The organism is Streptomyces sp. NPDC001513, from assembly GCF_042894695.1.
Lineage (GTDB): Bacteria > Actinomycetota > Actinomycetes > Streptomycetales > Streptomycetaceae > Streptomyces.
Genome location: NZ_JBIAVU010000010.1, coordinates 57672 through 115342, shown reverse-complemented (window position 1 = coordinate 115342; position 57671 = coordinate 57672). Strand labels below are relative to the sequence as shown.

52 protein-coding genes, 1 tRNA gene and 1 pseudogene (2 of these 54 cut by a window edge) are annotated in these 57671 nt (G+C 72.1%); 39 read left to right on the top strand and 15 right to left on the bottom strand.

The window, feature by feature from the left end:
• From ACFYZ4_RS23040 to ACFYZ4_RS23025, 4 genes are all read right to left on the bottom strand, one after another.
• Nucleotides 1-740 carry the 5' portion of a WxL protein peptidoglycan domain-containing protein gene (locus tag ACFYZ4_RS23040; protein ID WP_390784707.1) on the bottom strand. 325 nt of this gene lie to the left of the window's left edge, so only the first 740 of its 1065 coding nucleotides appear in the window; its start codon is at nt 738-740; its stop codon lies beyond the left edge, outside the window.
• An 85-nt stretch (nt 741-825) separates the two neighbouring features.
• Nucleotides 826-2118 (bottom strand): hypothetical protein, encoded by a 1293-nt coding sequence (locus ACFYZ4_RS23035; protein ID WP_390784706.1) that lies wholly within the window; start codon nt 2116-2118, stop codon nt 826-828.
• A gap of 261 nt (nt 2119-2379) precedes the next feature.
• The gene (locus ACFYZ4_RS23030) at nt 2380-3579 is read right to left on the bottom strand and encodes a S8 family peptidase (protein ID WP_390784705.1); all 1200 of its coding nucleotides are present in this window, start codon (nt 3577-3579) and stop codon (nt 2380-2382) included.
• 78 nt (nt 3580-3657) lie between these two features.
• A complete protein-coding gene (locus tag ACFYZ4_RS23025; RefSeq protein ID WP_390784704.1) occupies nt 3658-4071 on the bottom strand; it encodes a GNAT family N-acetyltransferase in 414 nt (137 codons plus the stop codon).
• 310 nt (nt 4072-4381) lie between these two features.
• Here ACFYZ4_RS23025 and ACFYZ4_RS23020 point away from each other — a divergent pair.
• Nucleotides 4382-4609, top strand: a pseudogene (locus ACFYZ4_RS23020) (alpha/beta fold hydrolase); the annotation flags it as partial.
• Between the two features lie 18 nt (nt 4610-4627).
• On the opposite strand, the gene ACFYZ4_RS23015 reads toward ACFYZ4_RS23020, so the two are convergent.
• Nucleotides 4628-5110, bottom strand: coding sequence for a hypothetical protein (locus ACFYZ4_RS23015; RefSeq protein WP_384351062.1), 483 nt, complete (start codon nt 5108-5110; stop codon nt 4628-4630).
• Between the two features lie 193 nt (nt 5111-5303).
• Here ACFYZ4_RS23015 and ACFYZ4_RS23010 point away from each other — a divergent pair, with 193 nt between their 5' ends.
• The 11 genes from ACFYZ4_RS23010 to ACFYZ4_RS22960 all read left to right on the top strand — a co-directional run bounded on the left by ACFYZ4_RS23010 (nt 5304) and on the right by ACFYZ4_RS22960 (nt 20152).
• Complete coding sequence (locus tag ACFYZ4_RS23010; protein ID WP_351591636.1) at nt 5304-5768, top strand: phospholipase; 465 nt, start codon at nt 5304-5306, stop codon at nt 5766-5768.
• Between the two features lie 281 nt (nt 5769-6049).
• On the top strand, nt 6050-6628 hold the full coding sequence (locus tag ACFYZ4_RS23005; protein WP_351290447.1) for a hypothetical protein: 579 nt from the start codon (nt 6050-6052) through the stop codon (nt 6626-6628).
• Nucleotides 6625-7653, top strand: a complete 1029-nt coding sequence (gene pstC, locus ACFYZ4_RS23000; protein WP_351290445.1) for a phosphate ABC transporter permease subunit PstC — start codon at nt 6625-6627, stop codon at nt 7651-7653. The genes ACFYZ4_RS23005 and pstC overlap by 4 nt, the downstream gene beginning before the upstream one ends.
• Nucleotides 7650-8954 (top strand): phosphate ABC transporter permease PstA, encoded by a 1305-nt coding sequence (gene pstA / locus ACFYZ4_RS22995; protein WP_390784703.1) that lies wholly within the window; start codon nt 7650-7652, stop codon nt 8952-8954. Before pstC ends, pstA begins: the two co-directional genes overlap by 4 nt.
• A gap of 119 nt (nt 8955-9073) precedes the next feature.
• Nucleotides 9074-10810: a phosphate ABC transporter substrate-binding protein PstS gene (gene pstS, locus ACFYZ4_RS22990; RefSeq protein WP_390784702.1), complete on the top strand. Its 1737-nt coding sequence runs from the start codon at nt 9074-9076 to the stop codon at nt 10808-10810.
• Complete coding sequence (locus ACFYZ4_RS22985) at nt 10810-13497, top strand: hypothetical protein (RefSeq protein ID WP_351290439.1); 2688 nt, start codon at nt 10810-10812, stop codon at nt 13495-13497. Before pstS ends, ACFYZ4_RS22985 begins: the two co-directional genes overlap by 1 nt.
• Before the next feature lie 100 nt (nt 13498-13597).
• On the top strand, nt 13598-14593 hold the full coding sequence (locus ACFYZ4_RS22980; RefSeq protein ID WP_351290437.1) for a substrate-binding domain-containing protein: 996 nt from the start codon (nt 13598-13600) through the stop codon (nt 14591-14593).
• Nucleotides 14594-14642: 49 nt separating this feature from the next.
• A complete protein-coding gene (locus tag ACFYZ4_RS22975) occupies nt 14643-16217 on the top strand; it encodes an Ig-like domain repeat protein (RefSeq protein ID WP_351290435.1) in 1575 nt (524 codons plus the stop codon).
• A 181-nt stretch (nt 16218-16398) separates the two neighbouring features.
• Nucleotides 16399-18390, top strand: coding sequence for a WxL protein peptidoglycan domain-containing protein (locus tag ACFYZ4_RS22970; protein ID WP_390784701.1), 1992 nt, complete (start codon nt 16399-16401; stop codon nt 18388-18390).
• A gap of 17 nt (nt 18391-18407) precedes the next feature.
• Entirely contained in the window at nt 18408-19325 is a 918-nt protein-coding gene (locus ACFYZ4_RS22965; RefSeq protein ID WP_390784700.1) for a sortase, read from the top strand.
• 11 nt (nt 19326-19336) lie between these two features.
• Complete coding sequence (locus tag ACFYZ4_RS22960) at nt 19337-20152, top strand: phosphate ABC transporter ATP-binding protein (RefSeq protein WP_351591660.1); 816 nt, start codon at nt 19337-19339, stop codon at nt 20150-20152.
• 27 nt (nt 20153-20179) lie between these two features.
• Here ACFYZ4_RS22960 and ACFYZ4_RS22955 read toward each other — a convergent pair whose 3' ends face one another.
• Both ACFYZ4_RS22955 and ACFYZ4_RS22950 read right to left on the bottom strand, forming a co-directional pair.
• Nucleotides 20180-21484, bottom strand: a complete 1305-nt coding sequence (locus ACFYZ4_RS22955) for a phosphoribosyltransferase family protein (RefSeq protein WP_390784699.1) — start codon at nt 21482-21484, stop codon at nt 20180-20182.
• Nucleotides 21485-22061: 577 nt separating this feature from the next.
• Nucleotides 22062-22334: a hypothetical protein gene (locus ACFYZ4_RS22950; RefSeq protein WP_390784698.1), complete on the bottom strand. Its 273-nt coding sequence runs from the start codon at nt 22332-22334 to the stop codon at nt 22062-22064.
• Between the two features lie 2361 nt (nt 22335-24695).
• Here ACFYZ4_RS22950 and ACFYZ4_RS22945 point away from each other — a divergent pair.
• On the top strand, nt 24696-25355 hold the full coding sequence (locus ACFYZ4_RS22945; protein WP_390784697.1) for a hypothetical protein: 660 nt from the start codon (nt 24696-24698) through the stop codon (nt 25353-25355).
• 66 nt (nt 25356-25421) lie between these two features.
• Here the strand turns inward: ACFYZ4_RS22945 and ACFYZ4_RS22940 are convergent, their stop codons facing one another.
• Together ACFYZ4_RS22940 and ACFYZ4_RS22935 are read right to left on the bottom strand one after the other, a co-directional pair.
• Entirely contained in the window at nt 25422-26081 is a 660-nt protein-coding gene (locus ACFYZ4_RS22940) for a YdcF family protein (RefSeq protein ID WP_390784696.1), read from the bottom strand.
• A complete protein-coding gene (locus tag ACFYZ4_RS22935; RefSeq protein WP_190029996.1) occupies nt 26078-26869 on the bottom strand; it encodes a GntR family transcriptional regulator in 792 nt (263 codons plus the stop codon). Before ACFYZ4_RS22935 ends, ACFYZ4_RS22940 begins: the two co-directional genes overlap by 4 nt.
• Nucleotides 26870-27317: 448 nt before the next feature.
• Here ACFYZ4_RS22935 and ACFYZ4_RS22930 point away from each other — a divergent pair, with 448 nt between their 5' ends.
• From ACFYZ4_RS22930 to ACFYZ4_RS22895, 8 genes are all read left to right on the top strand, one after another.
• Complete coding sequence (locus ACFYZ4_RS22930; protein ID WP_390784695.1) at nt 27318-27596, top strand: DUF6284 family protein; 279 nt, start codon at nt 27318-27320, stop codon at nt 27594-27596.
• On the top strand, nt 27593-27934 hold the full coding sequence (locus tag ACFYZ4_RS22925; RefSeq protein WP_390784694.1) for a hypothetical protein: 342 nt from the start codon (nt 27593-27595) through the stop codon (nt 27932-27934). Before ACFYZ4_RS22930 ends, ACFYZ4_RS22925 begins: the two co-directional genes overlap by 4 nt.
• Nucleotides 27931-28932, top strand: coding sequence for a DUF2637 domain-containing protein (locus ACFYZ4_RS22920; RefSeq protein ID WP_390784693.1), 1002 nt, complete (start codon nt 27931-27933; stop codon nt 28930-28932). The genes ACFYZ4_RS22925 and ACFYZ4_RS22920 overlap by 4 nt, the downstream gene beginning before the upstream one ends.
• Nucleotides 28929-29264 (top strand): RRQRL motif-containing zinc-binding protein, encoded by a 336-nt coding sequence (locus ACFYZ4_RS22915; RefSeq protein ID WP_390784692.1) that lies wholly within the window; start codon nt 28929-28931, stop codon nt 29262-29264. Before ACFYZ4_RS22920 ends, ACFYZ4_RS22915 begins: the two co-directional genes overlap by 4 nt.
• A 65-nt stretch (nt 29265-29329) precedes the next feature.
• The gene (locus ACFYZ4_RS22910; protein WP_390784691.1) at nt 29330-29803 is read left to right on the top strand and encodes a hypothetical protein; all 474 of its coding nucleotides are present in this window, start codon (nt 29330-29332) and stop codon (nt 29801-29803) included.
• Nucleotides 29803-30396: a plasmid transfer protein TraA gene (traA, locus tag ACFYZ4_RS22905; RefSeq protein ID WP_390784690.1), complete on the top strand. Its 594-nt coding sequence runs from the start codon at nt 29803-29805 to the stop codon at nt 30394-30396. Before ACFYZ4_RS22910 ends, traA begins: the two co-directional genes overlap by 1 nt.
• Nucleotides 30397-30485: 89 nt before the next feature.
• Complete coding sequence (gene traB / locus ACFYZ4_RS22900; protein WP_390784798.1) at nt 30486-32453, top strand: plasmid transfer protein TraB; 1968 nt, start codon at nt 30486-30488, stop codon at nt 32451-32453.
• A gap of 181 nt (nt 32454-32634) precedes the next feature.
• Nucleotides 32635-33108 carry a hypothetical protein gene (locus ACFYZ4_RS22895; protein WP_390784689.1) on the top strand — a complete coding sequence of 158 codons (474 nt, stop codon included), beginning with the start codon at nt 32635-32637 and terminating at the stop codon, nt 33106-33108.
• A gap of 102 nt (nt 33109-33210) precedes the next feature.
• On the opposite strand, the gene ACFYZ4_RS22890 is transcribed toward ACFYZ4_RS22895, so the two are convergent.
• On the bottom strand, nt 33211-34188 hold the full coding sequence (locus ACFYZ4_RS22890; RefSeq protein ID WP_390784688.1) for an HNH endonuclease: 978 nt from the start codon (nt 34186-34188) through the stop codon (nt 33211-33213).
• A gap of 234 nt (nt 34189-34422) precedes the next feature.
• Between ACFYZ4_RS22890 and ACFYZ4_RS22885 the strand changes: the two genes are divergently transcribed.
• The 5 genes from ACFYZ4_RS22885 to ACFYZ4_RS22865 all read left to right on the top strand — a co-directional run bounded on the left by ACFYZ4_RS22885 (nt 34423) and on the right by ACFYZ4_RS22865 (nt 39505).
• Nucleotides 34423-35121, top strand: a complete 699-nt coding sequence (locus ACFYZ4_RS22885; protein ID WP_390784687.1) for an SAM-dependent methyltransferase — start codon at nt 34423-34425, stop codon at nt 35119-35121.
• Entirely contained in the window at nt 35118-35960 is an 843-nt protein-coding gene (locus ACFYZ4_RS22880) for a bifunctional DNA primase/polymerase (protein ID WP_390784686.1), read from the top strand. Before ACFYZ4_RS22885 ends, ACFYZ4_RS22880 begins: the two co-directional genes overlap by 4 nt.
• 1 nt (nt 35961) lies before the next feature.
• Nucleotides 35962-37437: an ATP-binding protein gene (locus ACFYZ4_RS22875; protein WP_390784685.1), complete on the top strand. Its 1476-nt coding sequence runs from the start codon at nt 35962-35964 to the stop codon at nt 37435-37437.
• Nucleotides 37438-37919: 482 nt separating this feature from the next.
• On the top strand, nt 37920-38111 hold the full coding sequence (locus tag ACFYZ4_RS22870; RefSeq protein WP_390784684.1) for a helix-turn-helix transcriptional regulator: 192 nt from the start codon (nt 37920-37922) through the stop codon (nt 38109-38111).
• Entirely contained in the window at nt 38111-39505 is a 1395-nt protein-coding gene (locus ACFYZ4_RS22865; protein WP_390784683.1) for a tyrosine-type recombinase/integrase, read from the top strand. The genes ACFYZ4_RS22870 and ACFYZ4_RS22865 overlap by 1 nt, the downstream gene beginning before the upstream one ends.
• 166 nt (nt 39506-39671) lie before the next feature.
• Here ACFYZ4_RS22865 and ACFYZ4_RS22860 read toward each other — a convergent pair.
• Nucleotides 39672-39744: transfer RNA gene (locus tag ACFYZ4_RS22860), tRNA-Arg, on the bottom strand.
• 332 nt (nt 39745-40076) lie between these two features.
• On the opposite strand from ACFYZ4_RS22860, the gene ACFYZ4_RS22855 reads away from it, so the two are divergent.
• The 9 genes from ACFYZ4_RS22855 to ACFYZ4_RS22815 all read left to right on the top strand — a co-directional run bounded on the left by ACFYZ4_RS22855 (nt 40077) and on the right by ACFYZ4_RS22815 (nt 50599).
• Complete coding sequence (locus ACFYZ4_RS22855) at nt 40077-41696, top strand: dynamin family protein (RefSeq protein ID WP_351290458.1); 1620 nt, start codon at nt 40077-40079, stop codon at nt 41694-41696.
• Nucleotides 41697-41700: 4 nt separating this feature from the next.
• Entirely contained in the window at nt 41701-43581 is a 1881-nt protein-coding gene (locus ACFYZ4_RS22850) for a GTPase (protein ID WP_390784682.1), read from the top strand.
• A 99-nt stretch (nt 43582-43680) separates the two neighbouring features.
• The gene (locus ACFYZ4_RS22845) at nt 43681-44088 is read left to right on the top strand and encodes a single-stranded DNA-binding protein (protein ID WP_390784681.1); all 408 of its coding nucleotides are present in this window, start codon (nt 43681-43683) and stop codon (nt 44086-44088) included.
• 161 nt (nt 44089-44249) lie between these two features.
• Nucleotides 44250-45437, top strand: a complete 1188-nt coding sequence (locus tag ACFYZ4_RS22840) for a thioester domain-containing protein (RefSeq protein WP_390784680.1) — start codon at nt 44250-44252, stop codon at nt 45435-45437.
• A gap of 101 nt (nt 45438-45538) precedes the next feature.
• Nucleotides 45539-47026, top strand: a complete 1488-nt coding sequence (locus ACFYZ4_RS22835; RefSeq protein WP_390784679.1) for a bifunctional phosphatase PAP2/diacylglycerol kinase family protein — start codon at nt 45539-45541, stop codon at nt 47024-47026.
• Nucleotides 47027-47311: 285 nt separating this feature from the next.
• Nucleotides 47312-47539: a hypothetical protein gene (locus ACFYZ4_RS22830; RefSeq protein ID WP_351290299.1), complete on the top strand. Its 228-nt coding sequence runs from the start codon at nt 47312-47314 to the stop codon at nt 47537-47539.
• A 171-nt stretch (nt 47540-47710) separates the two neighbouring features.
• Nucleotides 47711-49375, top strand: coding sequence for an energy-dependent translational throttle protein EttA (gene ettA, locus ACFYZ4_RS22825; RefSeq protein WP_351290297.1), 1665 nt, complete (start codon nt 47711-47713; stop codon nt 49373-49375).
• Between the two features lie 10 nt (nt 49376-49385).
• On the top strand, nt 49386-49886 hold the full coding sequence (locus ACFYZ4_RS22820) for a thioesterase family protein (protein ID WP_351290295.1): 501 nt from the start codon (nt 49386-49388) through the stop codon (nt 49884-49886).
• The gene (locus ACFYZ4_RS22815) at nt 49883-50599 is read left to right on the top strand and encodes a hypothetical protein (protein ID WP_390784678.1); all 717 of its coding nucleotides are present in this window, start codon (nt 49883-49885) and stop codon (nt 50597-50599) included. Before ACFYZ4_RS22820 ends, ACFYZ4_RS22815 begins: the two co-directional genes overlap by 4 nt.
• A gap of 58 nt (nt 50600-50657) precedes the next feature.
• On the opposite strand, the gene ACFYZ4_RS22810 is transcribed toward ACFYZ4_RS22815, so the two are convergent.
• The gene (locus ACFYZ4_RS22810; RefSeq protein WP_390784677.1) at nt 50658-51062 is read right to left on the bottom strand and encodes a globin; all 405 of its coding nucleotides are present in this window, start codon (nt 51060-51062) and stop codon (nt 50658-50660) included.
• A gap of 113 nt (nt 51063-51175) precedes the next feature.
• On the opposite strand from ACFYZ4_RS22810, the gene ACFYZ4_RS22805 reads away from it, so the two are divergent.
• The 4 genes from ACFYZ4_RS22805 to ACFYZ4_RS22790 all read left to right on the top strand — a co-directional run bounded on the left by ACFYZ4_RS22805 (nt 51176) and on the right by ACFYZ4_RS22790 (nt 55128).
• A complete protein-coding gene (locus ACFYZ4_RS22805) occupies nt 51176-52165 on the top strand; it encodes a methyltransferase domain-containing protein (protein ID WP_390784676.1) in 990 nt (329 codons plus the stop codon).
• 135 nt (nt 52166-52300) lie between these two features.
• A complete protein-coding gene (locus tag ACFYZ4_RS22800; protein ID WP_390784675.1) occupies nt 52301-52918 on the top strand; it encodes an AAA family ATPase in 618 nt (205 codons plus the stop codon).
• 2 nt (nt 52919-52920) lie between these two features.
• Nucleotides 52921-53574: a guanylate kinase gene (locus ACFYZ4_RS22795; protein ID WP_390784674.1), complete on the top strand. Its 654-nt coding sequence runs from the start codon at nt 52921-52923 to the stop codon at nt 53572-53574.
• A gap of 57 nt (nt 53575-53631) precedes the next feature.
• The gene (locus ACFYZ4_RS22790) at nt 53632-55128 is read left to right on the top strand and encodes a hypothetical protein (protein ID WP_390784673.1); all 1497 of its coding nucleotides are present in this window, start codon (nt 53632-53634) and stop codon (nt 55126-55128) included.
• A gap of 28 nt (nt 55129-55156) precedes the next feature.
• Here ACFYZ4_RS22790 and ACFYZ4_RS22785 read toward each other — a convergent pair whose 3' ends face one another.
• From ACFYZ4_RS22785 to ACFYZ4_RS22775, 3 genes are all read right to left on the bottom strand, one after another.
• Nucleotides 55157-56008, bottom strand: coding sequence for a DUF1932 domain-containing protein (locus ACFYZ4_RS22785; RefSeq protein WP_390784672.1), 852 nt, complete (start codon nt 56006-56008; stop codon nt 55157-55159).
• A gap of 13 nt (nt 56009-56021) precedes the next feature.
• Nucleotides 56022-56672, bottom strand: coding sequence for an HAD family hydrolase (locus ACFYZ4_RS22780; protein WP_390784671.1), 651 nt, complete (start codon nt 56670-56672; stop codon nt 56022-56024).
• A 96-nt stretch (nt 56673-56768) separates the two neighbouring features.
• Nucleotides 56769-57671: the 3' portion of an FHA domain-containing protein gene (locus ACFYZ4_RS22775; protein ID WP_351298930.1), read on the bottom strand. The gene runs 141 nt beyond the window's last position; only the last 903 of its 1044 coding nucleotides appear in the window; its start codon lies off the right edge, out of view; its stop codon occupies nt 56769-56771.

Here is a 57671-nt window from a genome sequence, read left to right as displayed (position 1 = left end):
TCGGCGGAGACCGTCACCTTGGGCTCGACGACCACGTTGCCCCGGTTGACCAGTGCGTACGAGACCGTGGCGCGGGCGCTGCGCACCCAGGGCAGCAGCGGCGCCGAGCGGCTGATCCGCACGTCCTCCACGCTCAGCCCCGGAGTCAGCGGCCCGGGAACCCGGAAGTACAGCCGGGCGCCCACCGAGCGCTTCACCCCGACCTGGACCTTGCCGTCCTGCTGGACGCCCTCCACGGCGGTGTTCAGGGCGACGATCCCGCCGACGTGGTCACCGGGCGTCGCGTCCGCCGGGACCTTCACGGTGAACGGGATGTCCTTGCGGCCCTTGGCCGGCACGGTGACGGTGCCCGCGGTCTCCGGCGGCAGCGCGATCCAGGTGCCGACGTCCTTGGGCTTGCTCTCCACCGGGAGCAGCGCGAAGGCGCCGCCCGCCGGGGTGTTCATCGCGTCGGTGGCGAAGATCTGGAACGTCAGGTCCTTGTCGGAGGAGTTGAGGATCGTCACGCTGTCGCCGAGGGCGGTCCCGGCCGTGCCCTGGTGGAAGAAGTACGCGCGGTCGGTCATCGCCGCACCGGCCGCCGGGGTGGGGAAGACCCCCCAGGTGCCGTTGTCCGCGGCCCTCGCCGCGCCGGCCGGGAGCAGGCCCGCACTCAGGAGCAGCAGGCTCAGCAGCAGGCCGTGGAGCAGACCGTGGAGCGGGGTGCGGGTGCGGCTACGCGTACGGCTGCGGGTGCGCATGGGCGGTCTCCAGTGGGCGCCGGAAGGGGAAGGGGTGGTGCGGCGCCGGAGCGCCGCACCACCCTGGTGGAGCAGGCCGTACGGGTCAGGCGATCGAGAAGGTCACGACCGTCTGGTAGGTGTCGGCGAACATGAACGGCGGGAGCTGGATCATCCCGGCGCCGCCGACGGCGAACTCACCGCCGGTCAGCTCGTCCCCGCCGGCGGCCTGGGAGGCCACCTTCATCGGGACGTCGGAGATCGCGCCGGGCGTGCCCGCGGTGCAGGTGCTCGGGCTGTCCGGGTTGGTCACGGTGCAGGACGGCTGGATGCCGATCTGCGCCTTCGCCATCGAGTGGCCGGTGGCCTGGTTCAGGAACGGCGTACGCGTCGCCGTCACGTCCCAGCCGAGGGAGCCGCCGCGGAAGTCCTGGACGGTCGCGGCGTTGAAGACGCCGACCACCGACTGGGCCTTGCCGTTGATGGTGACCGAGCCGAAGCTGACTGCCGGCTGGCCGTCCTTCGGGCCGAGGGCCAGCGGTCCGGGGAGGACCTCGACGTCGACCGGGTTCTTGACGCCGGCCTGCTCCTCCACGAACACGAACGGCTTGGAGGTGGTCGCACCGTTGATCTTGATCGTGTCGGCCTTCTTGGTGACCGTGAGGGTGCAGGTGGCCACGCCGGCGGAGTCCGCCGTGCCGGTGCCGTTGTCACCGGTCGGCGTGCCCGCGAGCAGGGCGGAGCAGGTGACGGCGCCGGGCGGCATGTTGGCGCCGCTGACGACGACCTCCTGGCCCGCCGGGCCGCTGTTGGGCGTCAGCTTCGTCGTGATCGGGTCCTTGGGCAGGGCCTCGACCGCGACGGAGCCGAGCGAGGCGCTCGGGCGGGGCGCCGGGGTACAGGTGGTGGTGAAGACCGAACCGGAGAGGTCCGCGTCGGTCACCGCGAGGTCGAGGGCGACGTTGACCGTGGTGCCCTCGGTGCCGTCCGGGATCTTGATCGTTCCGGAGAAGGCCTTGGGATCGAGCGGCTGCCCGGCCACGACGCTGACGGTCTCGGGCGGGCTGGTGACCACCTGGGTGGTCGTCCCGACCTTGAGGGTGATCTTGGAGGTGTTCACCGTGGTGACGGAGAACCCGGGGATCAGCGGGCTCGCGCCCGGGTCGATCGTGATCGGGACGACGTCGCCGGCCTTGGCTCCGTCGGGCAGGGTGACCGTCCAGTTCTGGTTGCCCGAGCCGTCCGGCTGCGGCGCCGGGGCGTCGCAGTTCTCGAAGACGGCGGTGGTCTTCGTCGCGGCCTGCGCGGAGCCTGCCAGGCCCACCACGCCGCCCGTCAGGGCCAGAGACAGGGCTCCCGCCCCGGCCAGCACTCTTCGTCTGAGCGTTCTCGTACTCACTGGGTCGCGACTCCTTCGTCATGACGAACCCCTCCCCCCACCCGCTGTGTGGGGGAGGCCGAGCCGGTGCGGTGGCCGATATTGACGCGTCGCGGTGATGAGAAGTCAATGACTTGCTTTCGCCCGAAGCACACAGAAATTGATGGGCCATCAGGGAGAGTCTGATGGCCCATCGGATACCGACTGGTCGGGGTGCGTCGAGTGCGCGGGGTGGACGAGGTGGGCGGGGTGCGCGGGCCGTGGCGGGGTGAAAGAGGCGGCCTAGCGGTCGGTGGGGAGGTGCAGCAGCCGGTTCGGGGTGTCGGCCGGGAGCGCGGTGATCCGGTCGGGCACGGCGCCGTGCAGCAGCGCCTCGGACACCTGGGCGGGAGTGCGCGCCGTCCCGCTCGCCAGGACGAGCGCGGCGACCCCCGCCACGTGCGGGGCGGCCATCGAGGTGCCGGAGGCGCGGGCGGTGGCGGTGGCGGAGTCCTTCCAGGCCGAGGTGACGCCGACACCCGGCGCCGAGAGGTCCACGCAGGGGCCGTGGCTGGAGAACGGAGCGTGCCGGTCCGCGGCGTCGGTCGCGCCGACCGTGATCGCCTGCGGGACGCGGGCGGGGGAGCCCTCGCAGGCGTCCGTGCCGTCGTTGCCCGCGGCCACGGTGAAGGTGATCCCGGAGGCCACGGCACGGATCACGGCCGCGTCGAGGGCGTGGCTGGGGGTGCCGCCCATGCTCATGTTGGCCACCGCCGGGGTGCCGGGCGCCTTCGCCGCGTCCTTCACCACCCAGTCGAGGCCCTTGAGGATGGCCGACAGGCTCCCGGAGCCGCGGCAGTCGGCCACCTTGACCCCGATGAGCGAGACGCCCTTCGCGACCCCGTACGTCTCCCCGCCCACGGTCGCCGCGACGTGCGTGCCGTGCCCGTTGCAGTCGCGGGAGCTCCCGAGGAACACCGCGTTGTAGCCGAACCGGGCGCGGCCCCCGAACTCCTGGTGGAGGGTGTTGATCCCGGTGTCGACGATGTAGACGGTGACGCCCTCGGCCCTCGTGGGGTACGTGTACGAGCCGTCGAGCGGGAGCTCGCGCTGGTCGATGCGGTCCAGCGGCCAGGGCGCGGACGCCTGGGACTGCGGCAGGGCGCCGGGGGTGTCGGCGCTGGTGTGGAACTCCGTGTCCGGCTCCACGGAGGCCACCCGGGGGTCGGCGGCCAGGGCGGCGGCCCGGGCGGCGGTGGTACGGACGGCGAAGCCGTTGAGGGCGGCCTCGTAGACCGGCCCGACCTCGTCGCCGGAGTCCGCGGCCTCGGCGGCCAGGGCGCGGGTCGGGGCGCGCGAGCTGGTGTCCTTGAGGACGACGACGTAGGGGGCGACGGGGGCTTCGGCGGCGGCGGAGGCCGGGTGCGGCGGCAGGGCGGCGGCCGTGGTGGCCGCCGCGAGGAGCGCGACGGCGGCGGGGAGGAGCGGGGCGAATACGGTCATGCGGCCGATGCTCGGCGAACGGCGGCGCGGGCGCGCGGAGGGTGCGCCGAGTGGGCGCACGACACGCCGCCGCGCGGGCTACGGGGCGAGGGGCCAGCCGCGCATCGCGAAGACGCCCTCGTCGCGGGCGCCGGCGGCGTCGTAGGTGGCCAGGGCGGCCTCGTTGTCGGCGTCGACCCCCACCCACATGCCGTAACAGCCGCGGGCCTTCCCCTCTTCGGCGAGGGCCAGCGTCAGGGCGCGGCCGATCCCGCGGCGGCGGTACCCCTCGTCCACGGACAGCTCGTACAGGCACATCTCGGTGCCCTTGTCGGGGTGGCACATCTCGATGCCGGAGACCATTCCCGCGGGCACGTCGTCGACGTAGGCGATCAGCATCACGTGCCCGGGGGCGGCGAGGAAGCGCTCGGACCACTCCTCGCGGGCGGGCCCGTCGAGGAGGGATTCTGCGGCGGAGAGCTCGGCGGGGGTGAGGGCCCGGCGGATGTCCATGGCGGCCACGATAATGCGCACATGACGGCTGGTGAGCGGAAGTCCGGCGCGGCGCGGCGGGCAGCCGGAAACTCCCGACCGGACGGCCGCGGCACCGGCCGCCGCCGCGACCCGGTGCCCCTCCCCGGTCCCGGTGCCCGGACAGGGCCCGGATCCGGAAGAGACGGCCTGGCGTTGTTCTTCCGTCGATGACCGATTGAGGGGGAGCCTCGTGAGAAGTGCCGTCGTCACTCCGGAGGAGGACCGGATCCGCTGGGTCGAGCTGCCGGGGGAGGAGCCGGCCCGGGTGTACGTGCACGGGCTCGGGGCCACCTCGCCGACCATGCGCGAGCTGCTGCTGGAGCTGAAGATCCCGCGCAGCTTCCTGCTGCCCGAGGCGGACGGCCCGCTTCCGGGCACCGACGCCCTGGAGGCGGCGGGCGTGGCCGTGGTGCCGGTCCCCGACTGCGGGCACAACATCATGCTGGACAACCCCGAAGGCTTCGCCCGCGCCACCGCGACGGCGCTGACCCGCGGCCAGGCACCACCCAGGCCGTGAAGTCCGCCCGGACAGGGGCTACTTACCGCCGGCCGGGGACGGGGTGCCGTCGGTCCAGGCGTAGACGCGCTTGCCGCGCACCGCGACCTGGTACTGGTGGGCGTCCCGGCACTCGGCCCGCACCTCGGCCCGGAGGCTGCCCGGCCACCACTTGGCGTGCAGGTCCGGGGCGCTCAGCTGCTTCGGCGCGCCCGTGCTGCACTGCGGGCCGTCGAGCGGTGTCGCGCCGAGGGTGAACCGGATCATCCGGGCCTCGCCGTTGGTGCGCATCCGTATGCGGACGTCGGTGGCGTCCCTGGGTATCCAGGACGGCAGCGCGAACCCGGACTTCGCGCGCTGCGGCGCATCGGCGGCGGTCGCGAAACGCCGGCCCTTCTCCTTGTACACCCGCTGTTCGATCCTGTCGGTCACGGGGTTGGGCGGCAGGTTGGGCAGGGCGAAGGCCGCGGTGGCGAGGACTCCCACCGTGGCGGCGGCGACGACGAGCGGGCGGCGGTTCATACCGTCCAGTCTCGGCCGGGAGGTGCTCCCCGCGCGTCCCTCCGCAGGACGAACCGTGCGTGGGTCGGAAGTCTTATCCGGTCTCATACCTGGGAGGGGTGCCGGTTCGGGTCGGGCCGGCGCGCAGTAACCGGGCGGCGTCCGCGGGAGTTGGCCGGAGGTGATCCGTCCGCCCCGGCCCCGAGGACCTTCCATGCGCCGTCGCCGTCTCGTCCCCGCTCTCGCCACCGCCGCCGCCACCGCGGTGCTCGCCCTCGCGCCGGCCGCCTGGGCCGCGCCGGAGGTCCCGGCCGACAAGCCGCTGGTGCTGAGCCGCTGGACGCAGCCCAGCGCCGCCAGTTACCACGCGTGGGCCGACGCGCGCGAGCACCGGGACGCGTGGGCGGCGTACGGCTTCGACTGGTCGACCGACCAGTGCACGTCCTCGCCGGACAACCCTTTCGGCTTCCCCTTCGCCGCGGCCTGCGCCCGTCACGACTTCGGCTACCGCAACCACCGGGCGGCAGGTCTGTTTCCGGCCGCCAAGGCCCGGCTGGACCAGGCGTTCCACGCGGACATGAAGCGGGTGTGCGCCCAGTACGAGGGCGGCCGCAAGAGCTCCTGCGAGGGCACCGCGTGGACGTACTACCAGGCGGTCAGGCTCCTCGGGATATCGTAGCGAACTCAGAGCGATCTCGTAGGGATCTCCGAGGAGTCCCCAGCGATCACAAGGGAACCGCGCGACCCGTACGCCAGGGCGCGCGGGTCGCGCGGGCGGCGCGTGCGCCTCCTCTTCTCGTTCACATGTTCTCCGTTTCTGCTTCACCAATCCGTGTGCCCCACAGCCCTACGCCCCGTGGATTGTCATGCCCGCGGCCATGGGTGGGTGGCCGATTTCCGGCCATGCACGGCTTGTGGGGAAGGGGGGGCGGACCGGTGTCTCGGCCACGTTTTCTGTTCGTGTCGTGGGTGGACGTCGCACGACGTCAGTCGCCGGCACGCGGCTCGGACCAGGACGCCAAGGGCGGCGGTCCCGAGGCCGTGACCTGGCGGCTCGTCGGCGCCAACAACCACGAGCTCGGCCGCAGTCCGCACGTGCACAGCAGCCTCACGGCCTGCTGCGCCGCCGTGCAGCGGCTCCGCGCGGAGGCCGACCGGGTCACCGCCCTCGTGGTGATGTCCCCCGGCACGGGCACCCGCGCCCACACCGCAACCGGCACGGACACGGGAAGCGGCGGCGGCGCCGGAACCGGTGCCGGAATCCGCGCCGCCATCGGACCCGGCACCGCCGCGGTCGCCGGCACCGGCGCCGGCGCCTGGACCTGGCAGCTCACCCTCGACGAGCACTGCGTGGCGGTGGCCGTACGCACCTTCCGCCGCCAGCGCGAGTGCCGGCACAGCCTCCAGCTGTTCCTGTCCGCCGCCGCCGAGGCGCAGGTCGCCTCCGGGGTCACCTACACCCGGCGGCTGCGCGGCCTGCGCCTGCCGGGCGCCGGAGACGCGCCGGGGCTGGCCGTCCGCGGGGGAGGCCTGCTGTGACCACCGCGACCACCACCGTCGTCGGCGCGCCCGACCCCGCCGACCGGGGCGACGCGCCGCGCCCCCTCGCCAAGGGCGGGGACCCGGCCGACCGGATCTTCCGCGGCTCCGCCCGCGGGGCCGGCGCCGTGGTGCTCCTCATCATGACCCTGGTCGGCGTCTTCCTCGGCGGCCGCGCCCTGGAGGCGCTGCGCGACGCCGGCCCGGCCTTCCTCACCACCTCCGCGTGGGAGCCGGACTCCCACCGCTTCGGCATCGCGGCCGTCCTCCCCGGCACCGTCCTCATCGGGGTCGTCGCGATCGTCTTCGCCGTGCCGCTCGCCGCGGGCACCGCCCTCTACATCACCGAATACGCGCCGCGCCGCCTCAAGCAGACCCTGATCAGCCTCGTCGACCTGATGGCCGCGGTGCCCAGCGTGGTCTACGGCCTGTGGGGGCTCTTCCTCTTCCAGCCGAGCGTCGTGGGCCTCTCCCGCTGGCTCACCACCTACTTCGGATGGTTCCCGCTCTTCGCGGTCGACGGGGACAACCCCCGCGACCCGCTCAGCCCGAACACCTTCTACACCTCCTCCACCTTCATCGCCGGGATGGTCGTCGCGCTGATGGTCACGCCGATCGCCTGCTCCGTGATGCGCGAGGCCTTCGCCCAGGCGCCGCCGGGCGAACGCGAGGGTGCCTTCGCCCTCGGCGCCACCCAGTGGGGCGTCATCCGCTCCGTCGTCCTGCCCTTCGGCCGGGGCGGGATCATCGGCGGCACCATGCTCGGCCTCGGCCGGGCGCTGGGGGAGACCATCGCCGTCTACCTGATCATCTCGCCGGTCTTCGTCTTCCAGCCGCACATCGTCCAGAACGGCGCCAACTCCGTGTCCGCCCTCATCGCCCTGCGCTACGGATCCGCCAGCGAATTCGGGATGTCCGCCCTGATGGCCGCCGGCCTCGCCCTCTTCCTCATGACCCTCGTCGTCAACTTCATCGCGTCCTCGGTGGTCGCCCGCAGCCGCTCCGGAGCGGGGGCCGAGGCATGACCGTCACCACGCACCCGGCCGCCCCGGCCACCGCCGAGGCCCCGCGCACCGTCTGTCCCGACCTGGTCCCAGACGGCCCCGGCGCGCCCGCCGAGCAGCGGCGCAACACCTCGACCCTGCACGCCCGCGACGTCCTCGCCCTGCTGGGGGCCGCGGCCGCCGCGCTCGGGCTGACCGCGCTGCTCTTCGGACGCGTGCTGCCCTTCGACGCGCCGCTGGGCTTCACCGTCGTCCTCTACCTCGCCTTCATGGCGCTGTACGCGGTCCTCGTCTCCCTCGACGAGAACGGCTCGGCCGTCCGCGCCCGCCTCGCCCAGGTCTTCGTCCACGGCATCGCCGCCCTGCTGCTGGCCGCCCTGCTGCTCGTCGTCGGCTACGCCATCGTGCGCGGCCGGGAGGCGCTGACCCACCTCAACTTCTTCACCGAGGACATGTCCGGCACCGGCCCGCTGGACCCGCTCACCCAGGGCGGGGCGCTGCACGCCATCGTCGGCACCCTGGAGCAGATCGGCATCGCCCTGGCGGTGACCGTTCCGCTGGGACTGGCCAGCGCGGTGTTCCTCAACGAGGTCCCGGGCCGCTACGCGCGGTTCGTGCGCACCATCGTCGAAGCCATGACGGCGCTGCCGTCGATCGTGGCCGGCCTGTTCGTCTACGCCACCTGGATCCTGCTCCTCGGCAACGACAAGTCCGGCCTCGCCGCCGCCCTCGCCCTGTCCGTGATGATGCTGCCGATCGTCATCCGCGCCTCCGACGTGGTGATCCGGCTGGTGCCGGGCTCGCTCAAGGAGGCCTCCTACGCCCTCGGCGCCGGCCAGTGGCGCACCGTGTGGACGGTGGTGCTGCCCACCGCCCGCTCCGGACTGACCACCGCCGTGATCCTGGGCACCGCCCGCGGGATCGGCGAGACCTCCCCGGTGCTGCTCACCTCGGGTATCGCGGCCGGCCTGAACGCCAACCCCGTCGAGGGGCCGCAGATGTCGCTGCCGCTCGCCACCTTCAGCCTCGTCGGCTACCCCGACAAGACCATGATCGCCCGCGGGTTCGGCTGCGCGGCCCTGCTGATGGCGCTGGTGCTGCTGCTGTTCGTGCTCGCCCGCGTCATCGGCGGCCGGGCCCCCGGCCAGCTCAGCCGCGGCCAGCAGCACCGCCGGGTGCTCGCCTCGGCCCGCGACGCCGAGCGCATGGCCGCCCGGGCGGAGCGCGGCCCGGACACGACGGCACCGGGGACGGGTGCGGAAGCCACCGGTCCGCTGCCCCAACCGGAGGACCGGCGGCCCGAACCGCCGCCCTGGTCCTAGCAGCCCGGCCCGCCCTGCCCCGCCCGCCCTGCCCCGCCCGCCCTGCCCCGCCCCGCCTCCCCGCCCACGCCCCGAGCGCTCGGCTTCGTACGACACGTCACCGATCAGGAGAGTTCCCGATGCCCGGACGACCCCCGGCCCACCACGGACGTGCCCCTTCGGGCGTCCTCGTCCGCGCGCTCGCCCTGCTCCTCGCCGCCGTGGCCCTCGCCCTGCCCGGCGCCGCGCCCGCCGCCGCCGAGAGCTACGTACCGGTCTCCGGCGCCGGCTCCACCTGGAGCCAGAACGCCCTCGACCAGTGGCGCGCCAACGTCAAGCAGTACGGCATGACGGTCAACTACAGCGGTACGGGATCGTCCGACGGCCGCAACCAGTTCCGCAACGGCACCGTCGACTTCGCGGTCTCCGAGATCCCGTACGGCATCAAGGACTCCGGGGTCGTGGACCCGGCGCCCGCGCGGAAGTTCGGCTACATGCCGATCGTCGCGGGCGGCACCGCCTTCATGTACAACCTCAAGATCGGCAACCGCCGGGTCACCAACCTCCGCCTCTCCGGCGAGGTCGTGGCCAAGATCTTCACCGGCACCATCACCACCTGGAACGACCCGGCCATCAAGGCCGACAACCCGGCCCTCGCGAGCTCGCTGCCCGCCCGCCGGATCGTCCCCGTCGTCCGCTCCGACGGCTCGGGCACCACCGCCCAGCTGACCAACTGGCTGGCCATGCGCCACGGCGGGCTGTGGGACGCCTACTGCGCCAAGGCCGGCCGCTCCACCCCCTGCGGGCAGACCTCCAACTTCCCCGTCGTGGCCGGCCGCGGCTTCGTCGGCCAGTCCGGCTCCAACGGCGTCTCCGGCTACGTGGCCCAGGACGGCAACGTCGGCACCATCACCTACGTCGAGTACTCCTACGCGGTGGCCACCACCGGCTTCCCCGTCGCCAAGATCCTCAACGGGGCGGGCTACTACACCGAGCCCACCGCGCAGAACGTCGCCGTCTCGCTCACCAAGGCCTCGATCCGGCCCGACCTGACCCAGGACCTGAGCCAGGTCTACGACGAGAGCAGCGACCGCCGCAACTACCCGCTCTCCAGCTACAGCTACATGATCATTCCGACCGCGCAGGAAGCGAACTTCAACCCGCAGAAGGGCAAGGCGCTCGGCGCCTTCGCCTACTACTTCCTCTGCGAGGGACAGCGCTCGGTCGACAGGCTCGGCTACTCCCCGCTGCCCATCAACCTCGTGCAGGCCGGTCTGGAACAGGTCCGCCGCATCCCCGGCGTCACCGCCACGAACATCGACATCAAGAACTGCAAGAACCCGACCTTCTCCGCCGACGGCACCAACACCCTCGCCACCAGCGCCCCCCAGCCCTCCGAATGCGACAAGAAGGGCGCCACCCAGTGCGAGATAGGCACGGGCGGCAACAAGACCCCGACCCAGACGGGCAGTGCCTCGGGCGGCTCGGGCGGCGCCGCCACCGGCGGCGGCAGCGGTAGCGGCGGCAACGGCGGTACGGGCTCGGGCGCGTCCGGCGGCGGCGCCACCGGCGGATCCGGCTCGGGCGGGGGCGGCGCCGACGGCGGGGCGGCGGCCTCCGGCGGCTCCGCCTCCGGCGGGAGCGGTGGCGACGGCGCGGCCGCCGACGGGGGAGCGGGAGCCGTCGACCCGGAGACGGGCCGGCCCCTCGCGGCGGGCGATCTGTTCGGCATCCCCGTCACCACCGCCACCGGCATCGGCGGGACGCTCCAGACCGCGCTGATGGTGCTCGGCGCGCTGATCCTGCTGACCCTCACGGTCGGGCCCCCGCTGCTCACCCGGCAGCTGGCCCGGCGGCGCGCGGGAGGCGGCTCCTGATGCGCAGCCTCCTGACGCGCGGCCTCCTGACCCGCACCCGCACCCGCATCGGCACCCGCAAGGCCTCGACGCCCGGGCCCCGAACCCGTCCGTCCGCCCCGGCCCGTCCGCTCCGGCTGCTGCTGGGCGCGCTCTGCCTGGCCCTGCTGCCCGTGGTCGCCACCACCGGAGGCAACGGCGCGCAGCCCGCGTACGCCGCCGACGGCTCCGAGACGACGGTCTCCGGCACCGGTGACTTCGCCGCCCTCAAGGTGACCGTCAGCCAGACCCGCAACCTCGTCGACCAGGTCGTCAAGGTCTCCTGGACCGGCGGGGCGCCCACCGTGTCGGACACCGCGTACGCCGCCAACTACCTCCAGATCATGCAGTGCTGGGGCGACGCCCCGACCGGCCCCACCACCGACCAGTGCCAGTTCGGCGGCTCCTCGGCGCTCGGCGCGGGCGCCGGCAACCAGGCCGCCGGCGCCTACACCAACAGCCGCCAGCTCAACTACGGGGACCGGCTCAAGGACGGCGAGAACCAGCCGCTGCCGCCGCCCACCCCGAGCGGGATCTCGTACGCCCCCTTCCGCACGGTGGGCAACGACCCGGTCAGCCCGGGCAACTGGAACGAGTTCTTCGACGTCAACAGCACCAACGAGGTGCCCTACGCCCGCACCAACGCCCGCGGCGCCGGCGAGGTCTGGTTCGAGACCCAGACCGCCATCGAGGCCCCCGGCCTCGGCTGCGGCGCGGCCGTCCCGGGCTCCCAGACCGCTCAGGGCGCCGCTGCCGCCGGCCGTGGCTGCTGGCTGGTGATCGTGCCGCGCGGCACCACCGAGATCGACGGCACCGCGTACACCACCCAGTCCGGCGGCCAGCTCCAGTCCTCCCCGCTCAGCCCGGCGAACTGGAAGCACCGCCTCGTCGTCCCCCTCGGCTTCGAACCGCTCGGCAGCTTCTGCCCGATCGGCGCCGAGGAGCGCGGCACGATCGGCAGCGAGATGGCCGCCGAGGCCGTCACCCGCTGGCAGCCCGCCCTGTGCCAGACCGGCGGCAAGGCCATCTACGGCTACGCGCAGGTCCCGGACGAGACCGCCCGCGTCAAGCTCCTCTCCGGCGCCCCCGGCCTCGTCTTCCTCGGCCGTCCCGCAGCGCCCGTCGAGACCCGGCGGCCCGTCTACGCGCCGGTCTCCCTCTCCGGCATCACCATCGGCTACTTCATCGAGAGCCAGGCCGGTTTCGGCGCCCCCGACGAGGTCAAGGCCCGCAACGGCACCCGCCTCGGCTCGCTGCGCCTGACCCCGCGGCTCGTCGCGAAGCTGCTGACCGAGTCGTACAAGGACGGCAACTCGCGCTTCGCCGAAAGCACCGCGAAGAACCCGGAGAACCTGGGCCGCGACCCGGAGTTCATCCGCCACAACCCCGAATACACCGGCCTCGACTTCGGCGGAAGGCTCGGTGACGCCCTCGTCCCGCAGCCGCTCGCCGACACCACCCGCCAGCTGTGGGAGTGGATCGGGCAGGACGCCGCCGCCCGGGAGTTCCTGAGCGGGGTGCCCGACAACGCGGGGACCCACGGGGACCGCGCGTACGCGGGCATGGCCGTCAACCCGCACTACAAGGACCTGGCGCTGCCGCTCGACAGCTTCCCCAAGAGCGATCCGTACTGCCAGCCCTTCGACGACCGGCCGTCCTTCCCGCTGTGCATCCAGGACAAGCACCCCTACGCCAGCGACATGCACGCCGCCGCCCGCGCCGCGAGCCGCGGCGACACCCTCGCCCGTACCTCCTGGGACGCGACCGCCACGCCCCCCGCCTACAAGAAGGACCCGCCGCAGCCGGCCGGGGCGCGGGCCGTGCTCGCCGTCACCGACACCGCCACCGCCGACCGGTACGGCCTCGTGCGCGCCGAACTCCTCAATGCGGCGGGCCGCTTCGTCGGCCCCGAACCGGCCGGCCTGATCGCCGCGGCCGGCGCCCGCAAGGCCGGCCCGGACGGGGTCGGTTCCCCCGACCCGGCGGCCAAGGACCCGGCGGCCTACCCGCTCACCGTGCTCACCTACGCCGCGACCGTGCCCGCCGACCTCACCGAGGCCGAGGGCAAGGACTACGGGAGCCTCCTCGCCTACGCGGCCGGCCCGGGTCAGACCCCGGGAGTGGCCGCCGGCACCCTGCCGCACGGCTACGCCCCGCTGCCCGAGGCCCTGCGGGCCCAGACCCGCGAGGCCGCCCGCCGGGTCACCGCCGAGGCCGGCAAGAAGCCGGCCCCGGACGGGTCGGCGGGCGGGTCCTCGGCCGGAGCGGCCGGATCCACCGCTTCCGGCGGTACGTCGGCGGGCGCGGGCGGGGTCCAGAGCGGCGCCGCGGCCTCCGGCACGAGCGGTGGGTCCCCCTCCGCCGGCGGCGCGTCCGCCGGCGCGGCGGCCACCGCGGGCGCCGGCGCCAAGGCCTCCGCCACCCCGGCCTCCGCGGCCCCGGCGGCGCCCGGCGGTGCGCCGCCCGCCGTGGCCGCCCCCGTGGCCCAGGCCACCGGGGACACCCCGCGCTGGGTGGTCGGCGCCATCCGGCACGTGCTGCTGATCTGCCTGATCGTGGGCGCGCTCGCGGCCTTCGCCGGCCCGCTGCTGCCCCGCTTCCTGCCGCGTCTCCTGCCCCACCTGCGCGCACTGCGCGCGGGCGCCGCCCACCGCGACGAAGGGCGGTGATACCCGGCCACAACCGTCTGATTCGTCCGCGCCAACGGAACTTCACCCAACGCGTGCCGGGCACCACCCGGGGCGCAGCCTAGCTGAGGGGTAAACCCGAGTGAACAAGAAGAAGATCGCCTTCGCCGCCGCGGCGGCCGCACTGGTGCTCGGCGCCACCGGCGGCAGCATCGCCTTCGCCGACCCGGCCGGCCCGCCGCAGTACCGCCAGCTGTCCGGTGTCGGCTCCGACACCACCCAGGACGTCATGAACGGCCTGGCCGCCGCCATCACCGTCAACGGCCAGAAGGTCATCGGCTCGTACGACGCCACCGGTTCCGCGAACGTCACCACCAAGGACCCGGCGGTCAACGCGAACTGCACCATCGCCCGCCCCAACGGCAGCGGCGCCGGCCGTTCCGCGCTGCTGACCTCCCTCCAGGCGAACAACGGCTGTCTGGACTTCGCCCGCTCCTCCTCCCTGAACCTGGCGGCCGCGGCCCCGGGCCTGACGTACGTCCCCTTCGCGGTCGACGGCGTCACCTACGCGATCACCCCCGGTTCGGCGATCCCGCGCAAGCTGGGTCTGGCCGACCTGAAGGCGATCTACCACTGCGACCCCAACTACGTGGGCGCGGGCCCCAACTACGACATGACCGTCTACCTGCCGCAGGCCGGCTCGGGCACCCGCAGCTTCTGGGAGTCCCAGATGGGCATCACCGACGCCGATGTCGTCGCGGGCGTCTACCCCTGCATCAAGGACAAGAAGGGCAGCGCCCCGGTCCAGGAGCACGACGGCCGCGTCCTCGACGACAAGTCGATCGTGCCGTTCTCCATCGCGCAGTACCAGTCGCAGTCCTCGCAGACGATCGCCGACCTGCGCGGCCGCGCCATCCTCGGCACCGTCGACGGCCTGGCGCCCACCGTGCTCAACAGCGGCTTCGGCGTGAAGCGCGACGTCTACAACGTCATCCCGACCAGCAAGGTCGCCACCGCGCCCTGGAGCACCGTCTTCGTCGGCGCGAACTCCGAGATCTGCAAGCAGACCTCGGTGATCAACACCTACGGCTTCGCCACGAACCCGAACTGCGGCGACACCACCAAGCAGACCCCCTGATCCGCCGAGCAGCTGATTCCCCGCCTGATCTTCTGATTCTGGAGACGTTGTGCTGAAGAACAGATTCTCACGGGCCCTGGCCCTCGGTGTCGCCGCCGTGACCACCGCCTTCGCGGCGGGTCTGGCCGGCGCGAGCGCCGCGTACGCCGCCCCGATCGGCAGCATCGAGATCAACCCGGCGACCGGGGCCGACACCTCCGGCATCGCCTTCACCACCTCCGGCGCCTGCCCGGCGAACGCCACCAACGTGCTGGTGAAGGTGGAGGGTTCCGGCTTCCCCGCCGGCGGCCTGAACGTGGTCGGCAACTCCCCGATCACCACCTACCCGACCGCCCCCAACGGCGGCATGGTCATCCCGCTCACCTCCACCATGCGGGACTACGCCAGCCAGGCCGGCTTCACCACCCTGCAGGGCAAGTACGACTTCACCGTGATCTGCCGGACGGCGTTCAACGGCACCAGCCTCGGCGACTACACCGGCGCGGTCTGGTTCACCTCGAACACCACCTACCAGAACACCGACCCGGCGGTGAAGACCGACACCGCCACCGCCCTCGCGGTCACCCCGGCCGGCCCCGCCCAGGCGGGCACCCCGGTCACCCTCACCGCCACCGTCACCCCGGGCGGCGCCGGCGGCACCGTCCAGTTCAAGGACGGCGCGAACAACCTCGGCACCGCCGTGACCGTCGCGAACGGCGCCGCGGCCCTCACCACCAGCAACCTCGCCGCGGGCACGCACGACCTGACCGCCGTCTTCACCCCGGCGAGCGCCTCCTACAACGGCTCCACGTCGGCGCACGTCTCCTACGTCGTCCAGGCCGTCCCGGCCGCCGCGACCAGCACCGCCCTCGCCGTCTCCCCGGCCTCCACCGCGCCGCAGTTCAGCCCGGTGACCCTGACCGGTACGGTCACGCCCGCGGGTGCGGCCGGCGCGCTGAAGTTCACCGACACGGTGGGCGGCAACACCACCACCCTGGGCACCGTGCCCGTCGCGAACGGCAGCGCGGTGCTGACCACCAGCAGCCTGCCGGTCGGCGACCACTCCTTCACCGCCGTGTTCGTGCCGGCGAACGCGGGCGCCTACCTCGGCTCCGACTCGGGCGCGGTCCCGTTCGTGGTCGGCGCGTTCGCCGGAGTCACCGCCTCCGAGACCATCACCACCACCGTCAACGCCGGCGCGCTGGTGATCAGCGTCGCCAACCCGCAGGTCACCCTGCCCTCGCCGGTCCTGAACGCCGACGGCGACCTGCTGACCACCGCCGGGTCCATCAACCCGGTCACCCTCACCGACACCCGTGCCGGCAACCCGGGCTGGACCGTCAGCGGCCAGGTCACCGACTTCTCCGACGGCGCCACCCACGGCATCAACGGCCAGAACCTCGGCTGGGCCCCGAAGGTCGTCGACAAGGCGCCCGCGCAGACCGTCACGGCCGGCTCCGCCGTCGCCGCGGCGCACGGCGCGGCCACCGGTGACTCGGGCACCGCGGGCCTGAAGTCCGCCCGCACCCTCGCGAACGGCGCCGGCCTCGGCACCGCGCACGTCACCGCCGACCTCGCGCTGAACGTCCCGACCTCCACGGTGGCCGGCACCTACAGCGCCACCCTCACCCTCACCGCCATCTGATCCAGGCGTGAGCCCCGGGGCGGAACGGCCTCTTCCCGCTCCTCCGCCGTTCCGCCCCGCCCCTGACGCCCGGATCGCGTCGCGCCGCGCGGGCCGGTCACCCCGCCGGCCCCGCCCGCCCGTTCGCCCCGTTCGCCCCGCTCTCCCGTCTGACCCTTCGCCTGGAACGGACGCCCGTGCCATGACCCGCCCCACCGCCCCCGCCCGGTGCAGCAGACCGGCCGCGCTGCTGCTCCTGCTGCTGTTCGCGCTGCTCCCCGTACCGGCCGCGCACGCGACCCCGGCGACCCTGCGGACCCCGGCGACTCCCGCGACCCCGGCGGAGGACCGGAAGGCCACCTTCGGCGTACAGCCGGCCGGGCCGAAGGAACCCGACGCCCGCGCCCACTTCTCGTACGGGGTCACCGGCGGCGCGGGCCTGCGCGACCAGATCGCCGTCTGGAACTACGGCGACGAGCCGCTCACCGTCGCCGTCTACGCCAGCGACGCCGTCAACACCGCCGACGGCGGCTTCGACCTGCTCCCCGCCGGCCAGGCGCCGAAGGACGCGGGCAGCTGGATCAAGCTGGAGAAGGACTCGGTCACGGTCCCGCCGAAGGCCAACGTCATCGTTCCCTTCACCCTCGCCGTCCCCAAGGACGCCACCCCCGGAGACCACACCGCCGGCATCGTCGCGACCCTGGCCGGCGGCGGCCAGGACGCCCAGGGCAACAAGGTCCGCCTCGACCAGCGCGTCGGCACCCGCGTCTACCTCCGCCTCGCCGGGGAACTGACCCCGCGCCTGGCCGTGGAGGACGTACAGGCCTCGTACGCGGGCACCCTCAGCCCCTTCGGCACCGGCTCGGCGACCGTGACGTACACCCTGCGCAACACCGGCAACGTCCGCCTCGGCGCCCGCCAGGCCGTACGGATCAACGGCATGCTCGGCGGCTCCGTCACCGCGGGCGGTCTCAAGGACCTCGGCGACCTGCTGCCCGGCAGCTCCCTGACCATCACGGCGAAGGCCGACGGCGTGGTGCCCGCCCTGCGTTCCTCGGCCGTCGTCTCCGTCCAGGCGGTCGCCACCCGCGAAGGCGTGGACCCCAAACTCCCGTCCCTGACCCGTTCGGTGTCGCTGTGGACGGTTCCGTGGACGCTGCTCGCCCTGGTTCTCGCGATCACCGCGTGCGGGCTGTGGCTGTGGCGCCGCCGGCGCCTGGCCCGGGCGGCGGCCACCGCGTCGGCGCGCCGGCGCACCACTCCCGAGATCGCCAAGAAGGAGCCCATCGTGCAGTTCACCCGACCCACCCGGCGCGACGCGGCCGGAATCGCCGTGTTCGCCGCCGCCGTCGCGACGCTGGCCGCCACGGCCGCCGTGGCCGTGCCCGGGGCCGCCCAGGCCGCCCCGACCGGTACGGCGGTGGTCAACCCAGCCACGGGCACCGACACCACCAGCGTCGACCTCGCCACCTCGGCGGCCTGCCCGGCGCCCGCCACCAACATCCTGGTGAAGGTGACCGGCAAGGGCTTCCCGGCCGAGGGCAAGAACGTGGTGGGCAACTCGCCGATCTCCACGTACGGGCAGGCCCCGTCGGGCGGCATCGCCGTCCCGCTGACGATGACGATGCGCGACTACGCCAACGAGGCGGGCTTCACCACCCTGGAGGGCCGCTACGACCTGACCGTGGTGTGCCGCAAGGCCTTCGGCACCGAGACGTACGGGGACTTCACCGGGTCGATGTGGTTCACGTCGAACACCGAGTACCGGACGACGGACCCGGGCGGCGGCCAGCCGACCCCGACCCCGACGCCCACGTCCACGCCGAGCCCGACGCCCACCCCGACGCCCACGCAGACGTCGACCCCGACCCCGACCACCACCTCGACCTCCACCCCGGACCCCTCCGGCAGCCCGACCCCGACCGCCACGGCCACCGCGACCGGCGGCGCCGGCCTCGGCCTGTCCACCAACGTCACCACCGGCGGCGCGGGAACCACCACCGGCACCACCGCGGGCAGCGGGACCACCGGCGGCTCCGGCTCCGGCGGCGGCCTGGCCAACACCGGAACGGACGCCACCACCCTCGCCCTGATCGCCGCGGGCCTGGTGCTGACCGGCGGCTCGGCCGTCTGGTGGGCCCGCCGCCGCGGCCTGCTGACCTTCTCGGGCGCCTCCGGCACCCCGGGCAACTGAACGACGGAGAAGGACAGATGACCGCCACCTCCACCGGGCCGGTGGACGTGCGCCCCGGCCCCGCCGAAGCCTGGAAGGCTCCGGCGGGGCGGGCGGCGCGCCCCGCCCCGCCCGCGGGGCCCGGCCTGTGGGCCGCCGGAGCCGCCCTGGCCATCCTCGGCGCGCTCCTCCTCGGCTTCGTCGCCGAGGTCGGCCCGCTCGGCCACCTGCGCCACGAGCGGGACCGCCGCGTGGGCTACGCCCAGCTGCGCGACGAACTCGCCAACGCCACCGCCCCGGTGGGGCCGACGGAGGTCGGCAGGCCGGTGGCCCTGCTGGCCATCCCGCAGATCGGCGTACGGGAGGTCGTCCGCGAGGCGACCACCGCCGAGGTGCTGGCATCGGGTCCCGGGCACCGCCGCGACACCGTGCTCCCCGGCCAGCCCGGCACCAGCATCCTGATGGGCCGCCAGGCGGGCTACGGCGGCCCGTTCGGCGCCATCGGGGACCTGGAGCGGGGCGAGACCTTCACCGTGACCACCGGCCAGGGCGAGCACGAGTACAAGGTGCTGGGCGTCCGCCGCGCCGGCGACCCGCAGCCCGCCGGGCCGAAGGGCGACGCGGCCCTGCTGACCCTGATGACCGCGGACGGCACCCCGTACATGCCGCGCGGGGTGCTCCAGGTCGACGCCGAACTCGTCTCGCCCGCCCAGCAGTCCGGCGGGCGCACCCCCGGCCGGCTGCCCGCCGACGAGGCTCCGATGGCCGGCCAGTCCTCGGCCTGGGTCCCGCTCGTCCTGTGGGGCCAGGCCCTGCTGCTCGCGGCGGCCGCCCTGGCCTGGGCCCGGGTCCGCTGGGGCCGCGCCCACACCTGGCTGGTCGGTTTCCCCGTACTGGCCGCCCTCGGCCTCGTGGTGTCCGACCAGGCCGCCCTGCTCCTGCCCAACCTCCTGTGATCGAGGCCCCCATGACCGAGACGCTCACCCTGCCCCAGGCCACCACCGCGGGTGCCTCCTCCCTGGACGCCCGCGCGATCTCCGCCTGGTTCGGCGGCCGCAAGGTCCTCAACCGGGTCTCGCTGGCCATGCCCGGCGGCCAGGTCACCGCCCTGATCGGCCCCTCGGGCTGCGGGAAGTCCACCTTCCTGCGGATCCTGAACCGCATGCACGAGCTGATCCCGGGCGCCGAACTCGCCGGTGAGGTCCTGCTGGACGGCGAGGACATCTACGCGCGCGGGCGGCGGCTGACGGACGCCCGCCGGCGCATCGGCATGGTCTTCCAGAAGCCGAACCCCTTCCCGGCGATGTCGGTCTACGACAACGTCACGGCGGGCCTGAAGCTCACCGGGGTCCGCGCCTCGGGCGCCGTCAAGGACGACCTGGTGGAGGAGTGCCTCACCAAGGCGGGCCTGTGGAAGGAGGTCCGCGACCGGCTGCGCCAGCCCGGCGGCGCCCTCTCGGGCGGCCAGCAGCAGCGCCTGTGCATCGCCCGCTCGCTCGCGGTCCGCCCCCGGATCCTGCTCATGGACGAACCCTGTTCCGCCCTGGACCCGACCTCGACCCGCCGCATCGAGGAGACCATCCGCGACCTGGCCGACGAGGTCACCATCGTGATCGTCACCCACAACATGCAGCAGGCGGCCCGCGTTTCCGACCAGTGCGCGTTCTTCCTGGCGGAGCAGGGAACCCCCGGGCAGATCGTCGAACACGGTCCCACCCCGGCCATGTTCTCCACCCCGTCCGACCCCCGCACGGCGGACTACGTCGAGGGCCGCTTCGGCTGACGCGACCCGCGGCCGCGGGCGGGGGCGCTACGGGACGAGGTGCCGGGCGAACCAGTCCCGGGCCAGGGCGGCCACCTCGTCCAGGGCGCCCGGCTCCTCGAAGAGGTGGGTGGCTCCGGGGACGATCTCCAGCCGGTTCTCGCAGCGCAGCGCGCGCTGGGCCCCGCGGTTGAGGTCGAGCACCGTCGTGTCCCGGCCCCCGACGACGAGGAGCGTGGGCGCCCGTACGGAGGCCAGCCGCGGGCCGGCGAGGTCGGGCCGGCCGCCGCGGGAGACGACGGCGCCGATCGCGGCGTCCGAGGCTTCGGCGGCTTCGGCGGCTTCGGCGGCTTCGGCGGCTTCGGCGGCTTCCGCGGCGGCCCACAGCGCCGCCGCGGCCCCGGTGCTCGCCCCGAAGTAGCCGACAGGCAGGGGCACACGGCGCCGCAGCCAGCGGGTGGCCTCCGCGAGCCGGCCGGCCAGGGGCTCGATGGCGAAGACGTTGGCCCGGTCGGCCTCCTCGGCGGGCGTGAGCAGGTCGAAGAGCAGGGTGCCGAGCCGCGCCCGGTTCAGCTCCGCCGCCACCGCGCGGTTGCGCGGGCTGCGGCGGCTGCTGCCCGAACCGTGGGCGAACACCACGACCGCCCCGGCACCCTCCGGCAGGGCGAGGTCCCCGGCCAGGGTGAGGCCGCCGGCGTCCACCTCGACCGCGACGGAACCGGCCACCGCACGTGCCAGCAGGGCGACGACCTCCTCGTCGGAGGTCTGGGAGAAGTCCTCGTACCACTCGCCGACGGCACGGAAGGCGTGCGGTGCGGACAGGCACACCACTTCGTCTGCGGCGGTGCGCAGCCGGGCGACGGCGTCCGGCGGGGCCACCGGCACGGCCAGCACCACCCGCGCCGCGCCCTGCGCCCGTACGACCTCGCAGGCGGCCGCGGCGGTGGCCCCGGTGGCGATCCCGTCGTCCACCACGATCACCGTGCGGCCCGCGAGGGCCACCCGCGGCCGCTCGCCGCGGAAGCTCCGCGCCCGCCGGGCCAGCTCGGCCTCCTCGGCGCGCTCGACCGCGGCGAGGTCCTCCGGCCGGACCCGGCTGCTGCGGACGATGTCCTCGCTGATGACGCGTACGCCGCCCTCGCCGATGGCGCCGAAGCCCAGCTCGCGGTGGTACGGGACGCCGAGCTTGCGGACCACGATCACGTCGAGCGGGGCACCGAGCGCCCGCGCCACCTGGAAGGCCACCGGGACTCCGCCGCGGGGCAGACCCAGGACGACGGGATTCTCCCCCCGCAGATGACGGAGCGCCTCGGCGAGACGCTCACCCGCGTCCGTGCGATGGGCGAACAGCACGGTGGTTCACCCCCAACCAGGGGAGACGGAAACCACGCCACAAAATCCACGCTACTCCGCTCCGGTGGCCCCCGCGGCGACCCACACGACGGAGGTGTTCCCGGCGGGGAGTTGGGCGTCGAGCACGGGAACCGCAGTCCCCCCGACGCCCCATCCGAACGGCTCTGACCTGCAAGAAAGCCCTCCACGAAGGGAGGGCTCGGGTGGTGCGGAAAAAGTGCCCCCGGCAGGACTCGAACCTGCGGCCAAGTGCTTAGAAGGGACTCGGCCGCACTGAGAGGAACAGGTCGTTGACCTGCTTCTTTTCTCTCCTAGCGATGCACTCCTGGTTCTCTTCTCGCGTATTCACCGGACGGCACCATTCCGACCGTTGGTGGGCATGTGTGTGAGCCTCTGACCTATCTCGTCTGGCGGAGTGGAGAACCGCGATGGTTGTCCAGTTTTCCAGCCCCTGGTTGCGGGGACGGGCTCGACCTGCGGATTCACGTCGCGGTCATGTCCGGGACGGCATCAGAAGCGTGGTGAAGGTGAGCGGGAGCGGCAGCATCACCGCTCCCGCCGCTCGGAAACAGCCCCGCTAGACGTCGTCGCCCGGCGGCTGCGAGGGGCCGCCCAGCTCGCGCTTGAGCCAGCTGAGGAACCGCTGCGCGGCGGCCTTCCCGGCCAGGTGCATGATGCAGGCGGCGCCGTAGGCGATCGAGGTCCAGGTGATCATGGTGATCGTCTGGCTCTCCGGCTGCGTCTCCCGCAGCAGTCCGGCGACGACCAGGTAGGTGATCGCCGTGGTGTAGGCCGCGAGGACCCAGCGGGGGACGTTGATCCGGTTGCTCGGGATCGGCGGATTGGTCACGTTCATGCTCTCTGAGAGGAATGGATCCGAATGACCGCGGCTCGCCCAGGGCAGGGTCGCCGACCTTGGTCACGACAAGTAGAAGGTGATCCATCCCCGCCGTGGGGGCGTTTCGCCACCATTGTGAGATGCGAAACATTTAGGGAACGAGATCTAGCGCCCACCAGAATCTTCTGGTAGGCGCTGATGATCTTCAGTTGTGGGCTCAACTGCCGAGACGATCCATTGCCCTGGGCGATCGTCAGTCAGGCCCATCCATCTCTCTCACGAACGCGCTCGAGCTTGCTGGCTCTAAATCACGACCGATGAACAGAACAATAGAAGGAAGCGGCGAGTAGCCGCAAGGAAGCTGGGGAATCTAACGCTCTCTCCAGCTTGAGTTCAGCTCACTTTGCACACTTCCGCATGCCTGTGACCTGGGGAAACTTCGCCTCACCTGCTTGTCAGTTCCAGCCGTGGCGAGCTCGCTGAGTGCAACTCGCCTTCGCTGGCGCCGGGAAGCCGCCACTAGGCGTCTGACCAGGTGTTTTCGGCACCAGAAGAGCTGAGGGCTAGCCGCAGGCGGCTCCTGCCGTGGCTACTGGCTTGGCAGAGTGCGACTGGCCAACAGCTGGACTAGCAAGCCGGCAACCCGTTTCCCGGCACTCTCTCCAGCTTGAGTTCAGCTCACTTTGCACACTTCCGCATGCCTGTGACCTGGGGAAACTTCGCCTCACCTGCTTGTCAGTTCCAGCCGTGGCGAGCTCGCTGAGTGCAACTCGCCTTCGCTGGCGCCGGGAAGCCGCCACTAGGCGTCTGACCAGGTGTTTTCGGCACCAGAAGAGCTGAGGGCTAGCCGCAGGCGGCTCCTGCCGTGGCTACCGGCTTGGCAGAGTGCGACTGGCCAACAGCTGGACTAGCAAGCCGGCAGCCCGCTTCCCGTCTAGTCGGAGGTTGGGTCTGCATCGTTCCTGGCTACTTCTCCGCTCTTCGGTGAGCCGTCAAGCGGACCTTGTCGAGAGTTGTTCTCGCTGGTCAGAGGCTGGGTAGGCACTCTCGAGCCCCCCATGCCTGCCCAGGAGTCCAGGCATCTCTGGCTTGGTTCGCCCTGATCTCCTTTCAGCGTTAGCCCTCAAGCCATCATTGACCTGCTGGAGGGTGCACCGGTGCAGGCGGAAGGCCTTCAGCAACGCAGCCGCCGTGTCCAGGCTCGACCTTCCGTAAGGGCGTGTCGGTGGCAGTCGCCAAGGCTGGCCGTACGGCATCGACAGCTTCGCCCCTACTGGCCTCATGTACCGATGTAGATCGTTCAGTGTCGCGTTCGCCGTGACCACCCCCTCACGCACGGGCCACCGCAGGTGATCCACCAGTACTCTCAACGCGGTCGCACACCCTGAGGGCTCTGACTCAGGCAGAAGCGTTGACGAGACCCCCCGCCGTCGCGACGACGGGCGGGGTCGCGTCCGTCGGAGGTCGCTGACGGCTGCTTTGACGCCTACTCGGTGCCCCGTGCTCCAGCAGCCTGCTGTGGGCCCCGAGCCAGTGGTGTGATCGCTCCCATAACGGCGACACCGGTGCTGATGGGCAGGGCGAGCTCGGGAAGAAGCGAAACGCTGGTGACGACCGCGAGAGTCACGAGCCCGAGAACGATCGCCCAAGTCGGGGGGCGGAACCGCTGGGAGTTTTTGTGGTGGACCCGTACATTCATTGAGACACCTTCTTCGTGAGATGCGATGAGGAACCTGGGTGTGGGAGCGGCCTCCCGTAGCACCGGGGGGTCGCTTGCCGTTTGGCGTGTCGTCACTCTGCTTGATGCGTAGGCAACTTGGGCTAGGCCCCTTCAGACCCTTTGGCCCGGTTGTAGTCTGTACACCCGTACGCGGCGGCATCGCAGGTCAGCGTCATATCCCGTTGCGGGCCAAAGGGTCAGGAGCATTCACAGCCACCTCGTAGACCCTTTGGCCCGCTTGTAGTACGTACACCCGTACGGGGCTATGCCGCAGGTCAGCGCCGTATGTCGTTGCGGGCCAAAGGGTCAGATGGGGGGGCGAAGTGCCGAGGAATGCAAGTCGTCGTTCGGGGCGGATGCAGAGTCTGGCGGCTGTGGAGGGGCGACTTCGGCGCGCTCAAGCTGGCTTGTACGACCTTCAGGTTCGAGGTGCTGGCCGCATCTCGGCGGTGCGGATTCGGTCGGCTCTGATCACAGGGCACCCGTATAGTCCGTCCCCCATAGCGCGCATTGCAGCGCCGCGAGGCATCAATTTGCAGGTTTATCTGCTCGCCCTTTTTGAGGCTCAGACTCGGCGCCGCGCTGGCAAGGCGGGACCTTGCCCACTTCCCCTATTCGGTGCGGGGAACGAGATTTCGTGGTCTAGTCTCGTTGTGTCCACTGCGAAGCAGAACATGGAAGCCGTCACGCCCGTTACGGCTTCGCAGAATCGAATTCGTCAGATTAAGTCCGCGATCAAGCGGCTTTCTGAGGAAGGCTTGGCTGTCCGTAATGCCGGGGATGCTAGCGGCCCCTCACCCTTGATGCTGCTGCACGAGTCCGGAACTCTAGATCCGGATAGGAATGAGTACTACATTCCTGAACGGCGTGAGCGCCCCCCGTCTATCCTGTCGCTTCCATTTCAATTTTTCGTGAGGGGGTGGGTGCACCTCCTGACTCCATCGGAGATTCGCGTCTACCTGATCATGCGTCATTTGGCGGCACGCTTCCCAGGTGCCCATGAGGCCCGGGGGGTTTATCTGACTGAGCGGGACCGGGAGTGGCTCTATGACATATCGCGAGACGTCTATGAATCTCACTTGACGCTTGCCAGATTTGGCCTGATCGAGAAGGTTGAAAATCCCTATCGGCACCCGGATGGAAAAGTTGTGAATTTCGGAGAATTTCTCAGCAAGGGTGGTGTCGTCTCCCCTCACCGTTTCAAGGTATGTCCGGATTCGGCGCTCTCGGTTTCGGCCTTCGAGCGAATCTCTAAAGCCCTCTTGAACTACCCCCCTACTTTTTCTCAGATGGTGCAGAAGGGGGATTTGTGATGCTGGCGTCGTGCGCTGCTATGGTTCGCCGATCGGCTAGAAGGGGGAGACTCCAGGCTTGGCCGCCTAACTAGCTGAGGGCGCAATCAGCCTGCTCGTGAAGCCTCTGTCGCACAACCGCTGATAGGCGTCGAGCGCGGAGGTGGGCACTCTCATTTCAATCATGAAGCCCTCCTCTGGGTAGACCAGTAGCCGCTGAAGGGCGCCAACGAGCATGTCGATGACACGCTTCGGATCGCCGATGCAATCGACGTATTCCATGAACGTCATCGGTGTTGACGCGCTGAGAACTTCCACTTCTGGCCAGAGCTTCCGGGCTGTGGCGTACGCGCGTCGCTCTTCGTACGGCTTGCTGACCAGCAGTACGGATTCGATGGGGCGGCCGGCGTCCTTCAGCAGGGCCCGGGTGAGTCGGATGTTCTCACCGGTGTTGCGGGCGTTGGGCTCTACGAGGACGTCCTCAGGCGGGACGCCAAGCTCCAGCGCCCGCTCGCGGTAGTGCACCGCCTCCCCGCGAGGCATCCGGGCGCGGGTCGTTGGGCTGGTGGCGCCCGTGAACACGATCAGGGGCGCCATGCCGCGCTGGTACAGGTCGACCGTCGTGTCGGCCACGCCGAGATCGTGGCTGCCGAGGCCGACCGCGACTGAGCAGGGGCGCGGCTCGTGGTGCATCTGGTGGAACTCCCAGATAAGTTCCGCGTCCGCCCACACCTGCTCAGAGATCACTTCTGTTCGCCACCCTCGGCCGAGTCCGGGACTTTGAACTCATACTCCCAGGCGAAGCGCGACGCGGCGTGGACCCCTATGGCGAACTCAACGACCGTTCCGTCTGCGGTGTACGTCGTACGGTGCAGCTCCACTACGGGCTCGCCCGTCGGCAGCTTGAGCAGCTTGACCTCGTCGGCTGTGGGGACGCGCGCGAAGATGCGTTCCTTCATGTGGTCGATTTCGTACCCGGCGTCGTAGAGGACCCGGAAGCCTCCACCGCGGCCTGCCGGCCCAGGGGTGGGGTCCACGATGCGCGTGCCCTCGACGTGCTCGGGGCGGTAGTAGCTGGTGAGGGTATGCGTGGGCTGCTCACCCTCCTTCACGAGGCGAGCGCGCGCGTATACCTGGGCGCCTGCAGGTAGGCCGTGCGCCTCAGCCGCAGGAGCGGGTGCGTCGATGAGGCTGACGGACTGGGTCTGCTCGCCGCGCCGGTAGGTACGGCCGGAGGCGACGCGGTCCGCGATGAACGCGACCTCGTCCCCGTCGCGCCACTTCGCCTTGTCGTAGCGGCTGATTCCGATCCGCTTCAGCGGCGTCTGCGCGCGAACCATCGTCCCCACGCCGCGCGACGACGTGACGAGTCCCTCGGCCTCCAGGGCCTTGTAGGCAGCGTTGACGGTTGCCTTGGAGCCTTCGCCCGCCTCGACCAGGTCGCGAATCTGCGGCAGCAGTTGGCCAGGGGTGTAGTCGCCGTTCTTGATCTGTTCGGCCAGCCTGTCGGCCAGCTCTCGCCACTTCGGTGCCACCGGGCACTCCTCTCGACAGAGCCAGTTTCCCACAGTCCTAGGACATTGACAGTCCTAGGACTGAAGTGTCATGGTCTTCCTAGGCGCAGCCAGTCCTAGGACAGGAGGTGCTTCTTGGGGGGCGTACTTGGCCTGCCCAAACGATCCACAAGGGGCCCGGGACAGATCGGGCTGAGGGCGCCCGGGCCCTGGTCATTCACCGGAGGGCTTAGACCGAAAGGTCACGTCTCCATACGCCTACGCCAGGTCACAAACCTGAAGGAGACATGTGTACTGCTCGACCTTCCGTGCCGTTCTCGGTGCGGCCGGTTGCCTCCTCCGCTCGTCTAGTACGGGCGGGGTCGCAGGGAGCCGAGTACATCCGCTCCACCCCCAACGCAGTGCAGCCCCCGGCGTGTCCGCGCCGGGGGCTGCTGAGTCCCGTTCCTCTCTCGAAGGAGCAAGACCCATGAAGTCCATCGCTGCACTTCACGACGTTGTTACCCCGTGGTCGGACGGCTTGGAGCCGTCTGCTGCGGAGCTGGACGCGATCGAGTGGGAGATGCCGCTGATCATGGCGGACGTCGACCTCCTCGACGCGGAGATCGCGGTTCTGGACCGGGCGCCGTCGGAGCTCGACGAGCGGCGGATCCGCCGGGCCCGCCGCAAGAAGCTGGCTCTCCGCCGGGTACTGCTGAACCAGGCCGCCGCAGCGGCCGCCGCGAGCATGCCGGGCGGTGCCGCATGAGTACTCCGATCACCCTCTCAGCCCTGGGCGCTCCGTTGATGGCGCTGCGCATCTTCGCCGACGTCTACCGGCACCTGCCGGCGCCGTGCGTGTCGGTGTCCACGGTCTACCCGGACCTGCTGGAGCTTTCCTTCCACGACGACCTCGACGGGTTCGAGACGTGGCGTGAGGCTCTGGGGATCCCGTCCCGGAGCGTGTCTCACGGTGTTCAGGGCGGTGGCCATACCCACGTCTTGAAGGCTGAGACCAGCTACTCCGGCGGGTGCGTGCGGCTGATCGGCTACGCCCGGATCCACACCGCCGACGAGGAGCGTTCACGGGCGGAGGTCACGCCGTGAAGGATGTTCAGATCCGTTCATCCGAGCGGGCCCTGTCGGTCGGAACGTGGCTGATCGTCGGCGGGGCGATGCTCTACTCCGTCCTCACCGTCACCCCACTCATGGCCGACCACACCCCCGCCGCATGGCGGTGGACGGCCCCGATCCTGCCCCTCGTCGTGGACGCCGCGGTCGTCATCGTGGTCCGCCTCGACTCCGTCCTGGCCCGCCTCGGCGGGCACGGCGGCGCATGGCCGGTGGCGCTGCGCTGGATGACCGGCGCCATGACCCTCGCCCTGAACATCGGCGCATCCGCGCTGGCCGGGGACCTGGTCGGGGTCGCAATCCACTCCGTGGCGCCGCTCCTCCTGATCGTGACGGCGGAAGCGGGTCTCGCCTACCGGCGGGCCATCACCGCCGCCGTGCGCGGGCTCGAAGAGCGAGACCGCGCAGAGCGGCAGGCCCGCGAGCAAGCGGCCGAGGCCCGGGAGGAAGCTCGGCAGCAGCGGGTCCGTGAACGCCGTGAGCATGAGGCGTCCCTGGCCCGTGAACAGCGTGAACACGAGGCCCGGCTGATCCGTGAGGAAGCCGACAGGCAGGCTCGCATCCGCCGCGAGGACCAGGAGCGGGCCGAGGCCGCCGAGCGGGCGGAGCGGGCGGCTCGTGAACGCCGTGAACACGAGTGTGAACAGCAGCAGGCCGAACGTGAACGCCTTGAGCGCCAGGCCATGCAGCAGCGCGAGCTGGAAGCCCAGGAGAAGGCCGAGCGTGAACGCCGTGAGCGGATCCGTGAACAGGAGCGGATGGAGCGTGAACGCGCCGCGCTCCTCGCGGCCGGCCCGCCGGCGGAGAAGCTGCCTGAGGAGCAGGCCCGCGCCACCGTGGCCGCTGCGTTCGCGGCCGGGGTGCCGGTGAGGGTTGCCGCGGAGCTGTCCGGCTGGTCCGTTGGCTGGGCTTCCGCCCGTTACCAGGAACACCGCGACGCCACCGCCACCGCCGCTCCGGCCCTCGGTCGATGAGCACCCTTCCCGCCTACCGGTGGCGCCTCGCCCCCGATGGCCTGGCCACCCGCCGCCAGCTCCGCGCCGCCGGCCTCCGCCCCGGCGGACAGGAAGTCGTCGCCCAGCTGGAGCGGCCCCGTCGCCGGCGGGGCCCGCTCGTCGCCTTTCTTTACCGGGTAGAGCTCGCTCGCCCGGTCCGCCCGGTGACCCCGGCCAAAGCCGCCGCGCTGGCCAAGGCGAACACCGCCCGCCGCACCTGCCCGACCTGCCGCCGCGATGCCGGATACGTCATCCCCGCTCGGCTTGGCGAGTGCGTCCCGTGTGCCTTCCCCGAACAGTGCGCCGCCTGAACTTCCCGTCTCTCGTTAGGAGTTCTGCTGTGTCTCGTCGTACACGGCCTTCGGCCACTTCGACCGTGCACATCCCCCGTCAGCGCGGGCGGCGGGAGCCGGTCATCCTCGTCGTCACGTCCGAGCCGCCCCCGACGCTGACCATGCGCGCCGTGCTGGCTGTAGGCCGGTGGGCGTGGAAGCACCGCCGTGCGTGGCTGCCCACCGGCATCTCCAGCGTTCTCCTCGTGGTGACTGGGGGCGTTCACCTGATCGAGCCCCGCACGGCATGGGCCTTCGCCGCGCTCGCACTGGCCCCCGTCGGCGTGTGGGTGTGGGGCATGCTGCGCCGCCGGCCGACCTCCCGGCAGGCCGCGCTCTGGCGGGCCCTCCTCGCCGGCTTCGCAACGGCATCCGCCACTTGGCTGGCGCTCGCTGCCGGGTTCGGGCCTCACCGGCCGGCCCTATTTCTCTTCTGGGCCGTGCTGACGCTGACCGCGCAGGTCGGCTGGCTCGTCGCCCGTCACCTGACCTTCGTGAGTGAGAAGGAGACCTCCTGATGGCGAACACCACCTCGGGCATGAACGGCGGCGCCGGATGGAAGACCACCGGCGGACCGCAGCAGGCCCGTACGCAGCGTCCCCGGTCCGCGCCTCGGGCCGGCGCGAACGGCTCCCAGACCAAGGTCAACAACAAGACGTTCTCGCCCGGCTTCACCCTGAACATCGACGCGGGCGGCCGCGGCAACAACGGCGGCCGCCACGCCGCCCCCGCCGGGAGCGGGCAGGGCGGCAGCCGGGCGCAGTCGCTGCTGCCAGCGCCGGAGTTCACCTCGCCCGCGCAGGTCCGCCAGTACTGCAACGCCGTCCGCGCCGCCGGGGTAGCCCTGTCGATCGAAGTCGCGATGGGCGCGGAAATCCTCAAAGCCACCCTCGTCCAGGTGCCCGACCCCGACGGCCGTATCGGCGGCTCCCGCTTCCGGGCAGCGAAGGTCGCCCGGAAGATGCAACGCGCAGCCGACGCCCTGCGGGATGCGGCGAAGAACGCTGCCGCGACCTACGCCCTGTTTCAGCAGGAGTACGAGGAAGAGATCAACCGCGTCCGCCACCGCGCCCGCCCGTCGCAGCCGCGCATGGACTGGGGCCAGCTCTAGAAGGGAGAGAAGTGGTGGCAACCGCTGACCGCACCACTGCTGAGCAGCAGTACGAAGACCAGCTCCGCGGCGCCTCGGACGGCGCCGGCATCACCGGGTACATCCTCCACCGGGCCAAGCCCCACCTCCCGCCCTGGCTGTGTGTCGGCGGCATCGGCCTCGGCTCCCTCGGCAGCCTGCTGTGGGAGGGCAGTGCCGCGGCCGGCGTCGGCCTCACGCTGGCGTCCGTCGCGCTGACGGGGGTGACGTGGTGGGCGGGGAAGGCGACGGGGCAGCAGCGCCGGCTGCACTCCGCCATCACCGTGGCCGCGGGTTCGGCGTGGCTGACGGGGGCCTGCCTGGCCGGGCCCCTGACCGGGCCGCTTCCCGACCTGTACCTGATGGGCGGTCCCGCGCTGGCGCTGTCGTGGAACATCCGGATGGTGCTGCGCCGCAACGTCGACAGCACCGCGGCCGGTGGCACGGACAAGGGGCTGCTGGAGAAGGTCGGGCTGGCGCGGGCGCAGATCGGGGCCACGTCGGTGGAGCCGAACCGGGTCACCGCGAAGATGGCACTGGAGGCGGGCGAGCAGACCAACGACGACGTGTCCAAGGTCCTGCCCCGGATCGCGTCCGCACTCGACCTGCCGAAGTCCGCCGTCCGGTACATGCCCGACCCCGACTCCGCCCGCCGCGGTGACCTCGTCATCGTCCCCGAAGACATGCTCGCCCAGGTCGCGGAATGGGAGGGCCCGTCCAACCTCGGCGGCTCCATCGCGGAGCCGCTGGTCATCGGCCGCTACGACGACGGCTCACCCCTCGTGATCTGGCTGCCGGGCGATCCGGAGATCAAGCGGAACAGCACGCACGTGCTGATCGCGGGCGGCACCGGATCCGGCAAGGGCGAGACCGCCCTGAACCTCATGACGGAGATCCTCTCCCGCCGCGATGTCCTGCTCTGGGTCAGCGATCCGAAGATGTTCCAGGACTTCCGCCCGCTCCTGCCCGGCATGGACTGGTCGGCCGAGGGCGGCCCGGACACCGAAGTCATGGTCGAGGCCATCAAGGTCGTCATCCCCGCCCGCACGCGCTGGCTCGGCGCCCACGGCTACCGCCAGTGGATCCCCGCAGCCGCGCAGCAGCAGAGCGACCCCGCCCACTCCTGCCAGCCTGGCCGGGCCTGCGGGTGCGAGGGGATGCCGTTCCTGGTCACGTGGATGGAGGAGGCAGCCAACACCCTCAGGCTGATGGGCGACGACGCCTTCACTGGCATCGCCCAGGAAGCCCGCTCCGCTGGCGTCTCCCTGATCGTCTCTCTTCAGCGCCCCTCGTACGACCAGATGTCCACCTCCACCCGCGCGTCACTGCCGTCCGTGATCGCCCTCGGCTGCGACCCCCGCGACGAAGGGTTCTCCCTCCCGGACACGGTCATCGACGCCGGCGCCCACCCCGGCGCGTGGGGAAACCGCCGCCCCGGCTACTGCTACGTCGTTTCCCCGGGTATCCCGGAGGACCGCTACCCGTCCCCGGGCCGCACCTTCGCCGTCCCCCACACCGCCACCCCGACCATGGAAGCCCTCGCCGGATGGGCGCAGCACAACGGTCCCACCGCCGACCCCATCACCGCCGGCGCCGCCAAGGCCGTGGCCGGACAGAACTACCCCGGCCGCACTGTCCCCGGCGCCGCGCCCGTGCTCCGCCTGGTCACCGACGAGGGAGACGCTGGCATGGAAGCGGAATCTCACGGACTGCTCGTCGATCCGGAAGACGCCGGCATTGCCCCGGAAGCCGACCTGCCCGGTGGAGAGGACGGGGACGATGCTCCGCTGTGGGAGTCCCCGGGGTACAAGCCGTCTCCGGAGGAGGCTCGGGAGCTGTTCGCGGACGCGCTGGAAGAGTTCGAGACGGCCGGGCAGATGGTGGTCGGGCCGAAGGACTTCATCGACTGGTGCGACCGCCACAACCTCTCCCGCCCCTGGGTATCCGCCCGCCTGAAAGACGCAGCGCTGGACGGCCGGCTGGAGCCGACTTCGGTCACCGGCAGGTGGCGGATCGTCCCCCAGCTCGTCGAGGCCTGACGCCTGACACTCCCTGACACCGTCAGGGACCCGTGACACCCAAACCCCTAGGCAAACCCGCTGTCAGACCCCGTGACACCCGCCGTCTGACACCCCCTGACAGTCCCGCCTGACACCTCGCCCATCGGGCCCGCGCCACCCACCCTGGCGCGGGCCCGACCCATACCCGGGAGGCATCCCCATGCCGCACGAGCCCGCCATCCACCACCCCGAACCGATCACCTGGTACCCCGCCCCGACTGACCACCCGGCAGCCCCCGTGCCCGTACTCACGGAGCAGGCGGGGATCCGGCTGGTGACCCTGCCGAACGGCACCCGCACCCTCGCCTACACCCACCCCACCCCGATCGAACTGGCCCCCGCGCCGGTTCCCGCCGCAGGTGTTCCGGCATGGGCCAAGACGACCGCGCTCCTCGCCCCGACCCTCGGCGGCGGGATCGGGGCGGCCGGAATCGGAATCTCCTACGCCGCCCCCGGACTGATCGCCATGGCCAACGCCCTCTGGGCCCTCGTCGCCCTCATCGCCGTCGGCGTCGCCCTTCCGCTCCTGGCCCGCGTCGGCCGCGGCGGGGCCGGGGCGACCACCCACATCACGCAGAACATCACCGCAACCGGCCTCTTCGGCCGCGCCACCGGCACCCTCAACAACCGCTGAATAGCGGAAGGCGACCCCCGCACCGATGGCAGGGGGCCGCCCTCATCCAGCGCCTACTGGAGGAATCCAGCATGACTCAACCGATCCACGTTCCGCACGGGTTCAGACGTCGACCGCCACCTGCGCGCCGGCACTCTGACCGGGGATGAACGCCTGACTGGGGGCGCGGTGCATGTTCCAGTGCTCCGCGATCCACTCCTGGTGCTTCTTGTCGAGGGACACGGCCACCGCCTGGCCGTGGAGGGTGTCGTAGGCGGGGAAGGCCCGCGTGTTGGGCGCCACGTCGAGGGTGAGGGTCTTCGGGTCGATGGCGATCTCGCCGAGGTCGAACAGCCGGTGGACGTCCTTGCGCAGCAGCAGTCCGCCGCTCTCGTGGTGCTTGGCCTGGTCGGCGTAGCTGTAGAGGTGGGCGGCGTCCAGGACGGCGGCGGGCATCGGCCCGGTGAACGCGCAGACCTCACCGAAGTGGTCCAGCAGGGAGGCCCGGAAAGCGGCCTGGCCCTTACGGACCCGGGCCATGCGCTCGGAGAAGCCGTGGGTGATGACCGAGCGCGCCTTCTCCACGATCTTCAGCGAGGTGGCGTTCTTCCCGGTCTCCACCCGCGAGCGGAACTCGTCCCAGCGCAGCTCGCGCACGGCGTTCTGCGACTTGGTCTTCACGCACAGGGCCCGCAGCTCCGTGCCGGAGACGTGGCCGCGCAGGTCGACCCAGCCGGCCTCGTGCCGGCTGCGGTAGGTCTTCACGTCCACGATCTCGATCACGGGATCGGCGAACGCGTGCTTGCACGGCTTGTTCCAGCAGCGGAACGGCAGCGGGTCCTTCTTTCGGCGGCCGGGACCAGCCGTGCCGCACTTCGGACAGCGGGTGATCGTCTTCTTCCCGGCACCGACCGCGATGTCCTCGATGACGGACAACCCCAGCAGGGCCTTGCCGTTCCACAACACGATCGTGTCCCCGACCTGGATCCTCTCGCGGTTCGGGACCTTGTCGTCCCAGCTGTAGTGGCTGCTGGGGTGATCGTCATAACCCTGGCCCACGCGCTTGGCGCTCTCACCCAGGTACATCAGCCACGCCGTCAACTGCGACTCCCTCCACGCCCGAAACCCGTCCCCCGTGACCAGCCGCGCATGGCGGCTCGGTCGGACGGCCCACGCGATCAACGTATCGGGCACCACTGACACTCCCGCCCGCCGCGATCTCCACCGGCGCAGGACACCGGCGCCCCTCGGGCGCTGCAAAGGGCGGCCCCCTCTCGACGAAAAGACCGGGGCCGCCCTCATACCAGCACGACCGACGCACTGGAGGCATCCAGCATGACGCACCCCATCCCGATCCCGCCACAGCGCAGGCCCCGGGTCCTGGACCTGTACTGCCACCGCGGCGGCATGGCCATGGGCTACCACCACGCCGGATTCGACGTCGTCGGCGTTGACCTCGACCCCGACTGCGCCACCGAATACCCGTTCACGTTCATCCACGGCGACGCCATCGACTACCTGTACGCCCACGGGCACGAATACGACCTCGTGCACGGATCCCCGCCCTGCCAGCAGTACAGCCCCCTCAACGCCTACAACCACAAGACCTACCCCGACCTCATCGCCCCTACCAGGACCGCGATGCGGGCCGTGGGCCGGCCGTACGTGATCGAGAACGTCGAAGCCGCACGCCCCGAACTGATCGACCCGACCCTGCTGTGCGGGCCCATGTTCGGCCTGGCCATGTACCGGCATCGGCTCTTCGAGACCAGCTTCCCGATCACCGCACCGGCCCATCCCGGGCACGGGCCGCTGTGCACGAGGAACGGCTACCTCCCCACCGCTGAGCGCCCGTTCATGACGATCACCGGCGGCCGCCACTCCAAGGCCTGGCAACGCGCCGCCGCCCACGCCATGGGCACCCCCTGGATCACGACCATCCAGGGCGTCTGCGAGGCCATCCCGCCCGCCTACGCCCACTGGATCGGCACCCAGGTCCGCACCCACATCACCACTGAGGCGGTAGCCGCATGAACCGCACCCTCCTGACCACCGCCCTCAACCTCGCCGGCTGCGGCGTTCCCGTACTGCCGCTGCGAGAAGGCAAGGGCCCCATGGGCAACTGCGCCGCCTGCCGGAACAACGCCTGCGGTGGCCGGCCGAACATGCAGACCCCCGGCCTCTGCGCCTGCCCCCGCCCCTGCCACGCCTGGGCCGCCGCCACCACTAACCCCGCCGTCCTCACGTCCGGCTCGTGGGCTGGTGCGTGGCGGCAGGCCGCCGCCGTCGCCTACCACCCCGGCGGCGCCGGTCTGACCGTGGTGGACCTCGACCACGCGGACGCGGTGGCCTGGGCCCACGAGAACCTGCCCACCACCCGAACGGTGGCGACCACCCGCGGGGAGCACTGGATCTACCAGGGCACCATGCGCTCCGTGAACGGCGTGCGAGACGGCATCGACCTGAAGTCCACCGCCTCCTACACCCGGTGGCGCGGCGCCGGCAACGGCACGCTGAGGCCCCTCCCGGACGCCGTCCGCGTACTCGCCGACAAGACTCCGGCCAGCCCCCGCCCGGCCCCCGGCACCGTGACCGTGGCGCGGCAGGCCGGGGGCGGGGAGTGCCGGCACCGGTCGCCGGTCTACTTGGAGCGCGGGATCGCGATGGCGGAGCGGCGGATCACCGCCGCGACCAGCGGGGTGCACGCCACCGTGTACGGGACGTTCCTGGCGGTGCTGTCCGCGCACGGCCGGTGCGGCTGCCTCACCGAAGCCCACATCGGCCGCCTGTTCACGGCCGCGCATGCCAAGGGCGAGTCCGCCCGCCACTGCACGACAGCCTGGTCCAACGCTGCCGCCGCTCTGGGGATGTGACATGCCCGAGGACGAGAAGAACCCGGCGCGGCAAATCATCACCGACTACGCACAGGCCCACTTCCGGTACTTCCGCACGACCGAAGGCACCGTGTACGCGCAGAAGAACGGCCACCCCGTCGCCCGTCCGATCCGCTCCCAGGGCACGACTGGAAGCCACCGGCAGGAGCTCATGGTCGGGCTCTACAACGACGGCCGCGGCTCATTCAACGGCAGCGCACTCAAGGAGGCACTGGACTTGATCGAAGCACTCGCCCTTAGCCAGGACGTACAGCCCACCCACATCCGCGTCGCCCCGGGATTCGACGGCGCGACCTGGCTCGACCTGGGCCGCGACGACGGCCAGTCGATCCGCATCCACCCCACCGGCTGGGACATCCTCACCCCCGACCCGCAAGAGGTGTGCTGGCGGCGCACCCAGCTCACCGGCGAACTCCCCCTGCCCGAGAAGGACACCGACGGCAAGGGCATCGACGCTCTGCTGCGGCTGTGCAACTTCGCCAACGCCGAGAGCGAGTGCCTCGCCGTGGCGTGGCTGATCGGCTGCCTGGAACCGTCCGTACCCGTCCCCGCCCCGTTCCTCACCGGCCCCCAGGGCGCCGGGAAGTCGACCGCCGGGCGGATGCTAGTGCGGATCATCGAGGGCATGACCGGCGACCTGCGCCGCGCACCGAAGGACGAGGAGAACCTGATCACGGCCGTGGCGGCCGGGTGGGTCACCGCCCTGGACAACCTCTCCCACCTGCCGCCGGATCTGTCCGACCTGATGTGCTGCATCGTCACCGGCGCCGAGAGCATCAAACGCGCCTTGTTCACCGATGGCGACGTCGTCCGCTCCCGCTACCGCCGTCCGCTGCTCCTGACCGGCATCGACGTGGGCGTCATCCGCCCCGACCTCGCCGAACGACTCCTGCCCCTCCGCCTTGTGCGGCCCCAGGTGCGCCGGACCGAGGCTGAGCTGTGGGCTGAGTACAAGCCGGCCCTGCCCGTCATCCTCGGCTCCCTGCTCGACCTCACCGTCAAGGTGCGAGCCACCGATGCCGACACCCCGACCGACCTGCGGATGGCCGACTTCGCCCACCTCTGCGCACAGCTCGACACCGCCACCGGTCTCAGCGCGCTGACCGCGTACCGGGCCAGCCTCGACGACCTCAACGACGACGTTATCGAAGGCGACCTTCTCGCCCAGACCGTCCTCAAGCACGCCGCCACCCTTGACCCGGGCGAGGAAGTGCGCATGACCTCCGCGGAGTGGCTGCACGCCCTCACCCAGCTCTACACCGGCGAGGACTTCCGGCCCCTGCCCAAGGGGTGGCCCACCACCGGGAAAGTCCTCTCCGACCGCCTCAAGCGCCTACAGCCCACCCTCGCCGCACGCGGCGTACTCGTCGACTGGGGCCGCACCAAAGCCGCCCGCTACATCGAAATGACCCGGCCCACCAGCCCGGCGGCCCACGAGCAGGAAGCGGCGTTTTAACCCGCGCGACCACCGAGCCCCTGCACAGGCAAGAAGAGCACCCCGGCCCTGGGTGGGGCGTGCTCCTCTTGCTTGTCCGGCGGCTTGCCGCCGCTGCAAAGGACGTGCCGCGCAGCGGCCCCTCACTTCGCTTGAAGAGGCACCGCACTACAACAGAAACCTCCTCTCTTTTTCCTAAGAGAGGAGATGTTGCGTCACCCGCGTCACTGACGCCCTGAAAACCACCCCTGACCTGCCGATATGCGGGTGACGCAGACGGCCCACGGCTGCGTCACCCGGCGTCACCTGCGTCACCAACCTGCGTCACCCAATGACACAGGTGACGCAGGACGATGACGCACGCCTACCCCTTGCGTCACCCAAAACCGCAGGTCAGGCGAGTGCGTGACGCAGGTGACGGGGTGACGCAGAAATCCCAGCCTCGGACAGGTAGCGAACCTCCCGAAGGCTCAACTCCCGCTGTTCCACGACAGGAGCCGACCGTGGCGCGCACGCCCGAAGAAAAGCTGACCATCGTCGAAGTCTGCGCTGAGCTGAAGGTCTCGAAGTCCACCTTCTACGACTGGCGCCAGAAGCGGCGGGCTCCCCGCTGCATCAAGCTCCCGAACGGCGACCTCCGTGTCCGCCGCACCGACCTTGACGTCTGGCTGAACGAGCGCGAGGACGCTGCCTGATGGACACGACGTACGACGTAAAGCTGTGGAAGACCTCGGTGTACGAGGGGAAGAAGAAGACCACCCACACTGTCCGTTGGGAGTTGGCGGGCAGGGAGTGGAGGAAGCCCTTCGCCACGGGACCCCTCGCGGAGTCCTTCCGCTCGGGTCTCGTGACCGCGGCTCGGAAGGGGGAGGCGTTTAGCCTCTCCACCGGGCTTCCCGTTTCGCATCAGTCCGGTGCGGCCGGCGTGAAGTGGTACGACTTCGCGGTCCAGTTCGTGGATCAGCTCTGGGGGCGGACGTCTGCGAACAACCGGCGGAACGTCGCGAAGGCGCTCACCCCTGTCACGGTGGCCCTGCTCCGCAGCAAGCCGACGATGTTCGACGACGTGGACGTCCGCCGAGCCCTGCGCGAGTACGCGTTCAACACCGCTCAGCGTGCCGAGGCCCCGCCGGAGATCGCCGTGATCCTGCGGTGGGTGGAGCGAAACAGCCTCACGATGGCCGCCTGGGAGGACGAAAGCACCGTAGAGGCCCTGCTGCGGGCCGCAGGGACCAAACTCGACGGCACCGCGGCAGCCGCCAGCTCGGTCAGGCGGAACAAGCGTGTCCTCAACGTCCTGATCGAGCAAGCCATCAAGCGGAAAGTGCTGCGGGAGAACCTGCTGCCCAAGGGCAAGGGCACAACGGCGGCGAAGACCTCCTCCGCCGTCGACAAGCGGTCGCTCCTCAACAGGGACCAGGCCGCCAAGCTGCTCGCTTGGATCCACGCGCGGCCGCGGGGCGGCCAGCGGCTCCACGCCTTCTTCGCCACGATGTACTACACCGGGGCCCGGCCGGAAGAGGTCGTCGCGCTCAAGGTCGCGGATGTACGGCTCCCTCCTGCGGACGCCGGCGACCAGTGGGGTGAGCTGTTGATCCACACCGCCCGGCCCGAGGTGGGCAAGCAGTGGACGGACACCGGTGAAGTTCGGGAGCGTCGGGGCCTCAAGGGGCGAGCAGCTGACGACATGCGTACGGTGCCCTGCCGTCCCGCCCTCACGCGCATCCTCCGCGCCCACATCGAGAGGGAGCGGCTGGGGGCGGGGGACCTGCTGGTTCAGGGGGAGAACGGAGGGCTCCTGGCTGGTTCGGTCATCCGGCGGGCGTGGCGGCGGGCCCGGAAGGAGGTACTCGAGTCCCACGCATTCGAGTCCCCTCTCGCCCGTCGCGTCTACGACCTCCGGCACACCTGCCTGACCAACTGGCTGAACGCCGGCGTCCCCGCCGCGGACGTCGCCGAATGGGCGGGCAACAGCGTCCCTGTGCTCCTAGCCACGTACGCACGATGCATCAACGGGCAGCTGGACGACCTCAAGCAGCGGATCGAAAGGGCGGGGGATCTGCCGGACCCGGCCGCGCCAGGGGCTTGATTTTTCACCGCGTATTCTCCGCAGCGACCCGCAGGAACTCGGTATCAGCCGGACACCGCCGGACCCTCTCGGATCCGCCGAGGGGGAGAATCCTGAGATCGACCTGCCACCGGAAACCACCCCTGGCCAGCAGAAAGACCCTCCCGCGGGAGGGTCTTCAGGTGAGTGCCCCCGGCAGGACTCGAACCTGCGGCCAAGTGCTTAGAAGGCACCTGCTCTATCCACTGAGCTACGGGGGCCGGAAGGTGGCCGTGGTGGGCCTGGAGCCCCTGGTGGGGGTGGGACTGTGGTCCGTGCCGGGTCAAGGATAGGGCTCCGGCCGCCTTGTCCCGGTTGCTTCACTCGCGGGCCACGATGTGGAGGTTCCGTGAAGCGGTCCCGATAATCGCAGGCAGGTGCGATTCTCGCATCGCTTTTGCGCCGCGTCGCCCCTGGTGTTGTGCACTCGTTATGCCTGCGCCCCACTCGTCCGTCGTGCCCAGAATGTCCCACTGGAGTCGCGGTCGGCGCGCAGAGGACGTATAAGCTTCAAAAATGGTCCCAAATTGGGCATTCTTCGCATGTGGTGACCTTGGATGTTCGGCCTCAGCTGCTCGATGCCCTGTCCGCCCTGCGCGACCGGGTCGCGTCCGTGCGTCTGCCGCTGCCTCTGCCCGGCGCCCCGCGCGCCCGCCAAACCAGAGCCGAGCTGCTCGCGCAGCTCGACGACTACCTCGTACCCCGGCTGAAGGCGCCCGAGGCGCCGATGCTCGCCGTCGTCGGCGGGTCCACCGGGGCCGGTAAGTCCACCCTCGTCAACTCCCTCGTCGGACGGCAGGTCAGCGAAGCCGGAGTGCTGCGCCCGACCACGCGCACACCGGTGCTCGTCTGCCATCCGGACGACCATCACTGGTTCGCCGGAATGCGCGTGCTGCCCGACCTGATGCGCGTCTGGGTGCCCCACGAAGAAGAGGAGCCGCCCTCGGCCACGTCACGGGCCCGGCCCCGCGACCGCGGCCACGGCAACACCCACGCCACCCGCGAGATGCGCATCGAGACCGTCTCCAGCCTGCCCCGCGGACTCGCCATCCTCGACGCCCCCGACATCGACTCCCTCGTGGTCGAGAACCGGACGCTCGCCGCCGAACTCATCTGCGCCGCCGACGTCTGGGTGATGGTCACCACCGCCTCGCGGTACGCCGACGCCGTCCCCTGGCACCTGCTGCGCACCGCCAAGCAGTACAAGGCCACCCTCATCACCGTCCTCGACCGGGTCCCGCACCAGGTGCTCGCCGAGGTCTCCCGGCAGTACGGGGCCCTGCTCACCAAGGCCGGGCTGGGCGAGGTGCCGCGCTTCACCGTCCCGGAACTGCCCGAATCGGCGGGCGGGGGCGGGCTGCTGCCGGCCAGCGCCGTCGCCCCGCTGTACGCCTGGCTCGCCCACCACGCCCAGGACCCGGCCGCCCGGCAGTACGCCGTCGGACGGACCGCGCTCGGCGCCCTGGACTCCCTCGGCCGCCGCATGCCGGAACTCGCCTCCGCCGTCGCCGCCCAGCACGCCGCCTCCGTACGGCTGACCTCAGCCGTCGAGGACGCGTACCGGCGCGAGGGCAAGAGGGTCCGGGGCCGCCTCGACCACGGCGCCGTACTGGCCGGGGACGCGCTGACCCGCTGGCGCGGCTACCCGCTCGACACGAGCGCCGACGAACTGCTCGACTCCCTCGCCGAGTCCCTCGCCGCACTCCTCCAGTGCGCCGTCGCCGCCGCCGACGAGCGGATCGCCGCAGCCTGGCGGCGCGAGCCCGCCGCCGGCGCGGTGACCTTGCCCGCGCCCGACCGGGAAGCGGGGGAACGTATCGGCATGGCCGTACGGCGCTGGCGGCGCGTGCTGGAGGAACTCGCCGAGGAGGAGGTCGCCAAGCTCGACAAGCAGCCCGCACCCGACCCCGACGGCGTCGCGGCCCTGCTCGTCGCCGCCCTGCTCGGCGGCAAACGGGCCCGGCCCGCGGGCGAGAAGCTCGCCGAACGCATCGGTGCCCAGGCCGCCCTGCGGCTGCGCGACCGCGGCGGCGAACTCGTCGGCGACCACCTCGACCAGGTGCTGCGCGCCGAGCGCGACCGCCGGCTCGCCCCGCTCGAAGCGCTCGAAGTGAGCCCGGAACCACAGGCCGAGCTGATCGCCGCGCTGTCCGTACTGCAGAAGGAGAGGTGACGCGGTGACCGCCCTGACCGACCGCACCGACGACCGCTGGGACGACGGACTCATCGCGCGCTCGCGCCCCCGGGCCGCCGGCGGGCTCGAGGAGGACGGGGCCGACGGGACGGACGGGTCCGACGGGTCCGACGGGTCCGACGGGGGGGACATCGGCGACGACGCACTCGTCCGGGCCGTCTCCGGCGCCGGCAGCGACGGCGGCAAGTCGCCCGCGCCCCCGCTCAGCCCCGAGGCGCAGGCCCTGCGCCTGCGCCTCGACGCGCTGCGCCAGCTCGTCGGGCTGTCCCGGACCAGGCTCGACGGCAAGACCCTCGCCGAGGCCGGGCGGGTCCTCGACGAGGCGGCGGCGCGCCGCGGACTCTCGCCGCAGCACACGGTCGTCGCCATCGCCGGAGCCACCGGAAGCGGCAAGTCCACACTCTTCAATTCACTCGCCGGGGTGCAGATCTCCGAGATGGGGCTGCGCCGCCCGACCACCGCGGCGCCCATCGCGTGCAGCTGGTCGGACGGGGCCGCCGGACTGCTGGACCGCCTGGAGATCCCGGGACGGCTGCGCCGCCGCCCCCGCGAGACCTCGGAGGCGGAGGCCCTGCGCGGGATGGTCCTCGTCGACTTGCCCGACCTGGACTCGGCGGTCGGCGCGCACCGCGACCACGTGGACCGCGTCCTGGCCCTGGTCGACGCCGTGGTGTGGGTGGTGGACCCGGAGAAGTACGCGGACGCCGTCCTGCACGAGCGGTACCTGCGGCCGCTGGCCGGGCACGCGGAGGTGACCTTCGTCGTGCTGAACCAGGTGGACCGGCTGCCCGGCGAGGCCGCCGACCTCGTCCTGGACGACCTGCGCCGGCTCCTCGACGACGACGGCATCGCGCTCGGCGAGCACGGCGAGCCCGGCGCCACGGTCCTCGGGCTCTCCGCGCTGACCGGGGAGGGCGTCGGGGAACTGCGCGAACTCCTCGGACAGTTCACCCAGGAGAGGGGCGCCGCCACCCGGCGGATCTCCGCCGACGTCGACCGCGCGGCCGTGCGCCTGCGGCCGCTCTACGTCGCCGACGGGCACTCCGGGCCGGAGATCGGCGAGGCGGCGCGCGCCGAGTTCGAGGACCGCCTCGCCGAGGCCGTCGGGGCGTACGCGGCCGGGCTCGCCGCCGAGCGCGCCTGGCGGCGCAACGCAGGCAAGGCCTGCGGGACGCCGTGGCTGCGGCTGTGGCGGTGGTACGAGAGCCGGCGCGCCCCGCGCTCCCTGGCCGGTCTGGCCGCGCTGGCGGCGATCGGCGGCCGCGGCCAGACGGTCGCGCCGGCGCCCGTCGAGGAGGAGGTGACCGCGCGTCAGCGGGTGGAACAGGCCGTACGGGCGGTCGCCGACGAGGCGGTGGCCGGCCTGCCCGACCCCTGGGCGCAGGCCGTCCGGGAGACCGCCGTGCGCGGCGCGGACCGGCTCCCGGAGGCGCTCGACGAGATCGCGGTGACGCTCGGGGCGGCCGTCGCCGTGCCCAGCGTCAAACCGCCGCGGCCCACGTGGTGGCCGGCCGCCGTGCTGGGCCAGGCGGCCATGACGCTCGTGCAGATCTACGGCGGGCTGTGGCTGGTCGGGCAGATCGTCGGGGTCCTGGAGCCGAAGCTGCTGCCGCCGGTGCTGCTGATGGTGGCGGGCATCATCGGCGGGCCCCTCGTGGAATGGGCCTGCTCGATCGCCGCCCGGGGACCGGCGCGCCGGTACGGGCAGGACGCGGAGCGCAGGCTGCGGCAGGCGGCGGCCGGATGCGGGCGGGCCCGGGTGCTGGAACCGGTGGCGGCGGAGCTGCTGCGCTACCGGGAAGTGCGGGAGCAGTACGCCACGGTGGCCGCAGGGGGGAGCCGGTTGTCCACAACCCGCCAGTAATCCACAGGCCTGAGCGGGGATCCGCGGCCTGCCCCAGCATGGTTCGTAGCTCGTACGGATGGACCGCACGGGCACGGACGACGGGGGAGGGCGGCCGGGATGAACGACACCCAGGTGACGCTGGTGGGCTGCGTGGCCACGCAGATCGACTACAAGGAGACGGTGAACGGTCCGTCGGCGCGCTTCCGCTTCGCGGTGACGCCGAGGTACTTCGACCGGCGCAGGGAAGCCTGGACGGACGGGGCCACCAGCTTCTACACGGTGTGGGCGCGGCGCGTGCTCGCCGTCAATCTCGCCGGTTCCGTATCGGTCGGCGAACCGCTCGTGGTGCACGGGCGGCTGCGCGTGCGGGAGGACCCGCCCGACGGGGACGGCAAGCGGTGGGTGTCCGCGGAGATCGACGCGACCGCCATCGGGCACGACCTGAATCGCGGCACGGCGGCCTTCCGGCGCGTGGTGCGAACGGACACTCCGCTGATGGCCACTCAGAAGGCGGCGGTGGTCTGAGTGTTCGAGGCGGTTAGGATTCCCCGGTACTCACGGGCACCTGGGTCTTTGGCCCGAAGGGGAAGACTGTGTCGATTGCCGTTCCCGCATCCTCCGCTCCTGAACCCGCTGCCGGCGCCGCGCCTCGTGCCGCTGCCGGCTCCGTACCTCGCTCCGCCGCCGTGCCCGCTCCTCTGGAACCACCCGCCGCGGTACGGGGCTCCGCGCGCCGGCCGCTGGCGGTGGCCCTGCTGGCCGCGGCCCTCGCCACCGCACCCGCCGCCCGGGCCGCCGCAGACTCCGACCCGGTCGCGCCCCGGGCGCCGGAGGGCGCGAGCGCCGTGCTGGACGGACTCAAGACGTACGGGCAGGCGGTCCTGCGCTCCGGGGACGGATCGGTCCGGCAGATCCCGGCCGGGCTCTACGAGATGCGGGTCGACGGCGGCGGGATGCTCCAGACGTACGGAGTCGGCGTGGCGGGCAGCGCCCAGCCGCAGTCCCGTTACACCGAGAGCGGCTGGGCCGGCAGCCCGCTCGCCGGCAACCGGGAGGCGGGCCGGATCCGCTGGGTCCTGGAGCACTCCTACCCGCAGCTGAACGATCTGGCCGGGCTCGCCAAGGCGGCCGGTGCCGGGGCGCTCACCGCGGAGAGCGCGGCGGCCGGGACCCAGGTTGCGATCTGGCGGCTGGCGGACGGGGTGCAGGTCGAGGCGGCGGACCCGGCGGCGGAGAAGCTGGCCGACTACCTCCAGCGGGCCGCCGGGCAGCTGCCGGAGCCGCCGGCCTCGCTGGGGCTGGACCCCGGCGACGTGTCGGGGCCGGTCGGCACCCGGCTTGGCCCGGTGACCGTGCGGACCGGGGCGCGGAGCGTGTCGGTCGTCCCGGACGCGGCGGCCGTCGCGATGGGGGTGCGGGTCGTGGACGCCGAGGGGGCGCCCGTGGACACCGCCGTCAACGGGAGCCGGCTGTACTTCGAGGTGCCGGCGGGCACCCCCGACGGCACGGCCTCGGTCACCGTCCACGGTGCGACCAAGGTGCCGGTCGGGCGGGTCTTCACCGGCGAGGCGCCCGCGCACGCGCAGATCGTGGCCGGCTCCAGCGAGTCCGCGGCCGCCGCCACGGCCACGGCGCTCTGGCCGCCGGCCCCGGTGGCCGAGGCGGGCACGGCCACCGGCTCGGACGCGGTGGCGCTGGGCGCGCCGTCGGCGGCCGTGCCGACGACCTCACCGGACGAGGAGCGGCTGGCGACCAGCGGCAGCTCGGCGGCCACCCCGGTCATCGCCTCCCTGGCGGTGGGCCTGGTGGTCCTGGGCGGCCTGGTGGTCCTGCTGCTGCGCAAGCGCCCGCTCGACGAGGAGGATGGGGCGTAGCCCCTCCTCGGCAGCCCCTGCTCTGTAGCCCTCCTCGGGCCGGTTGGGCCGGGTGGCCGCCGGGACGGATTCGGATCCGCGGCCCCGGGTAGGGGCAGGGAATGGTTGATCAGGATCTGACCTGGCAGGGTGCCGTCGCCCGATGGGACCGGCAGTTGTTCGACGCGGTGGCCCGGCGGCACTGGCCGGGGGCCGACCGGGTGCTGCCCCGGCTCGGGCGCGCCGCGAACCACGGCGTGCTGTGGGGCGGGGCCGCCGCGGCGATCGCCGTCTTCGGCTCGGCCAGGGGCCGCAAGGCGGCCGGGCGCGCGGTCGCCTCGCTGGCGCTGGCCTCGGCGACCATCAACACCGTGGGCAAGTGGTCCGTGCGCCGGCCGCGGCCGCTGCTGGACGGGGTGCCCGCCGTGCGGCAGCTGACGACGCAGCCGCAGACCACCTCCTTCCCGTCCGGGCACTCGGCATCGGCGTTCGCCTTCACCGCCGGGCTGGCGCTGGAGTCCCCGGGCTGGGCGGCTGCGCTGGCTCCGGTGGCCGCGTCCGTGGCGTTCTCCCGCGTCTACACCGGCGTGCACTACCCCTCCGACGTGGTCGCGGGCGCCGCGCTGGGGGTGGCCGCGGCCGGAGTCGTACGCCGCCTCGCGCGGGACGTACAGGACGCCCGGGTCGCGCCCGGCGACGAACGGACGGCCGCCGGGGCGCCCGCGCTGCCCGACGGGGCCGGGCTGACCGTGGTGGTCAACACCGGTTCGGGAACGGCCGCCGACGCGGGGCTCGACCTCCTGCGCACCCGGCTCCCCAAGGCCGAGGTGATCGAGTGCGCGGGCGAGGAACTGGTCCCCGCCCTGACGGAGGCGGCCGGGCGGGCCGCCGTGCTCGGGGTCTGCGGGGGCGACGGCACGGTCAACGCGGCCGCCACCGCCGCCCTGCGCGCCGGCGTCCCGCTGGCCGTGTTCCCCGGCGGCACCCTCAACCACTTCGCGATGGACCTCGGCCTCGGCGGAAGCGAGGACACCTGCCGCGCCCTGGCCGACGGGCACGCCGTCCGCGTCGGCGTCGGCCGCTTCTCCCCGGGCCCCGGGGAAGGCCCGGACGCCGAGCACGGCTACTTCCTGAACAACTTCAGCATCGGCGCCTACCCGGAGCTGCTGGGCCACCGGCTGCGCTGGGGCCCGCGCATCGGCGGCGGCCCCGCCGCGCTGCTGGCGTCCTGGCGGGTGCTGCGCGCCCAGCGGCCCGTGCGGCTGCGGCTCGCCGGGCGGCCCCGGAGCGTATGGCTGCTCTTCGCGGGCAACGGCACCTACCACGGCACCGGCCCCACCCCCCGCCGCCGCGACAGCCTCGGCGAGGGCCTGCTCGACCTCCGGCTCGTCTACGGCGGCGGCCGTCCCGGCCCCCGCCTCCTGGCCGCCGCCCTCGCGGGCCCCCTGAGCCGCTCCCCGGTCCACACCGCCACCCGCCTGCGCAGCCTCCGCATCGGCGACATCCCCCCGGGCACCCCGCTCGCCTACGACGGCGAATACGCCGAAGCCCCCACCGCCCTGGTCCTCGACCAGCTCCCGGAAGCCCTCACGGTCTACCGCCCCCGCTGATGCCGCTCACGGGCCGACCGCCGCCGGGCCGTCCGCCGCCGGCCGGTCCGGCGGCGGCATCGTGAGGTCGGCCCGCATGGCCCCGCGCACCGGCGCCGCTGTTCCAGCCCGGCGATCTCCCGCTCACGCTGCCACCGGGCACCGGCCGGCCGCTCCTGGCGCGCGAACTGCTCCGCCTGCACGCGGGCCGCGAGGCGTTGCGACAGGCGACTGCATCCTTTGGCCTACTGTGTTTTCGGTCCTGGGGAGGACGATCTTGCGGCATCGCCGCGAGAGGGTTGATCCGTGCGAACAACCATCGGATACACCGTCGAAAGCATCGGCTACGTCGTAGGAGCCCAGGGGCTCGTCAGCTTCGCCTCGCAGACCTTCTTCGGCACGGAGTGGGGCTGGTTCCACAAGATCGTCGACCTTCCGTCCACCGCTTACCTCGGCGTCGTCGCCGTGGGGCTGGCGCTCATCGTCGGCGGGGTGAAGCTGCGGAAGGCGCCCGAGCGCCAGGCGGTCGCCTGACCGGCGGGCCCCGGTGGCTACCGATGACGACCGACGGTGACCAGAGCGTGAGACCCGCCCCCGGGCCGCGCCCCAGCCCAGGGGCCCGGACCTTACGCGTTTCCCCCGGGGTATGGACGCCTGGCAAGATGGGGTGTATCTGCCCACCATCGATCTGCCGGACGGTTTCTCTTGGCTGAGTTCATCTACACCATGCGCAAGACGCGCAAGGCGCACGGCGACAAGGTGATTCTTGATGACGTCACCCTGAACTTCCTGCCCGGCGCGAAGATCGGTGTGGTCGGCCCGAACGGTGCCGGTAAGTCCACCGTTCTGAAGATCATGGCGGGGCTGGAGCAGCCGTCCAACGGCGAGGCCTACCTGTCTCCCGGCTTCACCGTCGGCATCCTCATGCAGGAGCCCAAGCTCGACGAGACGAAGACGGTCCTGGAGAACGTCCAGGACGGCGCGGCCGACATCATGGCCAAGCTGAAGCGCTTCAACGAGGTCGCCGAGGAAATGGCGACCGACTACACCGACGCGCTGCTGGACGAGATGGGCAAGCTCCAGGAAGTCCTGGACCACGCCAACGCCTGGGACCTCGACGCCCAGCTCGAGCAGGCCATGGACGCCCTGGGCTGCCCGCCCGGCGACTGGCCCGTCACCAACCTCTCCGGTGGCGAGAAGCGCCGCGTCGCGCTCTGCAAGCTGCTGATCGAGGCCCCGGACCTGCTCCTCCTCGACGAGCCCACCAACCACCTCGACGCCGAGTCGGTGAACTGGCTGGAGCAGCACCTTTCGCAGTACAAGGGTGCCGTCGTGGCCGTCACCCACGACCGTTACTTCCTGAACAACGTCGCCGAGTGGATCCTCGAGCTCGACCGCGGCCGCGCCCACCCGTACGAGGGCAACTACTCCACCTACCTGGAGAAGAAGGCCACCCGTCTCAAGGTCGAGGGCCGCAAGGACGAGAAGCGTCAGAAGCGCCTCAAGGAAGAGCTCGAGTGGGTGCGGTCGAACGCCAAGGGGCGTCAGACCAAGTCCAAGGCCCGCCTCGCCCGCTACGAGGAGATGGCCGCCGAGGCGGACAAGATGCGGAAGCTGGACTTCGAGGAGATCCAGATCCCGCCGGGCCCGCGTCTGGGCTCGATCGTGGTCGAGGTCAACAACCTCAACAAGGCGTTCGGCGACAAGGTCCTGGTCGACGACCTGTCCTTCACGCTGCCGCGCAACGGCATCGTCGGCATCATCGGCCCGAACGGCGCCGGCAAGACCACGCTCTTCAAGATGCTCCTGGGTCTGGAGGCGCCGGACTCCGGCTCCGTCAAGATCGGCGAGACCGTCAAGATCTCGTACGTCGACCAGAGCCGCGCCAACATCGACCCCAAGAAGTCCCTGTGGGCCGTCGTGTCGGACGAGCTGGACTACATCAACGTCGGCCAGGTCGAGATGCCCTCGCGCGCGTACGTCAGCGCCTTCGGCTTCAAGGGTCCGGACCAGCAGAAGGCCGCCGGCATCCTCTCCGGTGGTGAGCGCAACCGCCTGAACCTGGCGCTGACGCTCAAGGAGGGCGGCAACCTGCTGCTCCTCGACGAGCCCACCAACGACCTCGACGTCGAGACGCTCTCCTCCCTGGAGAACGCCCTGCTCGAGTTCCCCGGTGCGGCCGTGGTCATCTCCCACGACCGCTGGTTCCTCGACCGAGTCGCCACGCACATCCTGGCGTACGAGGGCGAGTCCAAGTGGTACTGGTTCGAGGGCAACTTCGAGTCGTACGAGAAGAACAAGGTCGAGCGTCTCGGTGCGGACGCCACCCGCCCGCACCGTGCCACCTACAAGAAGCTCACCCGAGGCTGAGGTCGCCGTCATGGCCAGACACCACTACCGGTGCCCCCTGCGCTGGGCGGACATGGATGCCTTCGGGCACGTCAACAACGTCGTCTTCCTCCGCTATCTGGAGGAGGCGCGGATCGACTTCATGTTCCGCCTCGCGCCGGGGGAGGGCAGCGAGTCCTTCACGGGCGGCTCCGTCGTGGCCCGCCACGAGATCGACTACAAGCTGCCCCTCGTGCACCGTCACGAGCCGGTCCTCATCGAGTCCTGGGTGACCCGGATAGGCGCCGCGTCCCTGACCATCCGCTACGAGGTCAAGGACGAGGCGACCGAGGACGCGCCCGAGACGGTCTACGTGCGCGCCGAGACCGTGGTCGTGCCCTACAACCTCGCCGCGGGGCGGCCCCGCCGCATCACGGCCGAGGAGAGGCACTTCCTGGAGGAGTACCTCGACGAGCCCGCGACGGCTTCCGCTTCCCCTTCCGCCTCTGCTTCCGCTTCCGGCGGCGGCCGGGAAGGACGCCTCGCGGCATGAACGAGCAGTTGCGCTTCGCCGATTCCGGGGAGGCGGCGGACCTCGCCGCCTTCCTGGGCCGGCTGGTGCACTACGACCGCGCCGCCGCCGTCCGCCTCCAGGCGGGCGGCGGTGCGCTCGGCGTGTTCGGACGGCCACCCTCCTTCGAGGTCCTGGCCATCCGTACGGTGCGGCTCGCCGCGCCCGTCACCACCCCCCTCGACCTGACCGTGTCCGCCGGCGAGCTCCTGGAGTCCGTGGACGAGACCTCGGCCGCGGCCACCGTGCCCGGGCCGGTCACCGGACCGCCCTGGACCGGGGTGCTCCCGCCCCGCGGCGGCTGGCGGCAGCTGCCCGGGCTGCCCGGCCCCCGGGAGATGGGCGAGGCCGTGGCGGCCGCCGTCGCCGAGTTCCGCGCCCGCGACGAGGCCCTGCCCGCGCAGCACCGGACCCGGTCCGAGCGCGACCGCATAGGCCGCGAGATCTGGTCCCGCACCCTCGGCGACACCGAACTCCCGCTGCGCGTCGTCCACGCCGCGCAGTCCCTGGGCTTCCTGCGGCCGGTACGGGCCGCCGTGCCCGCCTCCGCCGCCCCCGCCTCCGCCGCCCCCGACTCCGTGGCGCTGCTCGCCGCCGGGAGCTGGTTGCGGCTGCGCACCCCGTACGGCTCCGTCGCCACCCGCCGCCCCGGCGTCACCGGCGGCCTGGGCGCCCTCCAGGTCCGTCCGCTCTGACCGTCCGCCCCGCGCGGACCCGGCCCGGGCCGGCCAGGCCCTGTCCGGGCGACAGGACCTAGCCCGCCGTGTTGATCATCGACGCGGCGGCGTACGTCAGGTACTTCCACAGCTGCGCCTCGTGCTCCGGCGCCAGGCCCAGCTCGTCCAGCGCGACCCGCATGTGCTTCAGCCAGGCGTCGTGCGCCGCCGCGTCCACCTGGAACGGCGCGTGCCGCATCCGCAGGCGCGGGTGCCCGCGGTGCTGGCTGTAGGTGGTCGGCCCGCCCCAGTACTGCATCAGGAACAGCGTGAACCGTTCCTCGGCGGGGCCCAGGTCCTCCTCCGGGTACATCGGGCGCAGCAGCGGGTCCTCCGCGACCCCCTCGTAGAAGCGCCGGACGAGGCGGCGGAAGGTGTCCTCGCCGCCCACCTGCTCGTAAAACGTCTGCTCCTGAACCGAACCCCGCGGAATCTCATTCACCCGACCATCGTCGCAGACACCCGGACGGAGGACCGAGGCCCCAGGACTCTCCGACGGGGGCCGGCCGGGGCCGCGCGTTCGCACGCGAAGGCCGTGCGCAGGACAGTGGAGGCATGGGCGCACACACCACACGCACCGAGACGCGCGATCTGCGGGAGACCGCGCACGCCGCCCAGGTGCGGGAGCTGACCGCTGCCGGGGTGCTGGAGGATCCGCTCTGGCGGGCGGCGTTCGCCGCCGTGCCCCGGCACGTCTTCGTCCCCTACTTCTGGACCGGCCGCGGCGCCGGCCACGAACGGCTCTGGGCCGAGGACCCCGACCCCGAACGCCGGGCCCGCTGGCTGCGCGGGGTCTACGTCGACACCCCGCTGGCGACCCGGCTGCGCGACGGCCGGCTGGTCTCCTCCAGCAGCCAGCCCTCCCTGATGGCGAAGATGCTGCACGCCCTCGACGTGCGCGACGGCGACGACGTCCTGGAGGTCGGCGCGGGCACCGGCTACAACGCGGCCCTGCTCTGCCACCGGCTCGGCGAGGAACACGTCACCACCATGGACCTGGACGAGGAGATCACCGACTCCGCGCGGGCGCACCTGGCCGGGCTCGGCTACCATCCGGCCGTGGTCACCGGGGACGGCGCGCGCGGCTGCCCCTCCCGAGCCCCGTTCGACCGGATCATGGTGACCTGCACGCTGCCGCTGATCCCGCACGCCTGGCTCGGCCAGTGCCGGCCGGGCGCGCGGATCCTGGCCCCGCTGTCGACCGGGCTGATCGCGCTCACGGTGCGGGACGCCGGTTTCGCGGAGGGCCGCTTCCTGCACACCTCGGCGTACTTCGTCCCGCTGCGCGGAGCCACGGCCTCCGCGCCGCCCGAGCCGGGCGGGGTGGCGTACGGGCTCCCGTACGAACTGGTGGAGAACGAGCGGTTCCAGTTCATGCTCGTGCTGACCGCGGGCGTACTGCACCCGCGCGAGGCCCTGGACCTGTGGCGCAGCGAGGGCCGTCCGGCCCGCGAGCGCTTCGGCGTCTCGGTCGGCCCGGCGGGCCAGTGGTCCTGGCTCGACGATCCCCAGGGGCCCTACGTATGGCCCCTGGGGGAGGCGTGATCAGCCGCGGCGGGACAGTCGCCGCTCGGCGTCGGTCGTGCCTGTCCACGGATGTCGAACTCCGGCGCGATGTTGATCAGTTGGCGCTAGAGTGCCGAGGATAGAAGGTTCACATCACGCCCCGGGGGAGCATCGTTGAGTATCGGTTCGGTGGACCACGGGCTCGCGCTCGTCCTCGTCGCCGGATATGCCGGATCCGGCAAATCCGAGGCCGGGAAGATGATGTCGCAGGCGACCGGTTGGCCGCTGCTGGACAAGGACACGCTGACGAGGCCGCTCACGGAGTCGCTGCTGTCCCATCTCAACGGCGACCCCGATGACCGGCAGAGCAGCGTCTACGCCGAGAGCGTGCGCCCGTTGGAGTACGAGTCCCTGATGAAGGCGTGCTGGGAGAACCTCGAGTGCGGGGTGCCGGTGGTCGCCGTGGCACCCTTCCTCGCCGAGGTCGTCGACGATCAGTGGGCCGCCCGGACACGTCGCCACTGCTCGCGCCTGGGCGCCCGGCTGGAGGTGGTGTGGGTGGACAGCGACGGGTCGTCTATGCGCGAGCGGCTCACCTCGCGCAACGCGGCACGGGACACGTGGAAGCTCGCGAACTGGCGGCAGTACCTCGGGTCGATCTCCCTGGAACGGCGCCCGGTCGGGGAGTTCCACCTCGTCGACAACCGGATCACCGCCATGACACCCCTGGCCGAGCAGGTGGAATCGGTGGCCATGGTCCTGTCCCGTCGATACGGCGGGGGGCAGGCGTGAACGTGAACGCGAAGGTGAACCCGCTCCGGAACGGGAGCTCCGGAGGAGTCGTCCTCTTCGGCCCTCCGACGGCGGGCAAGGACACGGTCAGCACTGCGCTGACCGGCCTGGACGCGCGATACGGCCAGCTGACCAAGATCAAGGTGGGCTCCGGGCGCACCACCGGCTATCGCATGGCAGACGGCGAGGAGCTGAGCGCCCTGCGCGCCGCTGGCCGGGTGGTGCTGGAGACCCGCAGGTACGGCAACACGTACGCGATCGACCGTGATGACCTGGACGCCATGACCGGGGCCGGTCGCATCCCGATCGTGCACATCGGCAGCATCGAGCACCTGCGCAGCTTCACCGCCGCCGTCCGGGAGCCGTGGCTGTGCGTGCTCCTGTGGGTGCCCCGCGACGTGTGCGAGCAGCGGTCCCGAGGGAGGGGCGACCGGGACACCGCGGACCGGCTCGTGGCCTGGGACGAGGCGCTGGCCGATCTGGGCACGGCGGCGGACGGTGAGGAGCCGTTCGATCTCCTGCTGCGCACCGACCGCACCGACCCGGCCGGGGCCGCCGAGACCATCGCCCGGGCCCACGCGCAGCACCAGGGGGAGCGGCACCGGGCCGCAGGCCTGACCGCCTTCCTCGGGGAGGCCGCGACCGCCCAACGATGAGACGGCGGGCATGACGTCGCGCGGCGGTCCGTGCATCACGGTGGGGAGGGGACACACATGGCGACGATCAGCACGCTCGACGCGCTGGCACGTGCGGCGGACCTGGACGCTTCGACAGGCCGCGAACGGGACCTGACGATCAGGCAGAAGGACATCGACGAGCCCCTGGTGCTCGATTCGCTCACCGCAGGCAGGCTGGCCCTGCACCGGGTGAACGTGGCCGGGGCCGTCACCCTGCGCTCGTGCGTCATCGAGGAACTGGTCGTCGACCACTGCACCGCCGACGCCCTGCTGGTGAGCAACTCCCGGATCGGCCGGCTCGTCGTCCGCAACACCCCGCGCAACACCGAGGTCGATGTGAGCGAGACGGCGCTGGAAGCCCTCGACGTCCACTCCTGCGGGCCGACCCGCTTCGAGGGCGTGCGCGTGTCCGACTCGGTGCAGATCTCGGCGATGCGGGGGCCGGTCCAGCTCAAACGACTGCGGGCGGCCACGCTGGCCCTGCGCAGCCAGGCCGCCGTGGGGCGGCAGCGCCGGCCCCAGGTGTCCCTGGCGAACGTGCACGTCACCGAAACCATCACCCTCGACGACCTGTGGTTGGCGTCCCTCACCCTCGACGAGGTCGACGTCGCCGCGCTGCTCCTGCGGCGGGTCCGCGTGGACACGCCCTTCCGCGGTACGGGGGTGCGGTGCCGGGACGGTCTGCGCATCAATGGCATGGTGGTGCCCGGTGAGGCCAGCGCGCTGCTCGACAGCGAGGTCCGGGGCCCGGTGGTGGTCCGCGGTCTGCGCCATGTGGAAGCCGTGCCCGCGCAGCGCCGGCAGACGGCGTCGGACACCGCGCCGGCCACCGGCGCCGCCGCGGAGCTGGTCTTCCGGTCGTCCACCATCTCCAGCCTCGCCGCCAGCGCCGACGAGGTGGCTCCGGTGGTGGTGGAGCTCGCGGACACCTCGGTCCGGGCGCTCGCGGTGCCCGTCGGTCCGGCCCGGTACCGGCTGGCCGGCACGAGCAGTGTCCAGGAGGTGGACCTCGGCGACGTGGTCTTCCGGAACGACGAGCACGTCACGGGTTTCCTGGACCGGGTGTTCACCCGGGTGAGCCCCGGGGCCCTGGAGGCCGTCCGTTCGACACTGACCGGGCGCCGACGCATGTCGGAAGGCGACCAGCTCTACTACTTCACCCGGCAGCGGGAGGCGGCCGAGAGGCCCCTGCTCCGGCGTCTCGCGGGCCGGGCTCTGCTCGGCGGCGTCCTCGGGTGGGGTGTGCGAGCGCGGAACCCGGCGCGGACCCTGGGCGCTGCGATGCTGTCCACGGCTGTTGTCCTGCACCTCTCCGGTGCCGCTCGGGACCCGCAGGACGGTGGTCTCCTCGACCTGGTGGCCGCGGGGAGGGCGCTCGTTCTGGCCTGCGCCCTGTGGCTGAACGTCGGTGTGGGTGCCCCGTCCGAGCTGAAGACGCACGCCTGGACGGCGCTCGCCGTGGGCTGCACCGGTGGCGGCCTGCTCTTCACGACCCTGACTGTGGGCATCGTGATCCGGAAACTGGTGCGCTGACGGGACCATCCCCAGGGCGAAGGCCCCGTCAGCCGTGTCCCGGATCGCGGTGCAGCAGCTCCAGGGCCTCCTCCACGGTGAGGGGCGCGTCGCGCGCAGTGCCCCAACGGTCGAGCGTCGAGACGGCCGCCAGCATGAGCTCGTCGGGGAGGCCCGCGTCGATGAGCAGCGCGGCCGCGTCGACCAGCTCGGGGCCCCAACGCCACGCACGGGCGGCGGTTTTGGGGATGTAGTCCGTCTCGGTCAGGTAGCTGCCCGTCCGCTTCGCCGCGATGGCAAGGAGCTCATCGCCGACGCCGTGCGCCCGGGCGGCGCCGTAGGCCAACGCCGCCAGGACGCGTGACGCCTTCTGGTAGCTGGAGTAGGAGAGCTTGAGGGCGGACGCCGCTCCCAACTCGCTGCCCAGGTCGTGCGTACGGATGTCGGTCCCGGCGAAGAGCCGCTCGACCCTGCCCGTGCGATCGCGCTCCCCGGAGAGGTAGAGCGTCGGGTTCTTGCCGCCGACGGGCGGGGAACCGACCACAGCGGCGTCGATCGTCTCCGCACGGGGCAGGAGGGCGGCGATGCGCCCCACGCGGCCCGGGGAGATCGCGTTCGCCTCCACGTAGGTGCGCCCGGCGAAGCCGTGAGCGGCGACCTGTGCGGCGAGCTCCTCGGCTGCGGCCGGCGGGCAGAGGGACAGGACCACGTCCGCGCGGTCCAAGAGGTCGGAGAAGGCCGCGGGCTCCAGACCGGCCTGCTCGGCACGCCTTCGCGTGACGTCACTCCGGCCGTCGGGGCACCACAGGACGGCGACACCCCGCGCGCGCAGTTGGGCGCCGAAGGCGGCCCCCATGTTGCCCGGGTGCAGCAGTCCGACCGTGGTGGCTGGTTCCGTCATTGGTGCGTCCCCTTCAGGCGGTGTGTTCCAGGAGCAGGCGGATGGCCGCGAGCGCGGTGGGAGCGCTCCGGTCGGGAGCGGGCAGCTGTCCCGGCCAGCGGTCGGGGGTGCCGATCCACACGGTGGCCAGCCCGGCGGAGCGCCCGCCCGTGATGTCCTTGACGGGGTCGTCGCCCACCATCCAGCCACCGTCGTGCGGCGTCGCGCCGCAGAGCTCCGCAGCGGTGGCGAACAGTCGGGGGTCGGGTTTGCGGAGACCCAGGTCCGCCGAGACGCACACGGCGTGGACCCGGTGCGCGATGCCGGTGGCCGCCAGCTTGGCCCGTTGGATGTCGGCGGAGCCGTTCGTCGCGATGCCGATCCGCCAGCCGTGCCTCTTCAGGTCGTCCAGTCCGTCCAGCACGTCGCCCGGGCATCGGGAGAGGGTCGCCATGTCCGCCAGGTACTCCTGCCACAGCTCCTGCGTCGAGGCGGACAGGCCGTGGAGCTCGCGGACCACCGAGAAGTCCGCGGGGCGGGCACGCTCGTCCAGCCGGACGAGGAGCGCGTCCCGCTCGTACGCCGTGAGGCCATGGCGGGAGGCGAAGCGCATCAGCGTCGCTTCGAGGGCGTGACGGCGGTCGATGAGCGTGTCGTCGAGGTCGAAGAGGGCGAGGCGCTGCACCCGCGCAGACTAGTACGCGCATCCGGGCCCTCCGCCGGGCGGCGACCACCGGGCCTCGGTGAGGGGCCCGGTGGTCGTGGCGCCGTAGGAGCAGGATCAGCCGCGGCGGATGGTGATCGTGGTCCAGGCGCCGACGTGGACGCGGTCGCCGTCGGTGAGCGGGACCGGAACGTAGGGCTGGATCGGTTCCTCGCCGCCGTTGATGGTGGTGCCGTTGGTGGAGTTCTGGTCCACCACCGCCCAGCTGAGGTCGGGCTGCTGGACGAGGACCGCGTGCTGGTGGGAGACGCCCGGGTCCTCCGGCGGCACCGACAGGTCGATGTCGGGGGACTCGCCCGTGGAGGCGCGGCGGCGGCCGATGGTGATCTGGCCGCCGGAGAGCGGAAGATGCTGCTCCGGGGAGTAGGCGGGCAGGTTGAGCCCGGCCGCCTCGGGGCCGCTGCGCTGCATCATCGCCATGAAGTACGAGCGGTCGGGGCCGACCGTCGCGGACCAGGCGCCGCCCTGGGGCGGGAACGGCTGGTGCTGCTGGGGCGGAGGCTGCTGCTGGTACTGCTGCTGCGGCGGGGCCTGCTGCTGGTACTCCTGCTGGTACTCCCGCTGCTGCTGCGGCGGGGGCTGCTGCTGGTACTGGGGCTGCGGGGGCTGCTGGTACTCCCGCGGCTGCTCGTGCGCGGGCGGCGGCAGCAGCCAGTCGTCCTCGCGCTGGAGCGGCTCGGCCGGCCGGTTGATCCGGGACGGCCGCGAGCCCTGGTACTCGAAGTGGTCCTGGGAGTAGTTCCCGGGAGCGGGCACGGGCGGCGGAGGCGTGCCACCGGGACCCGGACCCGGGCCGGGACCGGGAACGGCGCCCGCACCGGTCTGCTGCGGGCCCCCGTCCGGCGCCGGCGGCGCGTACGAGGTCGCCGTACGGCTCAGGAAGTTGTACCGGCACTCCTCGCAGAACGGGGCCATGGCCTCGCGCGGGGTCCGGCACTGCGGGCAGAGCTCGGCCTGGGC

Coding starts and splice junctions, on each gene's coding strand:
- ACFYZ4_RS23030 (WP_390784705.1), bottom strand. CDS start 3,579: ATGACCGTATTCGCCCCGCTCCTCCCCGCCGCCGTCGCGCTCCTCGCG.
- ACFYZ4_RS23025 (WP_390784704.1), bottom strand. CDS start 4,071: ATGGACATCCGCCGGGCCCTCACCCCCGCCGAGCTCTCCGCCGCAGAA.
- ACFYZ4_RS23015 (WP_384351062.1), bottom strand. CDS start 5,110: ATGAACCGCCGCCCGCTCGTCGTCGCCGCCGCCACGGTGGGAGTCCTC.
- ACFYZ4_RS23010 (WP_351591636.1), top strand. CDS start 5,304: ATGCGCCGTCGCCGTCTCGTCCCCGCTCTCGCCACCGCCGCCGCCACC.
- pstA (WP_390784703.1), top strand. CDS start 7,650: ATGACCGTCACCACGCACCCGGCCGCCCCGGCCACCGCCGAGGCCCCG.
- pstS (WP_390784702.1), top strand. CDS start 9,074: ATGCCCGGACGACCCCCGGCCCACCACGGACGTGCCCCTTCGGGCGTC.
- ACFYZ4_RS22985 (WP_351290439.1), top strand. CDS start 10,810: ATGCGCAGCCTCCTGACGCGCGGCCTCCTGACCCGCACCCGCACCCGC.
- ACFYZ4_RS22970 (WP_390784701.1), top strand. CDS start 16,399: ATGACCCGCCCCACCGCCCCCGCCCGGTGCAGCAGACCGGCCGCGCTG.
- ACFYZ4_RS22965 (WP_390784700.1), top strand. CDS start 18,408: ATGACCGCCACCTCCACCGGGCCGGTGGACGTGCGCCCCGGCCCCGCC.
- ACFYZ4_RS22960 (WP_351591660.1), top strand. CDS start 19,337: ATGACCGAGACGCTCACCCTGCCCCAGGCCACCACCGCGGGTGCCTCC.
- ACFYZ4_RS22930 (WP_390784695.1), top strand. CDS start 27,318: ATGAAGTCCATCGCTGCACTTCACGACGTTGTTACCCCGTGGTCGGAC.
- ACFYZ4_RS22925 (WP_390784694.1), top strand. CDS start 27,593: ATGAGTACTCCGATCACCCTCTCAGCCCTGGGCGCTCCGTTGATGGCG.
- ACFYZ4_RS22915 (WP_390784692.1), top strand. CDS start 28,929: ATGAGCACCCTTCCCGCCTACCGGTGGCGCCTCGCCCCCGATGGCCTG.
- traA (WP_390784690.1), top strand. CDS start 29,803: ATGGCGAACACCACCTCGGGCATGAACGGCGGCGCCGGATGGAAGACC.
- ACFYZ4_RS22895 (WP_390784689.1), top strand. CDS start 32,635: ATGCCGCACGAGCCCGCCATCCACCACCCCGAACCGATCACCTGGTAC.
- ACFYZ4_RS22885 (WP_390784687.1), top strand. CDS start 34,423: ATGACGCACCCCATCCCGATCCCGCCACAGCGCAGGCCCCGGGTCCTG.
- ACFYZ4_RS22880 (WP_390784686.1), top strand. CDS start 35,118: ATGAACCGCACCCTCCTGACCACCGCCCTCAACCTCGCCGGCTGCGGC.
- ACFYZ4_RS22875 (WP_390784685.1), top strand. CDS start 35,962: ATGCCCGAGGACGAGAAGAACCCGGCGCGGCAAATCATCACCGACTAC.
- ACFYZ4_RS22865 (WP_390784683.1), top strand. CDS start 38,111: ATGGACACGACGTACGACGTAAAGCTGTGGAAGACCTCGGTGTACGAG.
- ACFYZ4_RS22845 (WP_390784681.1), top strand. CDS start 43,681: ATGAACGACACCCAGGTGACGCTGGTGGGCTGCGTGGCCACGCAGATC.
- ACFYZ4_RS22835 (WP_390784679.1), top strand. CDS start 45,539: ATGGTTGATCAGGATCTGACCTGGCAGGGTGCCGTCGCCCGATGGGAC.
- ACFYZ4_RS22820 (WP_351290295.1), top strand. CDS start 49,386: ATGGCCAGACACCACTACCGGTGCCCCCTGCGCTGGGCGGACATGGAT.
- ACFYZ4_RS22815 (WP_390784678.1), top strand. CDS start 49,883: ATGAACGAGCAGTTGCGCTTCGCCGATTCCGGGGAGGCGGCGGACCTC.
- ACFYZ4_RS22805 (WP_390784676.1), top strand. CDS start 51,176: ATGGGCGCACACACCACACGCACCGAGACGCGCGATCTGCGGGAGACC.
- ACFYZ4_RS22790 (WP_390784673.1), top strand. CDS start 53,632: ATGGCGACGATCAGCACGCTCGACGCGCTGGCACGTGCGGCGGACCTG.
- ACFYZ4_RS22785 (WP_390784672.1), bottom strand. CDS start 56,008: ATGACGGAACCAGCCACCACGGTCGGACTGCTGCACCCGGGCAACATG.